Annotated in this window: 49 protein-coding genes, 1 pseudogene and 1 riboswitch (2 of these 51 cut by a window edge); of the genes and pseudogenes, 27 read left to right on the top strand and 23 right to left on the bottom strand. The window is 64.7% G+C overall.

Annotation, left to right across the window (positions count from 1 at the left end; all coding sequences use genetic code 11):
• The 4 genes from C2L66_RS09700 to C2L66_RS09685 all read right to left on the bottom strand — a co-directional run.
• Window positions 1-61, bottom strand: partial view of an MdtA/MuxA family multidrug efflux RND transporter periplasmic adaptor subunit gene (locus C2L66_RS09700; RefSeq protein WP_060600359.1) — the 5' portion only. 1,364 nt of this gene lie to the left of the window's left edge; only the first 61 of its 1,425 coding nucleotides appear in the window; the start codon lies at window positions 59-61; its stop codon lies off the left edge, out of view.
• Between the two features lie 500 nt (window positions 62-561).
• Window positions 562-1,398 (bottom strand): IclR family transcriptional regulator, encoded by an 837-nt coding sequence (locus C2L66_RS09695; RefSeq protein WP_054930229.1) that lies wholly within the window; start codon window positions 1,396-1,398, stop codon window positions 562-564.
• 593 nt (window positions 1,399-1,991) lie between these two features.
• Window positions 1,992-2,297 carry a hypothetical protein gene (locus C2L66_RS09690; protein ID WP_224100259.1) on the bottom strand — a complete coding sequence of 102 codons (306 nt, stop codon included), beginning with the start codon at window positions 2,295-2,297 and terminating at the stop codon, window positions 1,992-1,994.
• Window positions 2,298-2,560: 263 nt separating this feature from the next.
• Entirely contained in the window at window positions 2,561-3,028 is a 468-nt protein-coding gene (locus tag C2L66_RS09685) for a PRC-barrel domain-containing protein (protein WP_054930230.1), read from the bottom strand.
• Window positions 3,029-3,237: 209 nt separating this feature from the next.
• Between C2L66_RS09685 and C2L66_RS09680 the strand changes: the two genes are divergently transcribed.
• From C2L66_RS09680 to C2L66_RS42345, 3 genes are all read left to right on the top strand, one after another.
• On the top strand, window positions 3,238-4,089 hold the full coding sequence (locus C2L66_RS09680) for a hypothetical protein (RefSeq protein WP_233444903.1): 852 nt from the start codon (window positions 3,238-3,240) through the stop codon (window positions 4,087-4,089).
• A 112-nt stretch (window positions 4,090-4,201) separates the two neighbouring features.
• Entirely contained in the window at window positions 4,202-5,086 is an 885-nt protein-coding gene (locus C2L66_RS09675) for a CHAD domain-containing protein (protein WP_054930231.1), read from the top strand.
• Between the two features lie 81 nt (window positions 5,087-5,167).
• The gene (locus tag C2L66_RS42345; protein WP_060600361.1) at window positions 5,168-5,788 is read left to right on the top strand and encodes a hypothetical protein; all 621 of its coding nucleotides are present in this window, start codon (window positions 5,168-5,170) and stop codon (window positions 5,786-5,788) included.
• Window positions 5,789-5,847: 59 nt separating this feature from the next.
• Here the strand turns inward: C2L66_RS42345 and C2L66_RS09665 are convergent, their stop codons facing one another.
• From C2L66_RS09665 to C2L66_RS09650, 4 genes are all read right to left on the bottom strand, one after another.
• The gene (locus C2L66_RS09665; RefSeq protein ID WP_060600363.1) at window positions 5,848-6,120 is read right to left on the bottom strand and encodes a hypothetical protein; all 273 of its coding nucleotides are present in this window, start codon (window positions 6,118-6,120) and stop codon (window positions 5,848-5,850) included.
• 13 nt (window positions 6,121-6,133) lie between these two features.
• Window positions 6,134-6,562, bottom strand: a complete 429-nt coding sequence (locus C2L66_RS41590) for a hypothetical protein (protein ID WP_233444902.1) — start codon at window positions 6,560-6,562, stop codon at window positions 6,134-6,136.
• Between the two features lie 102 nt (window positions 6,563-6,664).
• A complete protein-coding gene (gene crcB / locus C2L66_RS09655; protein WP_060602608.1) occupies window positions 6,665-7,045 on the bottom strand; it encodes a fluoride efflux transporter CrcB in 381 nt (126 codons plus the stop codon).
• Between the two features lie 74 nt (window positions 7,046-7,119).
• Window positions 7,120-7,180, bottom strand: a riboswitch (Fluoride riboswitch).
• A 113-nt stretch (window positions 7,181-7,293) separates the two neighbouring features.
• Entirely contained in the window at window positions 7,294-8,496 is a 1,203-nt protein-coding gene (locus tag C2L66_RS09650; RefSeq protein WP_054930233.1) for an ammonium transporter, read from the bottom strand.
• Window positions 8,497-8,952: 456 nt separating this feature from the next.
• Between C2L66_RS09650 and C2L66_RS09640 the strand changes: the two genes are divergently transcribed.
• Window positions 8,953-10,608, top strand: coding sequence for a sensor histidine kinase (locus C2L66_RS09640; RefSeq protein ID WP_060600367.1), 1,656 nt, complete (start codon window positions 8,953-8,955; stop codon window positions 10,606-10,608).
• Window positions 10,609-10,631: 23 nt separating this feature from the next.
• On the opposite strand, the gene C2L66_RS09635 is transcribed toward C2L66_RS09640, so the two are convergent.
• Window positions 10,632-10,955, bottom strand: a complete 324-nt coding sequence (locus C2L66_RS09635; protein WP_054930237.1) for a hypothetical protein — start codon at window positions 10,953-10,955, stop codon at window positions 10,632-10,634.
• Window positions 10,956-11,092: 137 nt separating this feature from the next.
• Complete coding sequence (locus C2L66_RS09630) at window positions 11,093-11,674, bottom strand: DJ-1/PfpI family protein (protein ID WP_054930238.1); 582 nt, start codon at window positions 11,672-11,674, stop codon at window positions 11,093-11,095.
• Window positions 11,675-11,752: 78 nt separating this feature from the next.
• Between C2L66_RS09630 and C2L66_RS09625 the strand changes: the two genes are divergently transcribed.
• The 5 genes from C2L66_RS09625 (at window position 11,753) to C2L66_RS09605 (ending at window position 16,850) form a co-directional block, all read left to right on the top strand.
• A complete protein-coding gene (locus C2L66_RS09625) occupies window positions 11,753-12,247 on the top strand; it encodes a GNAT family N-acetyltransferase (RefSeq protein WP_060600369.1) in 495 nt (164 codons plus the stop codon).
• 47 nt (window positions 12,248-12,294) lie between these two features.
• A complete protein-coding gene (locus C2L66_RS09620) occupies window positions 12,295-12,708 on the top strand; it encodes a hypothetical protein (RefSeq protein WP_054930240.1) in 414 nt (137 codons plus the stop codon).
• Window positions 12,709-12,814: 106 nt separating this feature from the next.
• Window positions 12,815-13,273: an Rrf2 family transcriptional regulator gene (locus C2L66_RS09615; protein ID WP_060600371.1), complete on the top strand. Its 459-nt coding sequence runs from the start codon at window positions 12,815-12,817 to the stop codon at window positions 13,271-13,273.
• Between the two features lie 115 nt (window positions 13,274-13,388).
• Window positions 13,389-14,036, top strand: coding sequence for an NAD(P)-dependent oxidoreductase (locus C2L66_RS09610; RefSeq protein WP_060600373.1), 648 nt, complete (start codon window positions 13,389-13,391; stop codon window positions 14,034-14,036).
• 183 nt (window positions 14,037-14,219) lie between these two features.
• On the top strand, window positions 14,220-16,850 hold the full coding sequence (locus C2L66_RS09605) for a mechanosensitive ion channel family protein (protein ID WP_060600375.1): 2,631 nt from the start codon (window positions 14,220-14,222) through the stop codon (window positions 16,848-16,850).
• 88 nt (window positions 16,851-16,938) lie between these two features.
• Here the strand turns inward: C2L66_RS09605 and C2L66_RS09600 are convergent, their stop codons facing one another.
• Complete coding sequence (locus tag C2L66_RS09600; RefSeq protein WP_082670333.1) at window positions 16,939-17,571, bottom strand: cysteine dioxygenase family protein; 633 nt, start codon at window positions 17,569-17,571, stop codon at window positions 16,939-16,941.
• A 132-nt stretch (window positions 17,572-17,703) separates the two neighbouring features.
• Between C2L66_RS09600 and C2L66_RS09595 the strand changes: the two genes are divergently transcribed.
• Both C2L66_RS09595 and C2L66_RS09590 read left to right on the top strand, forming a co-directional pair.
• Window positions 17,704-18,186: an Lrp/AsnC family transcriptional regulator gene (locus tag C2L66_RS09595; RefSeq protein ID WP_036004599.1), complete on the top strand. Its 483-nt coding sequence runs from the start codon at window positions 17,704-17,706 to the stop codon at window positions 18,184-18,186.
• A 134-nt stretch (window positions 18,187-18,320) separates the two neighbouring features.
• A complete protein-coding gene (locus C2L66_RS09590; RefSeq protein ID WP_060600377.1) occupies window positions 18,321-18,524 on the top strand; it encodes a hypothetical protein in 204 nt (67 codons plus the stop codon).
• Window positions 18,525-18,559: 35 nt separating this feature from the next.
• Here the strand turns inward: C2L66_RS09590 and C2L66_RS09585 are convergent, their stop codons facing one another.
• Window positions 18,560-20,986: an FUSC family protein gene (locus C2L66_RS09585; RefSeq protein ID WP_060600379.1), complete on the bottom strand. Its 2,427-nt coding sequence runs from the start codon at window positions 20,984-20,986 to the stop codon at window positions 18,560-18,562.
• Window positions 20,987-21,222: 236 nt separating this feature from the next.
• Here C2L66_RS09585 and recC point away from each other — a divergent pair, with 236 nt between their 5' ends.
• The 3 genes from recC to recD are packed head-to-tail and all read left to right on the top strand — an operon-like array spanning window position 21,223 to window position 30,316.
• Window positions 21,223-24,591, top strand: coding sequence for an exodeoxyribonuclease V subunit gamma (gene recC / locus C2L66_RS09580; RefSeq protein ID WP_060600381.1), 3,369 nt, complete (start codon window positions 21,223-21,225; stop codon window positions 24,589-24,591).
• Entirely contained in the window at window positions 24,588-28,307 is a 3,720-nt protein-coding gene (gene recB, locus C2L66_RS09575) for an exodeoxyribonuclease V subunit beta (protein WP_060600382.1), read from the top strand. The genes recC and recB overlap by 4 nt, the downstream gene beginning before the upstream one ends.
• Entirely contained in the window at window positions 28,304-30,316 is a 2,013-nt protein-coding gene (gene recD / locus C2L66_RS09570; RefSeq protein WP_060600384.1) for an exodeoxyribonuclease V subunit alpha, read from the top strand. Before recB ends, recD begins: the two co-directional genes overlap by 4 nt.
• Before the next feature lie 23 nt (window positions 30,317-30,339).
• On the opposite strand, the gene C2L66_RS09565 is transcribed toward recD, so the two are convergent.
• Entirely contained in the window at window positions 30,340-30,999 is a 660-nt protein-coding gene (locus C2L66_RS09565) for a VC0807 family protein (RefSeq protein WP_054930249.1), read from the bottom strand.
• A 188-nt stretch (window positions 31,000-31,187) separates the two neighbouring features.
• Here C2L66_RS09565 and arfB point away from each other — a divergent pair, with 188 nt between their 5' ends.
• Window positions 31,188-31,595 (top strand): alternative ribosome rescue aminoacyl-tRNA hydrolase ArfB, encoded by a 408-nt coding sequence (arfB, locus tag C2L66_RS09560; protein WP_054930250.1) that lies wholly within the window; start codon window positions 31,188-31,190, stop codon window positions 31,593-31,595.
• A gap of 49 nt (window positions 31,596-31,644) precedes the next feature.
• On the opposite strand, the gene C2L66_RS09555 is transcribed toward arfB, so the two are convergent.
• Window positions 31,645-32,919, bottom strand: a complete 1,275-nt coding sequence (locus C2L66_RS09555) for an EAL domain-containing protein (RefSeq protein ID WP_060600386.1) — start codon at window positions 32,917-32,919, stop codon at window positions 31,645-31,647.
• A 315-nt stretch (window positions 32,920-33,234) separates the two neighbouring features.
• On the opposite strand from C2L66_RS09555, the gene C2L66_RS09550 reads away from it, so the two are divergent.
• Window positions 33,235-33,525, top strand: a complete 291-nt coding sequence (locus C2L66_RS09550; protein ID WP_060600388.1) for a putative quinol monooxygenase — start codon at window positions 33,235-33,237, stop codon at window positions 33,523-33,525.
• Window positions 33,526-33,649: 124 nt separating this feature from the next.
• Here the strand turns inward: C2L66_RS09550 and C2L66_RS09545 are convergent, their stop codons facing one another.
• From C2L66_RS09545 to C2L66_RS09535, 3 genes are all read right to left on the bottom strand, one after another.
• Window positions 33,650-33,907, bottom strand: coding sequence for a hypothetical protein (locus tag C2L66_RS09545; RefSeq protein WP_007588495.1), 258 nt, complete (start codon window positions 33,905-33,907; stop codon window positions 33,650-33,652).
• 256 nt (window positions 33,908-34,163) lie between these two features.
• Window positions 34,164-34,394 carry a hypothetical protein gene (locus C2L66_RS09540; RefSeq protein WP_036004626.1) on the bottom strand — a complete coding sequence of 77 codons (231 nt, stop codon included), beginning with the start codon at window positions 34,392-34,394 and terminating at the stop codon, window positions 34,164-34,166.
• 330 nt (window positions 34,395-34,724) lie between these two features.
• Window positions 34,725-35,411 (bottom strand): YdcF family protein, encoded by a 687-nt coding sequence (locus C2L66_RS09535; RefSeq protein WP_060600390.1) that lies wholly within the window; start codon window positions 35,409-35,411, stop codon window positions 34,725-34,727.
• Window positions 35,412-35,702: 291 nt separating this feature from the next.
• Here C2L66_RS09535 and C2L66_RS09530 point away from each other — a divergent pair, with 291 nt between their 5' ends.
• A complete protein-coding gene (locus C2L66_RS09530; protein ID WP_054930255.1) occupies window positions 35,703-36,017 on the top strand; it encodes a hypothetical protein in 315 nt (104 codons plus the stop codon).
• A 348-nt stretch (window positions 36,018-36,365) separates the two neighbouring features.
• Here the strand turns inward: C2L66_RS09530 and C2L66_RS09525 are convergent, their stop codons facing one another.
• Together C2L66_RS09525 and C2L66_RS09520 are read right to left on the bottom strand one after the other, a co-directional pair.
• Window positions 36,366-36,635 carry a hypothetical protein gene (locus C2L66_RS09525; protein WP_054930256.1) on the bottom strand — a complete coding sequence of 90 codons (270 nt, stop codon included), beginning with the start codon at window positions 36,633-36,635 and terminating at the stop codon, window positions 36,366-36,368.
• Window positions 36,636-37,043: 408 nt separating this feature from the next.
• Window positions 37,044-37,439, bottom strand: a pseudogene (locus C2L66_RS09520) (transposase); the annotation flags it as partial.
• Window positions 37,440-37,858: 419 nt separating this feature from the next.
• On the opposite strand from C2L66_RS09520, the gene C2L66_RS09515 reads away from it, so the two are divergent.
• The 9 genes from C2L66_RS09515 (at window position 37,859) to truB (ending at window position 50,145) form a co-directional block, all read left to right on the top strand.
• Window positions 37,859-38,761, top strand: a complete 903-nt coding sequence (locus C2L66_RS09515) for a LysR family transcriptional regulator (RefSeq protein ID WP_054930257.1) — start codon at window positions 37,859-37,861, stop codon at window positions 38,759-38,761.
• A gap of 90 nt (window positions 38,762-38,851) precedes the next feature.
• Window positions 38,852-40,081 (top strand): pyridoxal phosphate-dependent aminotransferase, encoded by a 1,230-nt coding sequence (locus C2L66_RS09510; protein ID WP_060600391.1) that lies wholly within the window; start codon window positions 38,852-38,854, stop codon window positions 40,079-40,081.
• Window positions 40,082-40,408: 327 nt separating this feature from the next.
• Window positions 40,409-41,437, top strand: a complete 1,029-nt coding sequence (gene scpB / locus C2L66_RS09505; protein ID WP_060600393.1) for an SMC-Scp complex subunit ScpB — start codon at window positions 40,409-40,411, stop codon at window positions 41,435-41,437.
• Between the two features lie 60 nt (window positions 41,438-41,497).
• Window positions 41,498-43,300: a 23S rRNA pseudouridine(2605) synthase RluB gene (gene rluB, locus C2L66_RS09500; protein WP_060600395.1), complete on the top strand. Its 1,803-nt coding sequence runs from the start codon at window positions 41,498-41,500 to the stop codon at window positions 43,298-43,300.
• Between the two features lie 448 nt (window positions 43,301-43,748).
• Window positions 43,749-44,207 carry a ribosome maturation factor RimP gene (gene rimP, locus C2L66_RS09495; RefSeq protein ID WP_036004653.1) on the top strand — a complete coding sequence of 153 codons (459 nt, stop codon included), beginning with the start codon at window positions 43,749-43,751 and terminating at the stop codon, window positions 44,205-44,207.
• Entirely contained in the window at window positions 44,204-45,679 is a 1,476-nt protein-coding gene (gene nusA / locus C2L66_RS09490; protein ID WP_036004657.1) for a transcription termination factor NusA, read from the top strand. Before rimP ends, nusA begins: the two co-directional genes overlap by 4 nt.
• Before the next feature lie 96 nt (window positions 45,680-45,775).
• The gene (infB, locus tag C2L66_RS09485; RefSeq protein WP_054930261.1) at window positions 45,776-48,664 is read left to right on the top strand and encodes a translation initiation factor IF-2; all 2,889 of its coding nucleotides are present in this window, start codon (window positions 45,776-45,778) and stop codon (window positions 48,662-48,664) included.
• 164 nt (window positions 48,665-48,828) lie between these two features.
• Window positions 48,829-49,194, top strand: a complete 366-nt coding sequence (gene rbfA / locus C2L66_RS09480; protein WP_036005647.1) for a 30S ribosome-binding factor RbfA — start codon at window positions 48,829-48,831, stop codon at window positions 49,192-49,194.
• 24 nt (window positions 49,195-49,218) lie between these two features.
• On the top strand, window positions 49,219-50,145 hold the full coding sequence (truB, locus tag C2L66_RS09475; RefSeq protein WP_060600396.1) for a tRNA pseudouridine(55) synthase TruB: 927 nt from the start codon (window positions 49,219-49,221) through the stop codon (window positions 50,143-50,145).
• An 875-nt stretch (window positions 50,146-51,020) separates the two neighbouring features.
• On the opposite strand, the gene C2L66_RS09470 is transcribed toward truB, so the two are convergent.
• The 4 genes from C2L66_RS09470 to C2L66_RS09455 all read right to left on the bottom strand — a co-directional run bounded on the left by C2L66_RS09470 (window position 51,021) and on the right by C2L66_RS09455 (window position 56,027).
• Window positions 51,021-52,583, bottom strand: a complete 1,563-nt coding sequence (locus C2L66_RS09470; protein WP_060600398.1) for a DHA2 family efflux MFS transporter permease subunit — start codon at window positions 52,581-52,583, stop codon at window positions 51,021-51,023.
• Between the two features lie 49 nt (window positions 52,584-52,632).
• Complete coding sequence (locus tag C2L66_RS09465; RefSeq protein WP_054930265.1) at window positions 52,633-53,853, bottom strand: EmrA/EmrK family multidrug efflux transporter periplasmic adaptor subunit; 1,221 nt, start codon at window positions 53,851-53,853, stop codon at window positions 52,633-52,635.
• A 92-nt stretch (window positions 53,854-53,945) separates the two neighbouring features.
• Window positions 53,946-55,454 carry an efflux transporter outer membrane subunit gene (locus C2L66_RS09460; protein WP_060600399.1) on the bottom strand — a complete coding sequence of 503 codons (1,509 nt, stop codon included), beginning with the start codon at window positions 55,452-55,454 and terminating at the stop codon, window positions 53,946-53,948.
• 57 nt (window positions 55,455-55,511) lie between these two features.
• Window positions 55,512-56,027 (bottom strand): MarR family winged helix-turn-helix transcriptional regulator, encoded by a 516-nt coding sequence (locus C2L66_RS09455; protein WP_054930267.1) that lies wholly within the window; start codon window positions 56,025-56,027, stop codon window positions 55,512-55,514.
• Window positions 56,028-56,317: 290 nt separating this feature from the next.
• Here C2L66_RS09455 and typA point away from each other — a divergent pair, with 290 nt between their 5' ends.
• Window positions 56,318-57,289 carry the 5' portion of a translational GTPase TypA gene (gene typA / locus C2L66_RS09450; protein WP_054930268.1) on the top strand. 855 nt of this gene lie beyond the right edge of the window, so the window shows 972 of its 1,827 coding nt (coding positions 1-972); its start codon is at window positions 56,318-56,320; the stop codon falls past the right edge of the window.

Here is a 57,289-nt window from a genome sequence, read left to right as displayed (position 1 = left end):
GAGGCGGGCTGGCGGGAGCGGAGTTGCGTGACGTTTCAGGCTGCTTTTTTTGTTCGTCCATCGTTCGATCAGGTGACTGGCTTAATGGGGCAAACGTGCCGAGGTAACGCGATGAGCGCGGCGGTGTTTCGCTGGGCGCCGCTTTGTGCTGATCGCGCATGCCTGCGCGATGCTAATTGATGCGTGATTCATCGCGATGACCATGACGTGGCGGCGGCCGCTCTCGCGGCCAGACACGTTACGGGCATGGTTGACGGCTCCTCCCTGTTGGCCGTGCTGGTGCCCGCCGCTGCGTCCGTTGCCGGGCGCGGTCCCGTCGGCATTGAAATGCGCATGCGCTGGCGGGGCGCGCGGGAGACTATGGCAGCTTCCCCGGGCGCGCGGGAAAGCATGATGCTACGTCCCGGGCCGAGTTACAGTCCAGCGGCGTATTTTTCGGCGGATTACGACCGTTACACGGATTTCGCGCGGGTCGAAAGCCGTGCGTCAGCGGGATGTCGCCTTTCGCGTCGGGCTTCGCGTCGGCTTGCTGTTGTGGCGTGCGGTTGCGGCAAGCCGTGCTTAGGCGTCGAGCCTGCGTCCCGGTGTGCCGCCGATCTCGTGGACGATCCGGTCGATCGTCTCCAGCAGCGCCGGCGCCGCGCGCGAAACGAGCCAGTCGCGCGGGCACTGGTGCGCAGAGCCGCCGCAGTTGACCGCGTAGCGTTCGCCCGAAGGCCCGATGAAGCCGGCCGCGATGGCATTGAGCCCTTCATGCCATTCGCCCGTTGCGATGGCGAAGCCTTGCGCGGTGGTTTCACGCAACGCCGCGTCGAGTCGCGCGCCGATGTTTCCCCAGTCGTCGCCCGCCGCGGCCTGCAAGCCGATCAGCAGCTTGTCGCGGTCCGTGTCGCTCAGTGCCGCCAGATAGGCGCGGCCGACGGCGGTGCGGCTCAGGTCCATCCGCGAGCCGACGTCGAGGCGCGATACCAGCACGGCGGAGCGCGGCTTGATCGCGTCGATGACAACCATTTCGAGCCGGTCGCGCACGGCGAGGTGCACGGAGAGTGATGTCCGCTCGGCCAGTTCGATCAGAAACGGCCGCGAGCGGGCGCGGATGTCGAAGTTGCGCAGAAAGCCGTTGCTCAGTTCCAGCACCGACGACGTGAGCACGAAACGCTCGCTGTCGGGCAGACGGAACAGAAAGCCGGCGCTGACGAGCGTCGCGGTGATCCGCGAGACGGTCGGTTTTGGAATGCCCGTCAGTTCGGTCAACTCGCGGTTGGACAGTGGGGCGTCGGCGGCCGCGACCCTCCGGAGTACCGTCAGGCCGCGCGCGAGCGCGGTAACCTCGTCGCCGGAACCGTCTTTTTCCCTTGCGGAATCGGTGACGGCCGGGCGCGTCGATGACTGGTTCATGTGGTTTTTATGAAACGTTATTTCAATATTTGTGGAACACGCTTCGGGATGACGACTCCGGTGAAGCGCCTCAAGCCTTCTCTCAGCAAAGCCTAAGTCCCTTTTTCCTACGACGATTCATTGTATAGGAAGGTAATTTCCGGGCAGTCCGCAGCGATTAAATTTTGCTTGACTTAGTCAGCATTACCATAAAAAATGGAACTATATTTCGAAAGTGTGCGGTAGTCGCGCGCGTGTCACAGGCTGATACCGTCGCTGCAGCGCCGCTTTCCAGGCAGTTTTTCAGTACCGTATCTCAGTACCGTCTCTCAGGTTCTAGCACGGCCCTCGGAATGGCTAGAACTTTTTGAAGGCGCCATGGAAACATGGCGCCTTTTTTTTGTGCCTGCGTTTGTTGGATTCCGCCCGTACCTGGGTCCGGTTTATCGGGACCGGGATCGTCGGAGAAGCACGACGGCTTTTCGCCGGATCGATTTCCTACGGCTCGCTGCGGTGTTGCAGCCAGAAGAGACGATGCGGAGAGGGAGAGGTCGCGAGGCGGGAAAGTGCTGGGGCGATATGGTCAGTGCGACGCGCGGCGCCGGGGCCGGTGATTATTCCACGGACATTCCCGAATCCCGGCTTTCGGACTGCGGTCGAATGGGGGAGCTCGACTCATTTCGCCAGATATCGACCAGCGGTATCGTGGTCGCCGTGACCGCGACATTCTCTGATTCTGGCAAAAGCCCGCAGAGTGCGGCAATCCCAGTCCCGCAAGCGGCGATAAGGGCTAGCGCGGCAATGGCGACGATGGTTGTCGTGCGAAACGACCTCGGTTCGGCTGCATCCGGAAAATGGCGCATCATGTCTTGCTCCTGTTCGACGTAGCCAACAAGTGCAATGACCATGCCGACGGCCATGACTACCTTGCGCGAACGAGCACGGGCGGGGCTGCTGCCCGTTGTACGCCTCGACGCGGGTGGACGGCGGCAGGCCTCGATGTTGGATATGCACGAACACTCTGCAAGCGCTGGTGTCGGAGTGCCGCTTTCGATCCAACGCTGCGCATCCAGAAAAGTACGCGGCGGCCGTCCATCCGGACGGCCGCCGCGACGACAGCGTAAAGAAAAGTCAGTGATCGACGATCAGGAAATGACGGTCAGGTGCGAGACCGAAGCCGAAGTTACAGCCCCCGATCCCGCTCCGCGACAGGATCTACCGACGTCGTCGTCCAGTACGGATCGCGGTTGTAGTACTTGTGCATCTGGGTACCCCAGGTTTCGTCGGCCATCGACGGCCAATGATCCTTGTCGAAACCCGGATCGTCCTTGATGCGCTGCGCGGTGATATCGACGCGGAATACCTTCTCGTCCGTATCGAGCGTCAGCGCGCTCCATGGGATGGCGTGCAGGTTGCTGCCCATCCCGAGGAAGCCGCCCTCAGACAGCACTGCATAGGCGACGCGCCCGCTGCGCACGTCGAGCATGATGTCCGAGATCTTGCCGACGTGTTCGCCATCCGAAGAGACGACCTTGTTGCCATCCAGCGTTGCCGCGGCCATCACTTCGGGCCCGGGACCTTCGCCCACGCCACCGCCGACGATGCCTGCGCCCCCACGTGCCGGGTTCATTTTCGGGTCAAGTGTGGTCATGATTTCCTCCTTTGGAAGTCCACGGGATGCATAGCGCATCCGGCGTGCCTGTCCGTTCGGACCGCGCGTCATGGGCCGACGTTCGTGTGTGCGTCAGTTGGCGAGCGAGTCGCGAGAAACGTGGCGTAGTTTTAGCTGTATGGGGTAATCAGCATCGTGTGTCGATTGAACCGGCGCGCGGCAATGCGAACCCCGAAGCGAGAATGAACATGGACGCCCTGAATCTGAGCCAGCCCGAACCTGTTCCACTTCAACAGCTAGCGCCGACGACGCGCAAGACCGTCGAATATCTCTACGCGACGATGGCGCTCGGCGGGCGCGCCGTGCGCGCCGACGTGCCCATGCACGATCCATCGTTGCGCTGGTGCCTGCTCGAATACCGGATCGACGACGACGACGTGGGCCGCGAGTTGTCGCGGTATATCTCGCTGAGCGCGCCGAAGGCGATCGTCGCGGCGCGACGCGCGCTCGCGGATGCGAAGGCCGTGCATCCGGGCGACCTCAGCACGCTCGAACTCGATTTCGACGATGCCGAACAGCGCTGGACGAATGCGTGCAGGCAAAAAATTCAAGCACTACGCGTCAAGCTGACAGAGATGCGCGCGCACACTGCGCCCGACGCGGATGAGTTCGTATTGTCCGGGCGTGGTGTCGAAAGTGGCGCGGTCGATATCGTCGCCAGCACGCGGCTACTCGCGCCACACTATTTCATCTATCTCGCTCCCGCCGGGAGCATGGCGAGCGGTAGCGGGCAAGTCGAAGTCGCGAACGTTTCGCAGATGACGCCTCTGCCACAGTGGCAACTGTGCGCGCGTAACTACATCGGCGGCTGGCTGCATGAGGAAAACGTGGAAGTGGAGGTGGCGGACGTCGCCTTGTGCGGATGGCCGTTGCCCGCGTTCCGGCGCTGGATCCAGGGCGTCGCCGCGTTGCGGCGCAAGCTGTCCCGCGAAGAAGGCTCGGCGGTTCCGGGCGACTGCGTGCTCGCGGCAGGCGAAGGCTTCTGTCTCGTGATGGACCTGCCGACCTTCGCCGCGCACAACCTGCCGCAGGACAGATAGCCGCAGCAACAGCGGAGATCGCGATTTCGGCGCGACGGGAAAGCGTATGATGTGTGTTGCATCGGTCGATGCATCACAAGGCATCTTGTTGTCGCTCCCGATACGAGGCCCCATGAGACACGACGATCGCCCGCACGATGTCGCCGATTCCGGTGGCGAGGCGCATGCGGAGTCGACCTTCGCCGCGCTCGCGGCGCCGCTCGTCGATGAAGCGCTTTCGCAAAGCGCATCCATTCACGCCGACGCTTCGCCGGAATCGCTGCATCAGCTGCGCGTTGCGCTGCGACGCTTGCGCTCGTTGTGGTGGGCGTATGGTCCGCTGCTCGACAGGCAGGAAAACGCGCGGCAGCGCGCGCTGTACCGCTTTCTCGCCGATGCCGCCGGTAAGACGCGCGACTGGGACATCCTGCTGGAACTGCTGGCGAGCAAGACGAACGAAACCAGTGAACCGGGTGAAGAGGGCGCGCTGCGCGCCGCACCCGCCTGCCTGCGCGAAGCACGCGAGCGCGCGCTTGCCGCGAGCCGCGAGACGCTCATCAACGCGGACATTCGCAACGTGCTGCATGGTGCACTCGCAAGCACATCGAAGGAATTGAACTCGGCGCCCGAAAGGCACGCATTGCAGAAGTTCGCGGCAAAGCGCGTGCGCGCCGCCGAAAAATCGCTGCGAAAGCGGATGGATAAGGCGTCCCGTGCGAAGCCCGCCGACTACGATGCGCTCCACGACGTGCGCAAGGCGGGCAAGAAGGTTCGCTATCTGATCGAGCTTTTCGGCCCTGTGCTCGATGACGTCGGCCACGACCACACATTGAAGCGTCTCAAGAAACTGCAGCAGTGCTTCGGCGAGCTCAACGACGTGACGGCAAGCATTGCGCTGTTGCGCGAAAACACCGGTCTGTTCGCCGACGAAGCCGAGGCGCGCGCGGCGCTTGCGCTTCTGAAGGAGCGTCGCAAGGCACGCCGGCGCGAGGCGGTGCAGCTGTTGCGCGAAACATAGCGGGCGCTGCACATCACTTCAGGCGGGCGGCACCATTCGCGAAACCGTATATACTGTTTATACCGTTAACGAGGAAACACGATGAGCACGCCGCGAACCAAAGAACCCACCAAAAAGGCCTACCACTTCCCGAAGAGCGCGAAGGAACCGGCTGCCGAAACCAAAAAGCCCGCAGTGAAGGCATCACGGACTTCGGAAGCGAAGAAGGCAGCGACGGTCGAGCAGGCGCCCGTAGTTGCGCCGGAAGCGGCAGGCGCGAGCCCGAAGGCCACGAAGACGACGAAGACGACGAAGACCGCGGGCACTGTGAAGGCGGCGAAGAGCGCAAAGACGGAAAAGGCAGTCAAGCCCGCCAGCAGTGCAAGTTCTGCTGCGAACGCGACCCCTGCGAAGGCGCCTAAGGAAGCCAGGGCCGTCAAGACAGCGAAGACCGCGCCGGCATCCGCCGCCGCTCCCGAAAAAAAGCCGCGTGCGAAGAAAGAGAAGGAAAAAGTGGTCCGCGACAGCTTCACCATGCCGAAATCCGACTACGCGAAGATCGCCGAACTCAAGCAGCGTTGTCTCGACGCGGGCATTTCCGTCAAGAAGAGCGAACTGCTGCGCGCGGGCCTGAATCTGCTCGCCGTGTCGCCCGCCAAACGCCTGATCGCGGCCGTTCAGGAACTCGAAGCGGTAAAGACGGGACGTCCCGCGAAGTCATGACCCCGCGTGGCGGCCGCGCGTGCCGCCGCGATGCCGGAGAGCCGTTCGCGCCCGGCCGTTCAGCGCGGATAGCGCTCCACGAACGCCGTATGCATGCGCTTGAGCAGCGCGATATACGGAAGGCGTTGCGCCGACATCATCGACGATGCGGCGAGGGCGTTCGTCTCATCCCACAGGCGCTCGAACTTGTCGCGGGCGACGTCGGGCGGAATGCCGGACGTCGGCCGATCCAGAAAGTCCTTTTCGATTTCGTCGGCGCGGCGGGGTGGCCGCGCTGCCGACCCGGTCGGCTCGTTATCGGTCGGCTCGTTATCGGACGGATCGGAGGACACGGTTGTTTGCCCGCTAGTTCATCGATCTCAGGAACCGCCAACGCTGGTCCATGCTGTGCAGCAGCGCGATATAGCTGAAGGCGGTATCGCTGTCGTCGCATGACTGCGCGGCGTCGTTGACTTCGTTCCACAGGGTTTCGAAACGTGCGGCTGCTTCGGGCCGGCTCAGCGGCTGCGCGAGCAGCTCGGAAAACGCAAACGACAACTCCTCTGCGCTGCGCCGCAGAGGAAGCAACGAACGACGCGAAAGATATCTGTACTTCAAGAGGTCCCCAGCTGGCTTGCGTGGGATGCGCGCGAAGCGGGCGCTGCGCGCGCCGTCCGGCCCAAGCCCTTTTTTGCGACGATGCGACGATGCAAGGCTCGTCGCGCGTTCGGCGGCGATGCATGCGTGACGGGCCGTCACGAGGTCCGCCGCATATGACGACGATGATACAGCCACGCGACGCCCACGCGGCAGCGTTCAGCAATGATCTTTTGATGAACGGCAGGTGTCAGTCATCGTCGTGCTGGGCGCGTCGCGCGGGGTGCGCGCGCGTGCCGTTCAGCGCGAGACGACGGCGACCGTCGCGATGCCGAGCACGGTCATGACGACCGACGCCGCCACGTGAATCGCAATCTCCCCAGCGGCCCAGTTGAGGCGGCCTTGCTGCAGGTGCTGGACGACTTCCGCGGAGAACGTGGAGAACGTCGACAGGCCGCCCATCAGGCCCGTGATGATGAAGAGGCGCCATTCGGGCGCGATCTGCGGATTGCGCCCGAAGTACGCGACGGCGACGCCGATGATGTAACCCGCGATCACATTCGAGGCGAGCGTGCCGAGCGGCAACGCCGGAAAGAGCGCGTTGAGGCGCAGACCGAGAAACCAGCGAAACAGCGAACCGAGTGCGCCGCCGATACCGACGGCAAGAATGGACAGATACATGAGCAAGCCTGGAAAGCCGAACATCGACGAACCGGGCTGCGGCGAGGCGTGATGCTGCAACGTCCGCAGGTCCGGGCGAAGCAGGCATCATCAGCCACGAGGGCGGTTTAGGAGAATGCCATCTCCGGCGCGCGCCAGTCTAACATCGGCGCGCACGTTGGTACGAAGGACCGGCGGCGCGCCTGATGGCATGTGCCGACCCCGGAAACGCGAGGTTACACCAGACGCCACGGGCTTGCAGTGGTGCGTCAGCCGACCGTTTCGCGTTCCGGCGTCGACGTGATCTTGTGGATCGACAGATCGGCTCCGTTGAATTCGTTTTCCTGGTCGATGCGCAGCCCGACCGTGATCCGGATTACGCCGTAGACGAGCGTGCCGCCGAGCGTCGCGAACCCGACGCCGCCGAGCGTGCCAATCACCTGGGCCGCGAACGACACGCCGCCCAGTCCGCCCAGCGCGTGCAGGCCGAAGATCCCCGCCGCGATGCCGCCCCATGCGCCGCACAGGCCATGCAGTGGCCACACGCCGAGCACGTCGTCGATGCGCCAGCGGTTCTGCACGATCGTAAACATATAGACGAACAGCCCGCCCGCCACGGCGCCCGTCAGCAGCGCGCCGAGCGGATGCATGACGTCCGAGCCGGCGCACACGGCCACCAGTCCGGCGAGCGGGCCGTTATACGTGAAGCCCGGGTCGTTGCGGCCCGCGAGCCACGCGGTCAGCGTGCCGCCGACCATCGCCATCAGCGAGTTGACGGCGACGAGGCCGCTGATCTTGTCGATCGTCTGCGCGCTCATCACGTTGAAGCCGAACCAGCCGACGGCCAGCACCCACGCGCCGAGCGCGAGAAACGGAATGTTCGACGGCGGATGCGCGGCGATACGGCCGTCGCGCGTGTAGCGGCCGTGGCGCGCGCCGAGCAGCATCACGGCAGGCAGCGCGACCCAGCCACCGAACGCGTGCACGACCACGGAGCCCGCGAAGTCATGGAACGGCGCGCCGAGCGCCTGCGTGAGCCAGGTCTGGATGCCGAAGTGGCCGTTCCAGACGATCCCCTCGAAGAACGGGTAGATGAAGCCGACGAGCACGAAGGTCGCGAACAGTTGCGGGTTGAACTTCGAGCGCTCGGCGATGCCGCCCGACACGATCGCGGGAATTGCGGCGGCGAACGTCAGCAGGAAGAAGAAGCGCACCAGCGCATAGCCGTTGTGCGCGGCGAGCGTTTCGGCGCTGCCGTAGAACTGGACGCCGTAAGCGATCGTGTAGCCGATGAAGAAATACGCGATCGTCGACACCGAAAAGTCGACCAGAATCTTCACCAGCGCATTGACCTGATTTTTCTTACGGACCGTACCCAGTTCGAGGAACGCGAAGCCCGCGTGCATCGCGAGCACCATTGCCGCGCCGAGCAGAAGAAAGAGGGTATCGGTGCCGGTTTTCAGACTGTCCATCCGTTTGATTCCTGCGATGCGCAAAAAGCGGGCATCGAATGCAAGAAGTGGGCCAAATGGATGCGCTAACGCGTGTTGTCGGTGCGATGCTGCACTGGAATGGGCCGATGCCGCCTCGAAGCGTTTCGATTACTCCACCTTCCCGGCACGCGCGCCGCGATATCGGCACATTAAGTGTGCATGAGCGCGAAATCGGGGCATGCAAATATCCCAAAAACGGGCATATACCTATGATTTGCTTGCTATTTCCATACGAATCAATAACGCGGTAATTGGCGCGCCAGCGCGGCGGAACGCGCCCTGAACATGCGCCACGCCCGGCGCCCGCGATCGGCTGCCTCCTGCACCAGCTTGGCGACGCGCCCGCCGGGTTGCGCTTTGTCATGAACTGCAATCGCCGACATAATGTGCCGTCCCCGGCGCGACCCGCCGGCTTCCGACTCTCCCGGCGCGCGCATGAGACTGACGACCAAAGGCCTGCTTCTGATTGCGATCCCCGCTGTCTTCGAACTGGCATTGCTGTCGGGTCTCATCAAGGCGCAGTCGGATGCCGAACAGGCCGAGCGCTGGAGCATGCATAGCGAGGATGTGCTGCGGCAGACAGCCAGCATTCTCGCGCCCGTGCTGCTGGAATCGGTGCGGTTGCGCGGCGCCGTCGTCAGCGGCACACGCGATACCTCGACGCCCGTGGCGTTCTGGATGGACGTCGACCGTCGCATCGACCGGCTCGCCGAACTGGTCGCCGACAATCCCACGCAAGTCGAGCGCGCCGCGCAGATCCGCCAGGCCGTGCAGATGTACCGCCAATGGTCGGACCGCGTGCAGGACCTGATCCGCTCGGGACGCCGGCGCGACGTGCTGCAGCGTTTTCGCGACCTTGCCGGAACCGACGTGCTCGACGGCTTTCGCGCGCAGATCGCGGCGTTCCAGGCGCAGGAGCGGCAGCTCGATTCGGTGCGTTCGGCCGAGGCCGCGGCGGCGCGGGAGCGGCAGCAGTCGCTGATCGTCGCGGCCGTGCTCGGCTCGCTGGTATTCGTCGCGATTGCGTTCTGGGTGTTCGCGCGCCGCGTGCGCGGCCGGCTCGCGCTGCTGTCGGACAACGCCAGCCGGCTTGCCAGCAACGAGCCGCTGGCGCCTCTCACGCCCGGCAACGATGAAATCGCGCGGCTCGATCTGACGCTGCATATGACCAGCCGCAAGCTGCTCGAAGCGGAGCGCCAGCAGGCGCGCTTCCAGTCGGATCTCGGCCGCCACGCCGCCGAACTCGCGCAGACCAACGAAACGCTGCGCCAGCAAACCCAGGAAAACGAGACGTTCATCTATAGCGTGTCGCACGATCTGCGCGCGCCGCTGGTCAATCTGCAGGGTTTCTCGAAGGAACTGACGCATGCGTGCGACGATCTGCGCGCCGCCCTGCGCCAGTCGTCGCTGTCGACGCATCAGCGTGAGCATGTCGAGCGGCTGATCGACGAGGACATCGGCGAGGCGCTGCATTTCCTGCAGACGGCGGTATTGCGCGCGTCGCACATCATCGACGCGTTGTTGCGGCTATCGCGCGTGGGCCGCGTCGAATACCGGCGCCAGCAGGTCGAGGTGCGCGACATCGTGCAGCGCGTGATCGACGCGATGCAGGCCACGATTCGCGATCATCGCGCGCGCGTCATCGTGCAGGCGCTGCCGCCCGTATGGGGCGATCCGACGGCGCTCGAGCAGATCTTCGCGAACCTGATTGGCAACGCGATCAATTATCTGAGCCCGGAGCGCGCGGGCGTCGTCGAAATCGGCACGGCGCCTGCGCCGCCTGGCGTGCAGACGCTGCGCATCTTCTATGTGAAGGACAACGGCATGGGCATTCCGGAAATCGCGATGCCGCGCCTGTTCAATGCGTTCCAGCGGCTCCACGGCAACGTGGCGGCGGGCGAGGGGATCGGTCTGGCGCTGGTGCGACGCATGGTCGAGCGGCACGGCGGACGCGTGTGGGCGGAATCGACGGAGGGTGTGGGAACGACGTTCTACCTGTCGTTGCCGGATGCCGCCGCACCGTCGCGCGACGACGAGGACGATGCCGCGACAGCGGGCGATGGACAGGCGTTGCGGGCGGACGCGCGATAGCGCGCGGTGTGCCCGCCCGGCGCTCAGGAGGCGGAGAACAGACGGCGCGGCTTGAGCATTCTGCGGCCGCGGATCGACCAGTAGCCGCTCGCGACGATCAGCAGCAGCGCGCCCGTCAGGATGGCCGCGGGTGCGACGTGAAGGGTTTTCGAACCCAGTACGAACAGGCCGCGCGCGACGATGAGAAGTGCGGTCCAGAACGACAGTACGGCTTGGGCGAGCAGACGCATGCCGGTGAAGCGCCGCGCGCGGCTTTCGATCGACCAGTGCGCCGGCGCGCGCGAACAGAAGAATGTCAGCGAAATCAGCGCGACAGCGAGAATAATCACCCAGTTAGTGAGATCCATGATTGAGCCTTCCAAAGTCAACCTGCAACTCTAGGGGGCCGTACCCATCACGGGTATCAGAGAAGTCTCAAACAGGATAGACAACACGCAAGCGCGTCTGATCGACAGGCCGGGCGCTGGTCCGACCTTGACGCGGGTCAAAGTTCGATACGCGTGCCGAGCACCACGAGGAACTGGCGCAGCCATTCTGGATGCGCGGGCCACGCGGGCGCCGTGACGAAGTTGCCGTCGGTGACAGCCGCGTCGACGGGAATGTCCGCGTAGTCGCCGCCCGCCAGCTTCACTTCGGGCGCGCACGCGGGATACGCCGAAATGCGTTTGCCGCGGATCACGTCGGCGGCGGCGAGCAGTTGCGCGGCGTGGCAGATCGCGGCGATCGGCTTGTTGCTTTCGGCGAACTGGCGCACGAGGTCGATCACTTTCGCGTTGAGCCGCAGATACTCCGGCGCGCGGCCGCCCGCGATGGCGAGCGCGTCGTATTGCGACGGATCGATCTCGTCGAAGCTTGCGTTGAGCGTGAAGTAATGGCCGGGCTTCTCGGTGTACGTCTGGTCGCCTTCGAAATCGTGAATCGCCGTTTTCACGCGCTCGCCCGCACGCTTGCCGGGACAGACGGCATCGACGATATGGCCGACTGCCTGCAGTGCCTGGAACGGCACCATCGTTTCGTAATCCTCGGCGAAGTCGCCCGTCAGGAACAGAATCTTCTTTGCTGCCATCGCATGCCTCCAGTGGTTGAGGGAACACGTCGAACGTCGGCCAGTCTACCCTGGGGTCGTCGACAACATCGCAAACGCATGACCGATCCTATTCCATTTACCTTCCGCCTGTTCCGGCCCGCTGACGCCGCGCCGCTCGCTGCGCTTTTTCACGATGCAGTGCTGGCCGCCGCGGGCTACGACCCGGCGGCGCGCGAGGCATGGGCGTCGGCCGCCGGCGAGGTCGCCGCGTTCGGCGCGCGGCTGGCGCGCGGCGTGACGCTCGTTGCCTTGCGCGGTAGCGCCCATGCTGGGTTCGGCCAACTGCATCCGGCCGATCACATCGAGATGCTCTATGTCGCGCCTGCCTTTGCGCGACAAAGGCTCGCGGCGGCGCTGCTCGCGCGGCTCGAAGCGCGGGCGCGCGCTGCGAACGTGCTGACGGTGACAGCCGATGTCAGCATCAGCGCGAGGCAAGCATTCGAGCGGGCGGGCTTCGCGGTGAACGCGCAGGAGTCGGTCACGCGCAACGGCGTATCATTGAGGCGTTTTCGCATGATGAAGCCGCTCGCAGCGGCTCGACCAAAAGTATGAAACCACTCTCACGCCATCCGCTCGTCCGTACTACTGCCTTTGCTGTCATGCTGCTCGCTGGCCTTGCCGCCTGCCAGAAAAACGATGCATCGGCGGGTCAGGCGTCGACGAAGCTCAACGATCTTTCCCAGCAGGCCGGTCAGAAGCTTGACCAGGCTGCAAGCTATGTCGGTCAGCAGGTCGACGCCGCGAAGGCCACGGCGCAACAGAATCTCGACGCGGCCGCATCCGGCCCGTCGATCAACCTCGACCCGAACGCGCTCGCGTCGCAGGCGAGAGCCAATCTGGACAACGCTGCCAGCGCGACCAACGCTGCTGTCAACAAGGCGATGGGCTCGACGGGCGCAGGACTTGAAACGGCGGGACGCAAGCTGCAGCAATGGTCCAACGAGGCATCGACGACCAGCGCGCAATCCGCGCCCACCGAATCCAGCGACGCCCAGAAACAGATGGACAAATAAGCCCGCGCTTGACCGGCGTGTGAAGTGTAACTATGATGATTACACATCGCCGCCGGCTGATGCGATGGGATTCGCGCGTCTGATGCGCATCGGATGATCTAGCGTTGTGAATACGAGTAGCCGATTTGCCTTTGCGGTTCATGTGCTCGCCCTGCTGTCGTTGCAGGAAGGCGTGCCGTTGTCGTCGGACATGATCGCGGGAAGCGTGAACACGAATCCCGTGCTGATCCGGCGTCTGCTGGCGATGCTCGCGGAAGCGGGCCTCACCACGTCGCAACTGGGCGCGGGCGGTGGGGCGCTGCTGGCGGGCGAGCCCGAGGACATCACGCTGCTCGACATCTACCGCGCCGTCGACGATGCGCAACTGTTCGCCATGCATCGCGAGACGCCGAATCCCGCGTGCATGGTCGGGCGCAACATCCAGACGGTGCTGACGGGCATCATCGGCGATGCACAACAGGCGCTCGAAGCGTCGCTGGCGTCGCGCACGCTGGCCGACGCGACGGCCGACGTCGTGCGCGCGGAACGGGCGCGCGAACGCAAGCGCAAAGCCGCGACGGGGTGAGCGCTGAACGCAGTCGTAGCACGAAGCATCAAGCATGAAGTGCGGGGCATCGCCCCGATTTTTTTAAACAAATATGTAATCAACATAGTTACATTTAAGCGGAAGGAACATTGACATGAGCAAGACACTGAAGATCGCGCTGTTCGGCGCAACGGGCATGATCGGCTCGCGCATCGCGGCGGAAGCGGCGCGGCGCGGGCATCAGGTGACGGCTTTCTCGCGCAATCCCGGGCGCGCACCTGCCGATGTCGCGAACCTGAAAGCTGCGCAGGCCGACGTGACGGACGCGGCGAGCGTCGCGGCCGGGGCGCGCGGACACGATGTCGTCGCGAGCGCGTATGCGCCGCCGCAGGACAATCTCGCGCAGATCGACAAGGCGACCCGCGCGCTGGTCGAAGGCACGCGCGCGGCGGGGATCAAACGTCTGGTCGTAGTGGGCGGCGCGGGTTCGCTCGAAGTGGCGCCCGGCAAGCAACTGGTCGACACGGAAGGCTTTCCGGATGCCTACAAAGCGATCGCGCTGGCGCACCGCGACGTTCTCCCCATCCTGCGTGCCGCCAGCGATCTCGACTGGACGTTCTTCGCGCCCGCCGCGCTGATCGCGCCGGGCGAGCGCAAAGGCACGTTCCGCACGGGTGCCAACGCGCTGATCGTCGATGCGCAGGGCAACAGCAGCATTTCGGCGGAAGACTACGCCGTTGCGTTCGTCGACGAGCTGGAGCAGGGCCGTTTCGTTCATCAGCTTGCGACTGTCGCATACTGAGGGCTTCGAAACGTCGCCGGGCGCCGCGCATCCGCCGCGCGGCGCGCATGAGCGACTGTCGCGCCGCCGCGCAAGTGCACTAACATTCGGTTACGCATCGGGGAGCTTTCCCTCGACGACACCCGCTAAACTTGGCGTCTCCCGTTCCCATGCAGATTGCTTGCATAAAAGTCACGGATTGCCATGAAGTCATGCCTCGCGCGGCGTGAATCGCAGGCTGCGCCGTCATCCGGCGGGCTTCTGGCGATTGACGCTGTTTTTCGTGCTTTTTCCCAAATTTTTTCACGCGCCGGAGCATGCCGCCGGGCGCGGTCGGGCGGACTCGTGTCCGCCTTATGTCTGTGCCTGTGCCTCGCGCTTGCTGGCGCGTGTCTCGGCGTGCCGGGCACCGCACGCGCCGCGGGCGCGGCGACGGGCACGCCGATGATTCCCGCGCTGCAAAGCCTGATCAATAGCGCGACGGTTTCGACGGCGGCGCCCGCGTCGGGCGCGTCGGCGGCGGATGCGGCATCGGCGCCGTCGCCTGCCAGCCAGGCCGAGCTGGAGAAATCGCTCGACAGCGTGATCACGACGCTCGACAGCGACCGCCAGCGCACCGCGCTCGTCACGCAGCTGAAAAAGCTGCGCGACGCGACGAAGACGGTCGGGCCGCCCGTGTCCGCCAGCGCACCGTCTAGCGCCGGTCTGCTCGGTGCGATCGCTGCGGGCATTGCATCGTTCGAAACCGACGTGCAGCAGGGACGCTCGCCGCTCAACTATTGGTCCGGCCGCTTCAACGCGGCGGGCAACGAAATCTATACGATCGTCACGAGCCAGGGGCGCGAGCACTTCGGCCGCGTGCTGCTGAACATGATCGCCGTGCTGGCGGGGTGGGGCGCGTGCGCGGCGGGTCTGATTTACCTGCAGCGCAGGATTCACGCGCGCTTTGGCATCGTCGTGCGGCTCGATCCGAATCCCACCACGCGTGAACTGCTGATCTTCGCGCTGCGCCGCGTCGGGCCGTGGATCGTCGCGTTCGTCGCCGCGCTGATGTTCGTGCGCTCGATGCCCGATTCGCTCGGCCGCACGATCGCGATGGTGATCGCGTATGCGATCGTCGCGGGCGCCGTGTTCTCGGCGATCTGCCTGATCATGTTCTCGCTGTTCGGCTCGGGCCATCGACGCGCCGCCGTGCGCGCGCTGATCGAGCAGGCGCGCCGGCCGTTGTTCGCGATCGGCATCTGCAGCGCGCTCGGCGATGCCGCCGTCAATTACGACGTCGCGCATGAACTCGGGACGAATCTCGCGGCGCTGGTGTCGACCGTCTCGAACATGACGGCGGCGGTGTTGACCGCGTACTTCGCGCTCGCGTTTCGCCGTCCCGTCGCGCATCTGATCCGCAATCGCGCTTACGAACAGCGGCACGATCACAAGGCCGCTACCGACGGCTTCGAAGTGCTCGCGTCGCTCTGGCACGTGCCGATGCTCGTGCTGGCGACCGCTTCCGTGATCGCGACGATCGGCGGTATCGGCAGCGGCGAGAACGTGTTGCAGATTTCCGTCGTGACGGCATTGTTGCTGGTGCTGGCGTTCTTCCTGTCGGCCATCGTGCTGCGCGTGACGCGCCCGCGCAATACGCGCCGCCGGCGCCGTTCGCCCTATCTGACGCGGCTGTTGCGTTTCGCGGGCACGCTGATCACGCTGTTCGTCTGGCTGGCGTATTTCGAATTCGCGTCGCGCCTGTGGGACGTGTCGCTCGCGCAGATCATCGAAGAAAGCGTCACGGCGCGCGGCATCGCGCACGCGCTGACGGCGATCCTGATCACGGTGTTCGTGTCGTGGCTCGTATGGATTCTGATCGACACGGCGATCCAGGAAGCCGTCAACCCGAGCGGTCCGCGCAACAAGTCGAAGAACCCGAGCATGCGTGCGCGCACGATGCTGCCGCTGGTGCGCAACGTGGTGCTCGTCTCGATCCTGACCATCGCGGGCATCGTCACGGCGGCCAATCTCGGCATCAACGTGACACCGCTGCTCGCGGGTGCGGGCGTGATCGGTCTGGCGATCGGCTTCGGCGCGCAGTCGCTGGTGAGCGATCTGATCACGGGCCTGTTCATCATCATCGAAGACACGATCTCGGTCGGCGACTGGATCGACATCGACGGCGGACACGCGGGCACGGTCGAGTATCTGTCGATCCGCACCGTGCGGCTGCGCGACGGCCAGGGCGCGATCCACGCCATACCGTTCTCGCAGATCAAGATCGTGAAGAACCTGTCGCGCGATTTCGCCTATGCGGTGTTCGAAGTGCGCGTGCCGTTTTCCGCCGATGTCGACGAGGTGACGCAACTGATCCGTGCCGTCGGCGCGGACCTGATGGCCGATTTCCGTTACCGGCGCGAGATGCTCGGCCCCGTCGAAGTGTGGGGGCTCGACCGCTTCGACCCGAACTGGATGGTCGTCAAAGGACAGATCAAAACCCGGCCGCTGCAGCAGTGGAGCGTGGCGCGCGCTTTCAACCTGCGTCTGAAGCGCAAGATGGACGAAGCGGGTATCGAGATTCCCGTGCCGCAGATGCGCGTGCATACGTCGAGCGGCGACGAAGTGGGCGAGATGTTGCGGGACGAAGAGCACGCGCACCGCGCGGACCACGCGCGCGAGTCCGCGACGGGCACGACAATGGGCACGACGGCGCCGTTCAGGCCGAAGAAGGGCGGCCCGATGCCGCCCGCGCGCGACGTGTCGCACGAGCCGCGTCCGGCGCCGCCGTCGACGGGGCAAACGGCCGCCGTGCCGCCGCAGATTCCAACGGCGGGCGACGGCGGAAAGACGTGACAGAGAAGGAAGGTTCTGGCGAGAAAGGCGTCACGCATTCCAGCGTGACGCCTTTCGTTTGATGCGTACCACGAGAACGACGCGGCGTTCAGGCGGCAACGGCCTGCACGCTATCGGCGACGCGCACGATGTCGTTCACGTGGGTCGTGATCTGTTCGCCGGGCACGCCGTAGATGTGAAGCGAGACGGCGGTGCCGCTGCTGCAATTGCCGAGCCGATGGACGCCGGTGCGGCCCGAGCGCGTGAACGACACGGCGCCCGGCTCGCGCATCTGGTCGCGCGCGGGTGTCGCGCAGCCGGTGTCCGCGTTCCAGTGGTAGAGGGTTTCCGTCAACACGCCATCGATCACGGCGTAACCGCACCACGTGTGATGCGCGTGAACCGGGCTTGCCTGGCCGGGCATCCAGACGAGCGCAGCGATTGCATAGCGGCCTTGCGGATCGGCGGCAAGCAGATGGCGGCGATAGCAGGCGGCGGCGCCTTCGCGTTGCGCGTCGGTGAGCAGCGAGGCATCGGCGGCAGCTTCGGCAAGCGCCGCGCGTACGCCGCGCGCGAAGGCCGCGTGCCGCGACGGATCATCGGTGCCGGCGCAGGCGTCGAAAGCCGCGTCGAGCGTCGCGCACAGTTGTGAGATCGCACCTGCAGCGGGCATGGCGCAGGTGACGGAAGTGGTTTCGGCCAACGCGGATTCGCGTGTGATCAGGCCGGCTGACGGGTTCATGGAAGGCTCCGCTGGCGTTGTTTTTCGAGGTCGGGACTGCCCTCATTTATACCCATTTGCGCGGAGAAAGAGTTTTCATATAATTCCCTCGTCTCAACGAGAAATAGAATAATTTTCTATCTGGGTGGAAAGATGGGAATGGACATCATTGATCGGCGGCTGCTCGAACTCCTGCAGGAAGACGCGACGATGCCGATCGCCGAACTCGCGGCACGGGTGAACCTGTCGCAAACGCCATGCTGGAAACGGGTGCAGCGGCTCAAGGAAGCGGGCGTGATCCGTGCGCAAGTCGCGCTGTGCGATCCGCGCAAACTCGGGGTCGGCACGACGGTGTTCGTCGCCGTACGCACGAACCAGCACACGGAAGCCTGGGCGCAGGATTTCACGCGCGCGGTGCAGGACATTCCCGAAGTGGTCGAGGTCTACCGGATGAGCGGCGAGACCGACTATCTGCTGCGTGTCGTCGTCTCGGATATCGACGATTACGACCGCGTCTACAAGCAACTGATCCGCGCCGTGCCGCTCTACGACGTGAGTTCCAGCTTCGCGATGGAACAGATCAAGTATTCGACGGCGTTGCCGGTGCGGGCGTCCGTGGTTGCGGAAAGCCGCTAGCTTGGCGGCTTGCCCGGCGTCGCGGCGAGCCTGTTCCGTGAACGCGCGCGCATGCCGGGCTGCAAGCCGCGTGCAAGGTGCTTCGGCGTAGAATGCCCGCTTTGCCGCATCCACCTGCCAGCAGAGCCCGACTCATGAACGATCCGCGCAAGAAGAACCCGACGCTTGGCATCGCAGTGTTTATCGTCGTTGTCGTGTTGCTGGTCATCGCGACGATTCTCTACAACGCGATCTCCGAAAAGCGCGAGTACGACCGCGACAATCCCGCTGATTCGACGGCGTCGGCGGCCTCCGCGGCGGCGGCTGCCGTGAATGCGGCAAAGGGTGCGTCGCAGTAAGCGCGACCCGCTCACTCACTCGCTTGTCAACCCGCTCAGTTCTCGGGCAAGCGGATCACACCCGCATCCTTGCGGATCTGAAACGACGCGGCGAGCATCTGCTTGCACTGATGCGCGAGCAGTTTCAGATCATGCACGGCATCGGGCGTGTAGTCGGGCGAACGCTCCGCTTCGACCACCATCGCGTCGAGTTCACGCGTCAACTGCTTTGAAATGTCCACCTGGTCGGCGGGAGGCGGCTCGCCTTCCTCGGCGTTCGCAAGGTTGTCGCGTATCACCGTCAGCGCGCGCTGCAGCGGCTGATGCGACGGCCCGCCCATCTGCTGGGACGACGTGCGCAGCAACGGCGCCACCGCCGTGATCTGCGACGCGAGCACGTGAGAGCGCACCAGCAGGTCGTTCAGTTCCGGCACGAACTTTTGCGCGGACTTGGGCTCGAGCATCATTCGTTGAAACGCCTGGCCGAGATTGGCGAACGCGACATGCACGTTCTTGCGCGCAAGGCGGTATCGATAGTCGCGGTCGAGCGCGCTTGCGGCGGCAGCGGCGGCGGGCGTCGGGGCGGACGTCCTGTTAGCAACGCCTGGGGAAGCAGCCGATCCCGCCGCTGATCCCGACGCAACTGCATTGCCGGACGCTTCCATGAGTCCGCCAACGCCGCTCGCAGCAATCTCCGCGACGGCCACGGCGGGCGCCAGCGCCGCTGCTTCCGTCAGCGCGGATGGCGCGATGACGGAAGCGGCCGGCTTGTCTCCCCACCACCAGCTTGCTTCCAGATAGCTGCGCATGGCCGCTATCATGTCGTTGACGAGCTTGCCCATCAGCCGATATTCCCAGTACGGGAACAGATGACTCGCCGCGATCGCGATCGCGCAGCCGACGACCGTGTCGATCGCGCGCTCGCCGATGATATGCAGGCTGCCCGGCGCAAGCAGATGGAACATCAGCAGCACGTAAGACGACGTGAACACGACACTCGCCGTGTAGTTGAACAGCAGCAGGCTGTAGCTCATCACCATGCATGCGAACATCACGATGATGAGGATATGTGGTTCCTTCACGCTCATGATGAGCGCGATGCTCGCCGCGCAGCCGATCAGCGTGCCGACGATACGCTGTCCATTGCGCTGCTTGGTCAGCGAGTAACCGGGCTTCAGAATGATGACGGTCGTCATCACGATCCAGTAGGCATTGGTGAGCGGCAACAGGCGCCCGAGCCAGAAGCCGATCGCGACGGCGATCGTCATGCGCAACGCATGCCGGAAGCTGGGCGACGCCATCGTCAGGTTCGAGAAGATCGAGCCGTACGGCACGCGGCGGCTCGACACGAAGCGCGTCAGCGCCTGGTCGATGCGCAGATCGGTTTCCTTCGTGCTTTCTTCGTTCGCGAGGTTCTTGCGCATCCGGTCGATCAGCCGCGTCGCGCTCCAGACGCGTCTGAACGAGGCCGAGACGGCCGAGTAGGCTTCGGGATTTTTCTTCGGCAAGTCCTGCTTGCGCATCTGCTCGATTTCGAATTCGATCGCGCGCAACTCCGCCTTCACGTTGATCCGCGCGCGCGGCGGCTCGTTTTGCAGCACGGCGAGGCCGATGTCTTCGAGGTCCGCGGCCGCCTTGCGGATCAGGTCGCGATAAAAGATCAGCAGGTCAGAACCGCCGAACGTATTGCGCACGAGCGGATAGTCGGTATGTGCGCCGACGAACTGCTCGTGCAGATCGACGGTATGGATGAACAGGTTGAAGAGCGTCGCGCGGCGCGGCGGCAAGCGGCCGCTTTTCAGCTTGGGCAGATTGCGCAGCACGATGTCGCGCGCGGCGTCCTGCATGGCCACGGCTGCGATCTGCTTCGCGACCAGGTTGCGGTAGCACTCGTCGAGATCGTTGTCCAGGTCGAAGAAGTCCGCGCGCGCGAGCAGATAGTCGGCGAGCGCGAACACGCTCTCTGCCAGCGCCTGCTGCTCGATCCGGTACATCATCCAGCGGCTCACGAGGGTGGACCAGTACGTGAACCACAGTCCGCCCACGAGTATCCACGACGCGTTGATGAGCGCCTGCATGGGCGTGAAGTGCTCTTCGAGTGTGACGACCATCATGAAGAGCGTCGCGAAGCTGATCTGCGGCCAGCGGTTGCCGTAGACGACGATCAGCGACAGCACGAAGGTGAGCGGCACGACGGTGCACCACAGCGCGACGGGATTGACGGTCGCGAGCCCGGTGGCGAGCGCGGCGAGAAAGCCGATCACGCTGCACGCGAGCATCTCGTTGTGCTTGTATTTGAGCGGGCCGGGCATGTCGACGGCGCACGCGCCGAGCGCACCCGTGGCGATCGTGAAGCCGAGCTCGCGGTTGTGAAAGACGATCAGGCAAAGGACGGCGGGCAGCGACACGCCCACTGCGATGCGCAAGCCGCCATAAAAGTACTGGCTATACAGAAATTTCTTGATTTCGACTGAATAGCGCATCGACCGCCTGGTGTCTCGTGTCTATATGTTGATGATGCAGCGTGGGCCGGCTTTCCGGGCCGACATTCGCGGCTTCCGCCCGCTTGAACTGCCGTCGAGTCTAACTGATTTACCCCCGCCCGGACCATCTGCCGGATGGCCAGGTTTCGTGTCTGCGAACGCGTTTGTTATGCTGTCGCATCGTTTCTTCACACGGCCTGCGCACGAGCGCGGCGCCGCCTGTTCCAAGCCATTCCATGCTCCAGCTTTTCTATTCCAACCGGTACGATGTGCTCGTCGGCGCGCTGCTCGACGGACTGGCTGCCACGCCTTCCAGTCCGTGGACGGCGCAACCTGTGATCGTGCCGAGCGCGGCCGTGCGGCGGCGGCTGGAACTCGATATCGCCGCGCGTCAAGGCGTGTGCGCCAACATCGAGTTCAGTTACCTTGCGCAATGGCTGTGGACGCAGATCGGCGGCGTCATCAAAGACGTGCCGAAGAGTTCGCCTTTCTCGCCGGACCGGCTGGTGTGGCGCTGCTACCGTCTGCTCGGCGACGCCGATGAAGCGCGGCCGTGGAATGCGTCGCCGCGTCTGCGCAGCTACCTCGATGCCGCCGACGCACCGATGCGCTACGAACTCGCACGCCGCGTCGCGACGGTGCTCGACCACTATCTGACCTATCGTCCCGAATGGCTGTTGCAATGGCAGAAGGGCGGTTCCATCTTCGCAAGCGGCGCAGCGGACGACGCCGGCCCGCGTCTGACGGGCGCGAGCGCCGCGGCTCGCGAGGACGAACACTGGCAGGGCGCGTTGTGGCGCACGCTGCTCGGCGAGGTCGCCGGCGACGCGCATTCCGCGCAGGCCGCTACGCCGCCTGCCTACCGCTTTCTCGACGAAGTGCGCTCGCTCGATCTCGACGCGATCGCGCGAGCGGGGTGGCCCGAGTCGGTCAGCGTGTTCGCGCTGCCGACCATGCCGCCTTTGCATATCGCGTTGCTGCGCGAGCTGTCGCGCTGGATCGATGTGCGCGTGTACGCGATGAACCCGTGCCGCGAGTTCTGGTTCGACATCGTCAGCGTGGGGCGCGTCGAGGCGCTCGATGCGGCGGGCCAGCTCGACTATCAGGAAGTCGGCCATCCGCTGCTCGCCGAATGGGCGCGCCAGACGCAGGCGCAGCTTCACATGCTGCACGAGCTGACGGAAAGCGCGGCCTCGGCCGAGGCCTCGTACTTCGCCGAAAACGCCGCGCCGACGTGGCTCGCCGCTGTGCAGAACGGCATGCTGGATCTGCGCGACGAGCGCGATCTCGACGCGCAGCCAAACGAACGCGGCATCGAAGTGCATGTGTGCCATAGCCTTGCGCGCCAGCTCGAAGTGCTGCACGACCGCCTGCTGGGCTGGTTCGACGAGTTCGACGATCTGCAGCCTTCCGATGTGCTCGTCACGTTGCCCGATCTCGGCGCGGCCGGTCCACTGATCGACGCCGTGTTCGGCACCGCGCCCTCGGGCGACACGCGCCGCATTCCATATCGCATCACCGGTTTGCCGCCTTCGCAGGCGAACCCTGTGGCGCGCGTGCTGCTCGACTGGCTCGCGTTGCCCGAGCGCAATGTCGGCGCGCCGGAGCTGATCGAATGGCTGCGTGTCGATGCGATCGCCGCGCGCTACGGCATCGACGCGGCGGCGCTCGAAGACATTCAGGAATGGCTCGCGGCAGCGGGCGCGCGGCGCGGTCTGGCGCCCGTGCCGCCTGCCGACAGCGCGACTCCCGTCGCGCGTCACACCTTCGCCGACGCGCTCACGCGCCTCTTTCTCGGCTACGCGATGCCCGAAGGAGGCCAGCCGGTGGATGCCTGGCTGCCCGTCGAAGGCGCGGACGGCTCGGACGCGGAATTGCTCGGGCGTCTTGCGAGCTTTGTCGACGACGTCGATGCGTTCGCGCGCCGTTGCGCCGACGACATGACGCCCGTCGAGTGGACGCAGTTGCTGCTCGAAGTGCTGGGCCGCTGCTTCGACGGCGGCGTCGATTTCGCGGACAGCCTCGCCACCGTGCGCGATGCCGTCGATGCCATGAGCGACGCAATGCGCACAGGCGCGGGCGACACGGCATTGCCGGCCGCCGTGGTGCGCACGTCGCTGTCCGAAGCGCTTGACGACCCGGCGCGCGGCGGCGTGCCGTGGGGCAGCGTCACGTTCTCATCACTGACGAGCCTGCGTGGCTTGCCGTTCAGAATCGTCTGCATGCTGGGCATGGACGACGGTGTGTTGCCGAGCCTCGCGCGCGCCGACGAGTTCGACCTGATGGCGGAGTTCGGCAAGGCCGGCGACCGCCAGCGGCGCGACGACGAGCGCAACCTGTTCCTCGATCTGCTGCTCGCTGCGCAAGATCGCCTGATGATCGCGTACACGGGGCGCAGCATTCGCGACAACGCGCCGTTGCCGCCCGCCGCGCTCGTCGACGAACTGCTCGATCACCTCGCGCGGGTTTCGTCCGATGAGGACGCGTCGCCTGCCGAACTCGACGCGGCGCGGCGCGCGTTCATCGTCGAGCATCCTTTGCAGCCTTTCGCGTCGGACTACTTCAACGCGAAGAGCGGCCTGTTCACGTACGACACCGACCGCGCGGAACTGGCCGCATTGCTCGCCGCACCGTCCGGCGAGACGCCCGCGCCGTTCTTCGATGCGCCGCTGCCCGCTGTGCCGAACGAACCCGTGCCGTTCGACGACTTCCAGCGTTTCTGGCGGCATCCCGCGCGCGCGTTGTTGCGCGACCGGCTCGGCATCGTGCTTTCCGATGCACAGGGCGAGCTGCTCGATATGGAGCCGTTCGAACTCGACTTCGCGGGCCGCGATGCATTGGCCGAACGGCTGTTGCCCGCGCTGCTCGATACGGACTTCGACAGTGCGGCGTTCGAGCGCGTGCAGCGCGTCGCGGAAGCGAGCCCCGAGTTGCCTGGCGGCGCGACGGGCGCGGTATGGCGTACGCGCGAGCTATCGGCGTTGCGCGGCCTTGCTGACCGCGTGCGGCGCGAAGTGGCGTCGGGCGTCACGCGCCTGCCGTTTTCGCTCGACATCCACGCGCGCTGGCCCGCCACGGGCGACATCGCGCTCTTCGGCCCTTATGAAACAGCATTGCGCAAAACATCGGAAGGTCCATTGCAACTGCAAGGCACGCTCAATCTGCTGACGCCGACGGGGCAGGTCGTGTTCCGTTACGCGCGGCCCACGGCGCGCGATTATCTGTCCGCGTGGCTGTCGCATCTCGTCTATTGCGCGGCGTTGCCCGACGGTCCGCGTCGTACGGTATGGCATGCAAGCGGCGAGTCGTTCGAACTTGCACCCGTCGAAAATCCATTGGATCAATTGGCGCCGCTTGCCGCGTTGTTCAGCGCCGGGCGCGCCTTTCCGCTGCGCTTTTTCCCGAAGAGCGCATGGGCGAAGATCAGCGACGGCGATTCCGCCGCGCAAGGCGCATGGATCAGCGACCGCGTGCGCGGCGAGTCCGATGACGCTGCGTTGCGCATCGCGTTTCGCGGCGCGCCGCTCACACTCGACGAGCCGTTCGGCACACTCGCCGCGATCGTCTTCAAGCCGCTGGTCGCGCATCTGAGGAGCGCATCATGAGCGGGACGGCATGGATGCATGCGCCCGCGGCGCACGAGCTCGATGTGTTCGCGTGCGATCTCGACGGCGTCAATCAGATCGAGGCATCGGCGGGAACGGGCAAGACATGGAATATCTGCGCGCTCTATGTGCGGTTGTTGCTGGAGAAGAATCTGAGCGCCGATCAGATTCTCGTCGTGACATTTACGAAAGCGGCGACGGCCGAGTTGCATGAACGGATTCGCGGGCGTCTCGCTGAAGTGCAGCGCGCGATCGAAACGGGCGACGATGGCGGCGATCCGTTCATCGTCAGGCTGTTCGAAACGACGCTTTCCGAAGCGCGCGGCATCGACCTCGAAGCGGCTGCGAAGACGGTGCGCCGCGCGTTGCGCACCTTCGATCAGGCAGCCATCCACACGATTCACGCGTTCTGTCAGCGCGCGTTGCAGGAAGCGCCGTTTGCCGCGGCGATGCCGTTCGCGTTCGACATGGAAGCGGACGACGCTGCGTTGCGTTTCGAACTGGCCGCCGACTTCTGGCGCGAGCAGGTCGAACCCGTTGCGGCGGCGCATCGGTCGTTTGCGGCGTGGCTGGTCGAAAAGGGCGCGGGGCCTGCCTCGCTCGACGAACAGCTTGCGCGGCGGCTGAAGAAGCCGCTTGCGCAATTGCGCTGGGGCGATGTCGGTGCAGCCGAAGGTGCGCCGAACGATATGCAGGCGCGCTTCGACGAAGCCTGCGAGATGTGGCACGCCGAGCGCGACAACATCGTGCGTCTGCTCGAACAGGTGCAGGAGCGTCTGAGCAAGACCTCGCACAAGGCCGAAACGGTGAGCGCCGCGATCAGCGCGTGGAGCGACTATTTCGCCCAGGACGACTGTCACGCGGCGCCGCCGAAAGTCGCGCTCAAACTGACGGCCACCGCGTTGACGAAAGGCACGAAAAAGAACTTTGAGCCGCCCGCGCATGCGTTCTTCAACGCAGCCGACGAACTGGCCGCAGCCTCGCTCGCGGCGGAAGCCGCCCAGCGTGCGCGCTGGCTCGGGCTGGTGCAGAAGTGGCTCGACTACGCGCCGCACGAACTGACGGCAAGAAAGCGCACGCGCCGCGTCGTGTCGTTCGACGACCTGCTGTCGAACCTGTATCGCGCGCTGGCCAGTCACGTGTGGCTCGCGGACGCGTTGCGCGCGCGCTATCCCGCGGCGCTGATCGACGAGTTTCAGGACACCGATCCGCTGCAGTTCGCAATCTTCAATCGCATCTTTGCGCCGAAGGGGCCGCTCTTTCTGGTCGGCGATCCGAAGCAGGCCATCTACAGTTTTCGCGCGGCCGATCTGCACACGTATCTCGCGGCGCGTGCGCAGGCGTCGGCGCGATACACGCTCGCCGTCAATCAGCGTTCGACGGCGCCCATCGTCGAAGCATGCAACCGCATTTTCGGAGCGAACGCGCGGGCGTTCGTGCTCGAAGGGCTCGACTATCAACCTGTGCGAGCGGGCGAGCGGCAGCGGCCGCCGCTCGTCGACCGCGACGGCGCGGCGGGCGGCGACTTCCGCGTGTGGACGCTGCCGCAAGGCGACGCGGTGCTGAGCAAGCGCGACGCGCAGCGCGCGGCGAGCGAGGCGTGCGCGGCGGAGATCGTGCGTCTGTTGCGCGGGGCGCGCGAAGGCAGCGTCATGATCGGCGACAAGCCGCTCGCGCCCGGCAACATCGCCGTGCTCGTGCAGACGCACAAGCAGGGCAGCCTGATCAAACGTGTGTTGTCCGCGTGGGGCGTGGGCAGCGTCGAGCTGGCGCAGGCATCGGTGTTCGAATCGCTCGACGCCGAGCAGATCGAACGCGTGCTGGCCGCTGTCGATACACCAGGCGACTTGCGCCGCCTGCGGGCCGCGCTCGCGACCGACTGGTTCGGTCTCGATGCCGCCACGCTGTGGCGGCTCGAACAGGTCGACGAGGCTTCGCCGACATCGGGCGACGCCGCGCGCGCTGTCGATGCAATGAGTTGGGTCGAGCGTTTTTCGCGCTACCGGATGCTGTGGCACGAGCGCGGCTTCGCCGTCATGTGGCGCACGCTGATGCGCGAACTGCGCGTCGCGCAGCGGCTGGTCGAGGGCGCGGAAGGCGAGCGGCGGCTGACCAACGTCAACCATCTGGCCGAACTCGTGCAGGCGCGCGCCGCGACACAGCCGGGCATCGCCCCGACCTTGCGCTGGCTCGCCGCGCAACGCGCGGAAAGCGGGCGGGGCGGCGAAGAAGCGCAACTGCGGCTCGAATCGGACCGCAACCTCGTGCAGATCGTCACCGTGCACAAGTCAAAGGGCCTTGAATACGCGGTCGTGTTCTGTCCGTTTCTCAATGACGGCCGCCTGCGCGAGCCGTACGCGACCGTCCTGCCCGATGCGCTCGAATATCACGATGACGACGGTTCGGCCGTGCTTCACTACGGCAGCGACGACGAGCAGGCCGATCACGCGAACCGCCAGGCGATGCGCGAACAGGCGGCCGAGCGCGCGCGGCTGATCTATGTCGCGCTGACGCGGGCCGTGTATCGCTGTTATCTGGTGGCGGGCGCGTATCTGGCGTCGAGATCGACGAAGGAATCGGCGCGCAGCGTGTTGAACTGGCTCGTGGCGGGCAAAGCCCGCGATTTCGATGAATGGCTCGCCAAGCCGCTCGATGACGACTCGGTTTATCAGCATTGGGAGGCGCTGTCAGGCGACCCCGTGGCGATCGCGGATCTGCCGTCCGTTACGCGTCGGGTGCCGCTGGAAAGCGTGGCCGACAGCAACGCCCGGATGCGCGCGCGCATGAACCAGCGCGCATTGCGCGACACGTGGCGCATGGCGAGCTTCAGCTCGCTGATCGCGGCGGGTTCGCGCACCGACGATGCGTCAGCAGGCAGCGAAGAAGCGCGTCCGGACCACGACGAACTGGCGGACATCGCGACGGGCGAACCGCACGCGCCCGTTTTCGATGTCGTCACCGCGCCCGTCGAACTCTCGCCCGACGACATCCTCGCGTTTCCGCGCGGCCCGGCGGCGGGCGAGTGTCTGCACCGCATGTTCGAACTCGCGGATTTCTCCGACCGCAGTACGTGGCCGCACGCAATCGAGCGCGCGCTGCATGAGCGCCCAGCGCCTGCCGAGCCCGAGCTCGCGCAACGTTTGCCTGCAATGATGCACCGCTTGCTCGCCGATATCGTGAGCACGGAACTCGTGCCCGGCATGACGCTCGCCGCGCTCGATCCGCAGCGCCGGCTCAACGAGATGGAGTTTCTGTTCTCGGCGGCATCGCTGGACTTTCCCGCGTTGCGCGCGTTGCTCGCCGCGCATGGCTTCCCCGATGTCGCGCTGGAGCCGGGCGCGCTGCGTGGCTTCGTCAAAGGTTTCATCGACATGATCGTCGAGCACGAGGGGCGCTTCTGGGTGGTCGACTGGAAGTCGAACCATCTCGGCGACACGCCCGAGGACTACGCCGCCGCGCCGCTCGACGAAGCGATGGCGAGCCAGGCGTATCACCTGCAGGCGCTGCTGTATGTCGTCGCGCTGCATCGCTATCTGCGGCTGAGGCTCGCGAACTATGACTATGACACGCACATCGGCGGCTATCTGTATCTGTTCGTGCGCGGCGTGCGGCCCGGCTGGCAACACGGTGAACACGCGGCCGGCGTGCATGCACGGCGGCCGGACCACGCGCTCGTCGTGGCGCTCGATGCATTGATGGACGGAGGCGCGCAATGAGCACATTCGATCAGCCGTTGCCCGATGTCGAGGTCAATGTCCCCGCGCCCGCGGATTTCAGCACGGCGCTCGCCGAAGGCTTCGCGCGTCGCGTGAGCGCGCTTGCGCAACGCGGCGGCGCGTCGGCGGACAGCGTGCGCTGGGCCGCGCGCGCCGCGTTCGCTGCGAGCCGTGCGACATCGGAAGGGCACGTGTGCGTGCCGCTCGACGAACTCGCGCAGCGCTACGACGCCGAGGTCGCGCCGGTGCGCGACGCATTGCTCGCGAGCGGTGTCGCGAGCGACGGCGTGCAGCCGGCGCATGCGTTGCGCCCGCTCGTCGTCGATGGGCAAGGGCGGCTTTATCTCGCGCGTTACTACGACTATGAAAGGCGGCTTGCGCAGTCGCTCGTCGGACATGCGCGAGGCGCGGATCGAGATGCCGTGTCGGCGGGCATGTCATCTCGAGGTTTGCGCGACAGGTTGCTGCGTTATTTCGGTGAACCACAGGACGACCAGATCGACTGGCAGCGCGTGGCCGCCGTGATGGCGCTGTCCGGGCGGCTGACCATCGTCAGTGGCGGTCCGGGCACGGGCAAGACGACCACGGTCGTCGGCGTGCTCGCCTGTCTGCTGGACGCGCGCGCGGACTTGCGTATCGCGCTCGCCGCGCCGACGGGCAAGGCCGCCCAGCGGATGCAGGAGGCGCTGCTCGCGCGCGCCAGTTCGTTGCCGCAGGAACTCGCCGCGCGTCTGCCGCAAACGTCGTTTACGTTGCATCGGTTGCTGGGCACCGGGCCGAATGGGCGCTTCCGTCATCATCGCGACAACCCGTTGCCATATGACGTGATCGTGATCGACGAGGCATCGATGATCGACGTCGCGATGGCGACGCATCTGTTCGATGCGCTCGCACCTGACACGCATCTCGTGATGCTCGGCGACAAGGATCAACTCGCAGCCGTCGAAGCGGGTGCCGTGTTCGCCGAGTTGAGCGCGCAACCCGCGTTCACGGCGAAGGGCGTCGGCTCGATCGCGACGGCACTGGGAATCGACGAGCGCCGTTTGCGTGACGCGTTGCCCACGGGCCGCGACGACGATGCGCCGCCGGGAGACACCCAACCGCTTTTCGACGACCTGTTCGGCATGCCGTCCGACCTGCCGTCGTCCATGCCGGATGCGCAACCGGCGCCGCTTGCGGACTGCGTCGTATGGCTCGAACGTAACTATCGCTTCGGGCTGGAGTCGGCGATCGGGCGGTTGTCGCTCGCGATCCGGCGCGGCGCGGCTCAGGACGCGCTCGACGTGCTGCATATCGATCCCGTCGAGCCCTGCGCGGCCGCATTTCACCAGGACGCCGATGCCGTGCCAGCCGAGCGCACGATCCAGCGGCTCGCGGCCGGCTTTGCGCCCTACGCGGACGCGCTCGCAACGGCGCTCGCCGGCGGCGCGGCGGGCGCGGCCTCGCACGCGTTGGCGCTGTTCGACGCGCTCAATCGCTTTCGTATCCTGTGCGCGACGCGACTCGGTTCGCGCGGCGTCGAACAGATGAATACCGCGATGGCCGCGCAGGTGCGGCGCATCGCGCGCGTGCCGATGGCCGTCGGCGCGCAATGGTTCGCGGGCCGGCCGATCATGGTCACGCGCAACGACTATGCGCTGGGTCTGTTCAATGGCGATATCGGCATCGCGCTGCCCGGCGCGGACGGCGCGTTGCGGGTGTTTTTCCGTGGCGCGGACGGCAGCCTGCGCGCGGTGTCGCCCGCGGCGCTGCCGCCGCACGACACGGCCTTCGCGCTCACGGTGCACAAGTCGCAAGGCTCGGAGTTCGAACATGCGGTGCTGATGCTGCCGTCCACGTTCAGCCGGGTGCTGTCGCGCGAACTCGTTTATACGGCCGTCACGCGGGCGCGCGAGCGGGTCGAGGTGGTCGGCTCACGGGCCGTGCTGATGCGTGCGATCGCCACGCCGACGCAGCGCGACTCCGGGCTTGCCGCGCGAATCGTCGAGGCGATGCGAAATGACGGGTGAGAGGACGTGCGGGGTGACGTGACTCAGTTGGCAGCCGTGCTGGGCGGCGATTCTGTTTCGGATTCCGTCTCGCTTTGCGCGAGGTCGCGCAGCGTGCGCCGGTACCACAGCGTCCAGACCATCAGCGCGCCGAAGATGCCGTAGCCGACGAAGGGCGACACCACCAGCACGCGCTCGATCGGCCAGTGCCACGCCATCCAGCCGCGCAGCGCGGTTTCGCCTGTGAGGCCGAGGCCCCAGGTGGCCGTTAGCACCCGGATTCCCCGGGCGAAAGCCGGGCGCTCGCGCCACAGCATGTCGATGTGGGCCGCGCCGTTGGTCATCTCGCGGGCGACGAACGCGCGCGTCAGGTAGAAGACGGCGGGCCGGCCCGCCAGCAGCGTCAGCAGGAACGCCACGCCTACCGCACCCGACACCAGCGATTCGCGGAACAGCAACATGCGCGGGTCGCCGCCCAGCGCCATTGCGCCGATCGACAGCACGATGCCGAGCAGCACCGTCAGGCTGAGCGCGTCGGCGCGTCTGAAGCGCACGAGTTCGACGATGCTCCACGCGACGGGCGGCACGGCCGACGCAATCAACCCGCCCGTTTCTCCCCAGTAGGGCTGCACGAGGCGGTACGCGACCCACGGCAACACGAGATTGACGACCAGTTCGAGCACCTGCGCGGGGCGCATTTTCATCACGATAATTGGCCCTCGGGCTGAAAGTTTCAGTATCGGCGAGATTGTGGATGGACGGCAAATGCGTGGCACGATGGGGAGCATGGGGGCGCGACGCAAACGCTGCGCAGTGTGCACGCAATTCGCGTACCGTTCATGCGTTGGCAAATAGCCGGTTACACTTCCCGTTCCTCGCCCGACTCTTTGACATGACATCACGCTATCCGATCCCGCCGAACGAAATCGAACTGACGGCCGTGCGCGCCCAGGGCGCGGGCGGGCAGAACGTCAACAAGGTATCGAGCGCCATTCATCTGCGCTTCGACGTGCGCGCATCGTCGTTGCCCGACGTGCTGAAAATGCGCCTGCTGGCGATGAGCGATCATCGGATCACGCGCGACGGCATCGTCATCATCAAGGCGCAGGAATACCGCACCCAGGAAATGAACCGCGCGGCAGCGCTGGCGCGGCTCGACGCGTTGATCGACAGCATCAGCGTGACCCGTAAGGCGCGCGTCGCGACGCGGCCGACGCGCGCGTCGAAAGAACGCCGGCTCGAAAGCAAGGCGAAGCGCAGCGACGTGAAATCAGGACGGCAGCGCATTTCGCACGACTAGGGCGCGACCTGGGCACGACAGGCGCAACAGCCGCGCCGCGTGCGCTGCCTCAAACGGGGCTCGCGTTACGCACTTCGGGCAGGAAATCGACGCAAAACACATGCGTCGCGCCGTTGCGCTGGACGGTGACAGCCGCCGTGTAGCAGTCCTGGCCATCCATCAGCGAACAGTGCGGCCCCATCATCGCCACGCGTCCCGGCGCGGCGAGCGCGTGCTTGAAATACGCGCGCCGCGACCAGTTGTTGCGCGTGTCGGGAATGAGCGGCGCGAGCCGCGCGGGCGGCGACGGCGTGCCGCTCGCGGTGATCGACGGCGCCAGTTGCTCGCCGCGATCGCTCAGCACGAACACGCGGCGCGCGTCGGGCAGCAGGAAGACGGGCCTGGCGGCCTCTTCCAGGTCGCCTGTCTGCATGTAGAGCGCGGCGCCCGCCAGCACGGCTTCCGTAAAACCCTCGAAGCCCGGCCGCTGGTAGCGCGAATGCGAGCGCTCGTAGCTTTCGAAACGTTGCCACATCTGCCCGATCAGCTCGGGCACGCGCGCAGTGGCCGCCTGGATCGACGCTTTCGGCTGGCCGAACCAGTAGCCCTGGATGAAATCGACGTCGGCCTGCATCAGCGTCATCAGTTCGTCTTCCGTTTCGACGCCTTCGGCGAGCACCAGCGTGCCCGACTGGTGCAACATGTTGATCAGATGACCGATCAGCGAGTTGTCGTTGTCCTGGCGGCCCGCGCGCGCCACCAGCGAGCGGTCGAGCTTCACGATGTCGGGCCGGAAGCGCCACACGCGATCGAAGTTCGAAAAGCCGGTGCCGAAGTCGTCGATGGCAATCAGGAATTCGCGCGGTTGCGACGCGGCAAGCATGCTGGCCACGGCGGATTCGTCGTCGGCGGGCTGTTCGAGCACTTCGATCACGATGCGTTCCTGCGGCAGTCCGAAATGCTCCGACAGTTCATCGATGAACGGGCGCTGCGGCCAGCCCGTTTCGAATACCTGCGGGCGCGTGTTCAGGAACAGCCATCCCGTCTCGATGCCTTGCGCCATGAAGTTCGCCACATGCAGGCAGCGGGCGAGACGGTCGAGCGCGCGCGCGTCGGCCGTCGAGCGGGTGCCTGAAAAGAGCACGGCGGGGGAGATCGGATGACCGACGGGATCGAAGGCGCGCAGCAGCGCTTCATAGCCGACCACGCGCTGATGCGTCACGGAGACGACCGGCTGGAAGACGCTGCGCAACGTAATGGTTCGCCACGGCGCGGCCCATCCGGCCTCGTCCTGCACCATATGCTGCAGAAGGCCAGCGAGCGTCGTATCGTCGACGTTTGGCATGACGGCAGATTGTCCTATGCAGCGTGCGGCGCTCGCCCGTGTGCAGCGACATGCCGGCGGCAGGCATGCGCTACATCGGCGCAATGGAGGTCGGGCCCGAAGGCGATCGGATCGATGCCGTTCACGCGCGACTCCGCTCAGTTGTGCAGTTCAGTTCGTCGAAATCAGTCTAGCAGTTCGTATGCGATTCGAATGTTCGGGTTATCACAGACGGCTACAAGTGTCCGCGCAGTTATGACTCGAAGTTGGCGCAGATTGCCGGCGCGTTTGTGGCAGCGGCGCTATGCTGCTGGTTTTCCAAAACTGGAGTGCAGCATGTCGGAAATCGCGGTGGTGGCGATCTCGGTGGCGAAGCCGGGCCATGAAGAGCAGTTGCGCGCGGCGCTCGAGGGCATTGTCGGACCGACGCGCAAGGAGCGCGGTGCGTTGCAGTACGATTTGCATCGCGATTTGCGCGAGCCGCGCCGCTTTGTGTTCTTCGAGCGTTGGGAAAGCGAGGAAGCGCTGGCGGCACACGCAAAGTCCGCGCATATCGAAGCCTACAAGCAAGCGTCCGCGCAATGGATCGAATCGGCGGAATTGCGCATCGTGTCGAAGATCGCGTAACCGCGAGCAGGCGCAGCGGGCGAGGCCGGAAACAGCAAGGCCCGGCAGCATGGCTGCCGGGCCCGGATTGAAGCGCAATGATGCGCGATGAAGCAATTCAAGCGCGCAACATGCTCAGTGCGGCTCAGTGCGTCGCTTGCGGCACGTCGAGGATCAGGATGATCGTCCAGTCTGCGTCGCCTTCGTGATGATACTGGCGCTCCGCGACGATGAACGGCTGCTGCTTGCCGGCCGGTCCGAGAAACAGCACGTCGCCTTCCATCGGCAGACATTCGACGGGCGGCAGCGCAAGGAACGCATCCTGATTGCCGCGCGGCATGAGTTTTTCGATCTTGCGGGATGCTGCTTCAGTCCATTCGATGTCCAGCTGGATGTTGCTCATTCTGTCCTCCGCACCAGGGGCGCACGCGGGTTGGGTGAATTGGGTTGATTCTTCGGTGCGCGACTTTAGCATAACGTCGATGAGCGTCTCGCGACACGCGATGTGCCGCCCGTCATCGGACTCCCGCCAGCGCAAAAATAAAAAAGCCGAGGCCGTGTTGAGCGGCTTCGGCTTTTTACATGGCGAGGTGAGTGATCCAGCCGCGAAGCGCGCCTGCATGTTGCTGCGCGCGGGCCGATGGGGCAATGCAGTGCGCTTACTGGGCCGGCGCGGCCGGCTTCTTGTGATGCATGCCCTTATGGTGTTTCATCTGCGCCGGCGGCGCGCTTTCCATCGCCTGCTGCTTGGCCTGTAGATCTTGTGCGCGCTGCTCGACGTCGGCGGCCTTTGCCGGATCGGTGCTCATCCGCACGCCTTGATCTTGCGCGTAAGCCGCGCCCGTCAGTGCCGAGAGGGAAACCAGGATTGCCAGGGACACTTTCTTCATCGTTGCCTCCGTAGAGAGTGGTTGTGGACCCGAGTATGGCCTGTCCGTTGGAACGACAGTGCATTCTAGCCAGCAATGTTCAGTCCAGCGCGACTTCTGTAACAGAATTCACAGACAGTTACGTCTGGTTACATTCGTGGGTGGCGGTTGCGAAGCCGCTCCGCAGCAGCCGTCGCGTATCGACCGTATTGTGATGCGCTTCGCCGTGCGTATCGCGACAAGTCAGATTTTCCCATTCTGCATGAACGCGCGGTTGCCGGGCAGCCGCCTGGAACTCCACTCCGAATCCATCGGATAGCTAAACAAGTTGCCACACTCGCGGCGCGCGTATCAGAACCAGCCAATTTGCCGGTAGACATGAAACTGCGCAATGCCGATCAGTTCATGCAGCGCGATTTCGGCGTTGAAGAAGTTTGCCCGGCGGGGTAGCAGGCCGCGCGTTGCGTGACGGGTGTTCGACACGACGGCTAGCGGCTTCATCCCGAAGTGGTGGAAGTCGAGCAAGGCGCGCGGCATCTGAAAGGCGGACGTGACGAGGATCAACGAACCGTAATATCTGTCCGGCAGAATGGCAGCGACGTTGCGGGCGTTTTCGTACGTCGTCATGCTGGTGTTTTCGAGGATGATATCACCCCGCGGCACGCCTTCGCGCAGCAGGTAGGGCAGGTAGGTGTCGGCTTCCGACGCTTCGTGCCGCTGCGGATTGCCGCCGCTGATGATCACGTGGCACACCGGGCTGGCCTGCTTGCAGCGCGTGTAGAGATCGGCGCTCTTGACGATCCGGGCGATCCCGTCCGTGGGCGGAACGAGCTTGCCGTCGCGTTGAATCGTGCCCGTGCCGAGCATCACGATGGCGGTGTGCGCGGCGTAGGTTGCGGGAGCAACCGTCTGTCCGCCGGGCGGCGCGCCGCGCTGGGCGAGATCGAGCAAGGGCTGGGCCAGCCAGCCCGCGCCGAGCGCCCAGAAAACCACGATGGTCGTCACGCCGATTAGCGTGCGGGCGCTGCGCAGCAGCATAAAAGCTGCAAAAAAAAGCAGCAATAAAGTTAAGAGAATCAATTTTATTGGGGTAACGTATGGTATTCGGACATTCCACCCGCGGACTATCGCGCCGTTCCGGTCGCATCGCCGCCAGTTGGAAGCAGAACGCTAGCACGGCGTTCACACGGGGGCCGAAATAAACGGCGGCCAATGGCCGCATTGGCGGCTAGGGCGTGACTTCTTCGCCTTCCGTCATGCGCACGTCGGCAGACGTGCCATTGTGTCGCGAACAAATAAGTCATGGCTGCACTTTAAGAAAGAAGTGAGATGACCGCTTATTCCAACGAAGTCGTACTCGAGGCGCTGCGACGGGCGCAATACCGTCAGGTGCCGTGGGCCAAGCGCCCGGGCGTTTTTCAATATCTCCGTTCGCTTGGCATGATGGACACCGTTCGTCAACGGACAGTCGCTCCTGCGCCCGGTTTCCATGCGCCTGTGGACATTGCGGTGCTGACCGAACTCGGCCGCGCCGAATTCGCACGGCTCGCGCGCGATGAGCGCTCTCTCGACTGGGACGCGCGCCGTGTGCGCAGCTACGTTTTCGCCGGCGCGGTCGCCGGAGAGAGGGCAACGGCCGTCTAGGCGACGGTGCATCGCAGGGCGCGCGCACGTGAGAACAACGTAGCGCGCGGAAAACGCGCCGCATGAGGGCGCGTCGAGGGCATGTCGCCGCCAATTCCCCCGTTTTTACACTTCCTTTATGACGCCCGATATGCTCCGGGCGGCGCGCCGTGCGCGCGGACCTGACCCGTGTCGACGCAAAAAAAAAGCCCGTATCGCGAGGATACGGGCATACCGGAATTACTTCTGCCACGCTGTGCTTAATGGCATTGATGAGACTGGCTGCGCCGCAGGTGGTTCCCGATATCGCACATCTTCGACGTACGTCATCGTCAGGCGGCCCGTCCCGCCGGTGTGAGCGACGCGCACCTAGTGCGCGGGCGCATGCGGCCGCGGCGGCACGTCGTCTCGCTGGCCGTCGGGCCGCGCGCGAACGTTACTCGCGATATCGCCGCGCAGGTCGCCTCGCGGCGCCGGTGGCGTGAAATTCTGATTGCGCGCTTCCGCCTGCTGCCACGCCTGAAGCGTGGCAGGCTGCTCCGGCCGCCAGTTCCAGCCTTGCGGTCGTTGTTGCGCGAATGCAGACGCGGTGAGCAGTGAGACGAGCAGGCCGCAGACATACAGTGACATTGGCCTCATGATCGGTTCCCGACAAGCCGGCCGGGACGGGCTTGTTTGCGTACTCACACGGTATGCCGCGCTGCGAAAGCGTGCTGTAAATAAAAGTAAATGGATGTTTCGTCCCGTCACCGTCGATATGCTGATCGGATGACTGTGGACGCAGGCGGGCGGGAAGGGCGTCAGCGCCCGCCTGCGGCGATGCGCATGGACGGACGCGCCGATGTTGTAACCGGCGGAAAAATCGGCGGACGGATCAGGCCGTCGTGAAGGAAGCGGGGGGCGTCACTCAGCGTTCGCGCGCATGCGACCGAGCCCGCAGACGGGTGCCGCGCCTCATCGGATCGCGGGGAATCGGGCCGGACGGGCGCCGGCCTCAGAAACGCGCCGGGCGCCCAAGGGCGCCCGGTTGCGTGAATAGCTATATCAGGCCATCTTGACCGGCGCGCGCCACGATTCCGGATTGGTCCAGAACGCGCCGCGCAGACGGTCGCGGCTGGGCGGTGCGGGCGGCTTCGCAGCCGTTGCGCCGATGCGTCCGCGCAGCGAAATCTCGCGACCGCTCGTGCCGAGACGCTTCACAATTTCCGCGAGTGTACCGTCGGCTTGCCATTCGTCGAAACGACGACGGCACGTCGGCGGCGACGGATAACGGCCCGGCAACTTGGACCAGCCCTCGCCCGTCGACAAAACCCACAACACGGCGTTGACTACCGCGCGAGCTTCGACGCGTGGTCGACCACGGCGCTCGCTCCGCGCGGGCTCCGCACAGAACAACGCCTCAACCAGCGCCCACTCGTTGTCTCTCAAATCGTCGAACACCATCATGTTTCACCTCAGCGAAGCTAACTCCGGTGCGCTGCCCCGCGCTGCGCACTCTTCATGCGCCCGATCGGTACCGGGCGCCGGCGGAGAGCCGGCCTATGCCGTAGCGAACCGTTTTTTCACCAGTCCGAATCAGCGCCGACTCTTGTGCAAGGGGAAATGCATGAAGCGTGCCACCTTTCACTTAACCGCCTCGAAGCCCCGCCACATCAAGCCGTTTCGGGCGTTAGCCTGGCCCGTATGAGAATCCAAAAAACTCATCACGCAAATCGGGACAATCACCAATCTTGTGCAATCAGGCCCGTCCCGCGTGCGTTTGCGCCTTCTTGCTGCATTGCAGCGAATTCGACGAAACAGTGCGCGAACGCATTCCAAGGCATAAGATTCGCATCAAACGACGTCATTCATGAGGAGAAGGGATGAATGTGACGCTGCGCCAACTGCGCGTGTTCATCGAAGTGGCACGGCTGCAGAGTTTCAGCCGCGCGGGGAGCGAGATCGGGCTGACGCAATCCGCCGTCAGCCGGTGCGTGCGGGAGCTGGAGGCTGAGATCGGCCTGAAGCTGATCGACCGGACCACGCGCGAAGTCCAGTTGACCGACGTAGGCGGCAATCTGGTGGCGAGTGTGTCGCGCCTGTTGACCGATCTCGACGACGCGCTGCGCGAGATTCGTGAAATCGGCGAGCAGCGGCGCGGCCGCGTGATGGTGGCGGCCAGCCCGACCATTGCGTGCCGGCTGATGCCGAATATCGTCGCGGCATGCGGCGTCCAGTTTCCATACATCACGCTCGGGCTGCGCGACGACGTGCAAAGCGACGTCGTGCGCAAGGTCAAGTCGGGTGAGGTGGACTTCGGCGTCGTGATTGGCCCGCTGTCCGCCGACGACCTGTTCACCGAGCCGCTGATGACCGACTCCTTCTGCCTGGTGTCGCGCGAAGACCATCCATTGGCGTCGCGCGCCCAGGTCGCGTGGCGTGAACTGGACGGCGAGCGTCTGGTGATGCTCGATCACGCGTCGGGCAGCCGGCCCATCATCGACGCCGCACTGGAAGCGCACAGCGTGAGCGCCAATATCGTGCAGGAACTCGGCCATCCGTCGACGGTATTCGGACTGGTGCAGGCCGGGATCGGCGTGAGCGTGCTGCCGTGGCTCGCGATGCCGCTGCCGGCGGACTCGTCGCTGGTGGCGCGGCCGCTCGTGCCGCGCGCCGAACGGACCGTCGAGCTGGTGCGGCGGCGCGACCGCTCGCTGTCGCCCGCCGCCGACGCCGTCTGGAACCTGATTCATCAGGTGCCCGGCCGGACCGAGGACTTGCGCTGAGGCCGCGATCGCGCGCCTGCCGGATTCACTCCGTCCGTAATTTGGGACACGTTACACTGGCTCCTTTCGACAGACCCGCCCGGACCCTCGATGCACCAAACGGACTTGCCCCAGTCGCAGCTAGCTGAATCGATACCCACCGCCAGACCCGATGCCCGCGACGCGGTGCGCGCGCTGCGGCCGTCGCAGATCCGCGAAGTGGCGAACGCCGGCTTCGGTTTGCCGGATGTGTTGCCGTTCTGGTTCGGCGAGTCCGACCGCGTGACGCCACCGTTCATTCGCGATGCCGCGAGCGCGGCGCTCGCATCGGGCGCGACCTTCTATACGCATAACCTCGGCATCGCGCCGTTGCGTGAGACGCTCGCGCGCTATGTGAGCGAGCTGCACGGGCCGACATCGGCCGACCATGTGGCCGTGACGAGCGCGGGCGTCAATGCACTGATGCTGGCGGCGCAACTGGTCGTGGGCGCGGGCGACCGCGTGGTCGCCGTGACGCCGCTGTGGCCGAACCTCGTCGAGATTCCGAAGATTCTCGGCGCGCACGTCGACACCGTGTCGCTCGGTTATGGTGCAGATGGCTGGCAGCTCGATCTGGAGCGGCTGCTCGCCGCGCTGACGCCGGATACGAAGCTGTTGATGCTGAACTCGCCGAACAATCCGACCGGTTGGGTGATGAGCCGCGACGAGCAGCGCATCGTGCTCGACCATTGCCGGCGCCACGGCATCTGGATCGTCGCCGACGAGGTGTACGAGCGTCTCTACTACGCGGGCGAGCCGGGCGACAGTGCGCCGTCGTTTCTCGATCTCGCCGCGCGCGACGAGCGGGTGATCTGCGTCAACTCGTTCTCGAAAGCGTGGCTGATGACGGGCTGGCGGCTCGGCTGGATCGTCGCGCCAGCCTCGCTGATGGACGATCTCGGCAAGCTCGTCGAGTACAACACGTCCTGTTCGCCGGCGTTCGTGCAACAGGCGGGCATCGCGGCCATCGAGCAGGGCGCGGCCTTCACGCGTGAACTGGTCGCCGATTTGCGGGCTTCGCGGGATCATCTGGTGAGGGCGCTGTCCAGCGTGCCGGGCGTCGACGCGAAGGCACCGCCGGGTGCGATGTACGTGTTCTTCTCGTTGCCGGGCGCGTCGCGCAGTCTCGATCTGTGCAAGGCGCTGGTACGCGATGCGAGGCTCGGCCTCGCGCCCGGCAGCGCGTTCGGACCCGAAGGCGAGGGCTTCGTGCGCTGGTGCTACGCGTGCGACACCGCGCGCCTCGACGCGGGCGTCGAGCGGCTCAAGGACTATCTCGAACGGCACGGCGCCGGGCGTTGAATGCGCTGACCACGCGAAAAGGCGCCGCATGCCGAACTCACGCGGCGCGCCGACGCGTTATGCATGGCTGTGTATGTCGATGACGGTGCAGTTTGGATTTCGTCTTTACGCACCGATTGTTTTTGCGTAATATGGCAGCCAGTCACGCGGTTCCCTCGCGGAATTTCGCTGCTCCGTCGTCCGGCTGGGTTTGGCTCGATGCCTTTTTCGCCTCCCCCCGGTGCGTGCTCCCATCAATATGACCGATCAGAATCGGGCGAGCGCGTCTTCAGTTCCACATCGTCTGTTTGATCCGGTTTCTTTGACCACAGGGTCTGACCTAGCTGCATGAATACCCAAGAGGCGAAGATCGTCCTCGAGACTGCCTTGATCTGCGCGCAGGAGCCGTTAAAGCTCGGTGATTTGCGTAAGCTGTTTGCCGACGGCGTGTCGGCGGATACGGTCCGCACGTTGCTTGAAGACCTGAAGCACGATTGGTCCGGACGCGGTGTCGAACTCGTCGGACTGGCGTCCGGCTGGCGTTTCCAGAGCAAGCCCGCGATGCGCACGTATCTCGACCGCCTGCATCCCGAGAAGCCGCCGAAATATTCGCGCGCGGTGCTCGAGACGCTTGCGATCATCGCGTACCGGCAGCCCGTCACGCGCGGCGATATCGAGGAGATTCGCGGTGTGACCGTGAACACGCAGGTCGTGAAGCAGCTCGAAGACCGCAGCTGGATCGAAGTGATCGGACATCGCGACGTGCCGGGCCGCCCGGCGCTTTACGCGACGACGCGCTCGTTTCTCGACGACCTCGGCCTGAAGTCGCTCGAAGAACTGCCGCCGCTCGACGACCCGTCGGCGCAATCGAACATCGATCTGCTCGCGCAGCATGCAATCGAGTTCACCGACGGCGAAGCGGTCGAAGACGCGGTCGATGGCATGGCTCATGCTGCGCAGGAAGATGTCGCGCTGCCAGATGTCGCCGCCGAGGCTGAGCGCGCCGGCGAAGAAACGCAATCGCAGCCAGATGCGGACGAAGCGGCATCGTTCGAGGAAGACGTGCACGCGGCGTCGCAGGCATCTGCCGAATACAGCGTCGAACGCACGGATGCGTTGGCGTACACCGAACACCGCATCGCCGATGAGGCGACGCACGAGACAGAACTGGCTCATGAAGCCGGTTTCGACGCGCAGTCGGAAGAGCAACACGAAGACACGCGCGAATTGGATAACGAGACTGGGGACGCGGCTAGCGCCAACCCGGCCGGACCAGACCAGAATCAAGCGGTGCATGACGATCAGCATGATCGCCGCGACACCGCACCCGACGCGGGCGAACTCGCCGACGACGAAACCGAGTCGCGCAGCGCCTGACGTAACCGTACTTTTTGCCGCGCCCGCAATGGGCGCGCGACCTGACATTTTGAGGTTGTTTTGACAGACATCCACGACACCGATTCGTCCGAATCCGAGCGCGCCGTCGCTGCCGCGCGCCCCGACGAAACGCGCACAGCGCAAACGTCGGCGGGCGACAGCGAACGCGGTGCCCATGCGCCGGACGCCGAGGGCGACGATCGCCCGCGCCGCGGTTTGCGACGCGGCCCGCGCAGCCTGATCGCGCGCCGCCGCGCAGGGACGAAGGCGAAGGCGGCCGACGCTGCCGCGCAGCCGGCACCCGTCGTGACGGAAGCGCCGCCCGACGGCGAAGTCGTCGCGCAAGTGCGGATGCCGCGCAAGGACGCGGCCGCCAAGGGGCAAGGCCAGGGCGGCCGCCGTGCGGGCGGCAAGCAGGGCGGCCAGCAGGGCCCCCGGCAAGGTAATCAAGGCAATCAGCGCAAGAGCCGTGGCGGCGAAGCGGGTGACGTGGCTCCCGCGGCCGCGGCCGAAGGCGACAAGCAGGATGATCTGTTTTCCTGGGTGACTTCGCCCGCCTTCGATGCCGACAACTCCGCAACGGGCGGCGTGCGTGCACCGATGCTGCGCCGCGGCCGGCCCGTCGCACCCAAGCGCGTACTGTCGCCGGACGACGACGCGCCCAAGTTGCACAAGGTGCTCGCCGAGGCGGGCATGGGCTCGCGCCGCGAGATGGAAGAGCTGATCGTCGCGGGCCGCGTGTCGGTCAACGGCGAACCGGCGCACATCGGCCAGCGCATCATGCCGACCGATCTGGTGCGCATCAACGGCAAGCCCGTCAAGCGCAAGCTGCAGAACAAGCCACCGCGCGTGCTGCTGTATCACAAGCCGACGGGCGAAATCGTCAGCCACGCTGACCCGGAAGGCCGTCCGTCGGTGTTCGACAAGCTGCCGCCGATGAAGACCGCGAAGTGGCTCGCTGTCGGCCGCCTCGACTTCAATACGGAAGGCCTGTTGATGCTGACCACGTCGGGCGATCTGGCGAACCGGTTCATGCATCCGCGCTACAGCGTCGAGCGTGAATACGCGGTGCGCGTGGTCGGCGAACTGGCGGAAGGCAACCGGCAAAAGCTGTTGCATGGCGTCGAGCTGGAAGACGGCCCGGCGAACTTCCTGCGCATTCGCGACGGCGGCGGCGAGGGTACGAATCACTGGTATCACGTCGCGCTGGCTGAAGGGCGCAACCGCGAAGTGCGCCGGATGTTCGAGGCCGTCGGCCTGATGGTCAGCCGGCTGATCCGCACGCGTCACGGTCCGATCACGCTGCCGCGCGGCCTGAAGCGCGGCCGTTGGGAAGAGCTCGAGGACAATCAGGTGCGCAGCCTGCTGGCATCGGTGGGCCTGAAGGCACCGACCGAGGAGAAGGGCGGACGCCGCGGCGAGCCGGAGCGTCGTCAGCCTGATCCGATGCAGACGTCGATGGGCTTCATCAACCGCGAGCCGGTGCTGATGTCGCACGGACGTTTCGATCAGCAGCAACCGCGAGGCGGCGGCCAGAACCGGCGTGGCGGTAAGGGCGCCGGTGCCTTCGGCGCGTTGAATTCTGGCGTGGGCGGCGGCTTCGGCAACGGGCAACCCAATCGCGGCGAAGGGCGTGGCCGTCCGGGTCGCGGCGACGTCGACGGCAATCGCGCGCCTTCGGGCAACCGCGCGGGTGCGGGCGCCAACCCGAAGCGCGGCGGCAGCGGCGGTGGCCGCACGCCGAACGGTGCGCCGGGTGGCAACCGTTCGAACAACGGCGGCAATCGCACGGGCGGCAATGCTGGCGCCGGCGGCGGCAATCGCAGCGGCGGCGCGCCACGCAACCGTTCGCGCGGACGCTGATCGGTTGTCGTCGCGGGCAGTCTCGATCTGCCCGCCGCGCTGCATGATTGAATGACCGGGGCGTTCGCGCCCCGGTTTGCGTTGGGCCCGCGCTGCTTGCGGCGCTTCGGCGTTTGTGTCGCGCGGGGCCGTCAGCGGGAAATGCGGTAAAACGCCCGGTTTCTCGCCTTGATTGGGGCGGAATCAGCCGCAAATGGGCGTCAGTGGCCGGTCGGCGGTTTGCGTTCATCGTGAAAAATGGCTACAATCACGAAGTCACTGGGCGTGCGGTTTCATGTGCGGCTCAGGTGCGACCACCGGCAATAAGATGATGGGCGTTTCGCCCATTTTTTTTTGCCGCTTAGTTTATGTGGATCGGCATCTCGGGTAGCACGAACGTGCGCCGGCTTGGCGCGCAGCCCGCGGGTGTATCGCGAAGGCTTGTCGCGCGAACATCTTAGAGGGCACTGTGCAACTGACGGAACTGATTGAAACCACGGTCGTGGGCCTCGGCTATGAGCTCGTCGATCTCGAGCGCACCGGGCGCGGCATGCTGTGCGTGTATATCGACCAGCCCGCCGGCATCGGGATCGAAGACTGCGAAAAAGTTACCCGTCAGCTCCAGCACGTACTGACGGTCGAAAACATCGATTACGAGCGTCTTGAAGTATCGTCGCCGGGTCTCGACCGTCCGCTGAAAAAACTGGCGGACTTCGAACGCTTTGCGGGTAGCGAGGCGGTCATCACATTGAAAAAGCCATTGGACGGACGGAAATCGTACCGGGGCATCCTGCATGCGCCCGAAGGCGAAACGATCGGTCTGGAATTTGAAGGGAAGGAAGGCGCCGCGATGCTGGATTTCACGCTCGCGGATATCGACAAGGCACGCCTCGTTCCGAAAGTTGACTTTAGGAGCCGCAAACAATGAGTCGCGAAGTGTTGATGCTGGTGGATGCGCTGGCACGCGAAAAAAATGTCGACAAGGACGTGGTGTTTGCCGCGCTCGAGGCAGCGCTCGCGTCTGCATCCAAGAAACTCTTCGACGAAGACGCGGACATCCGCGTTCATATCGACCGTGAAAGCGGCGAGCACGAGACGTTCCGTCGCTGGAAAGTCGTGCCCGACGAAGCCGGGCTGCAGGAGCCGGATCAGGAAATCCTGCTGTTCGAAGCGCGTGAGCAGAAGGCCGACGCTCAGATCGACGACTTCCTGGAAGAACCCGTTCCGTCCATCGAATTCGGCCGTATCGGCGCGCAGGCTGCCAAGCAGGTGATCCTGCAGAAGGTGCGCGACGCGGAACGCGAGCAGATCCTGAACGATTTCCTCGAGCGCGGCGAAAGCATCATGACGGGCACCGTCAAGCGTCTCGACAAGGGCAACTTCATCGTCGAATCGGGCCGTGTCGAAGCGCTGCTGCGCCGCGACCAGCTGATTCCGAAGGAAAACCTGCGCGTCGGCGACCGTGTGCGCGCCTACATCGGCAAGGTCGATCGCACCGCGCGCGGTCCGCAGATCGAACTGTCGCGCACGGCGCCCGAGTTCCTGATGAAGCTCTTCGAAATGGAAGTGCCGGAAATCGAGCAGGGCCTGCTGGAAATCAAGGCGGCGGCGCGAGATCCAGGCGTGCGTGCGAAGATCGGCGTGGTCGCCTACGACAAGCGCATCGATCCCATCGGCACCTGCGTCGGCATTCGCGGCTCGCGCGTGCAGGCCGTGCGTAACGAGCTCGGTGGCGAAAACGTCGACATCGTGCTATGGTCGGAAGATCCCGCCCAGTTTGTGATCGGCGCGCTCGCGCCGGCAGCCGTCCAGTCGATCGTCGTCGATGAAGAAAAGCATTCGATGGACGTCGTCGTCGACGAAAACGAACTGGCCGTCGCCATCGGCCGCAGCGGCCAGAACGTGCGTCTTGCCAGCGAACTGACCGGCTGGCAGATCAACATCATGACGCCGGACGAGTCTGCGCAAAAGCAGAACCAGGAACGCAGCGTACTGCGCGACCTGTTCATGGCGCGTCTCGATGTCGACGAAGAAGTCGCCGACATCCTGATCGACGAAGGTTTCACGAGTCTCGAAGAGATTGCCTACGTGCCGCTCAACGAGATGCTCGAAATCGAAGCATTCGACGAAGACACGGTTCACGAACTGCGTAACCGCGCTCGTGATGCCCTGCTGACGATGGCGATTGCGAACGAGGAGAAGGTCGAAGGCGTTGCACTCGACCTGAAGAGTCTCGACGGTATGGACGACGAGCTGTTCGCGAAGCTGGCTGAACATCAGATCCATACACGCGACGAGCTGGCAGAACTGGCCGTCGACGAGCTGGTCGAGATGACCGGCATGAATGAAGACGCCGCCAAGGCGTTGATTATGAAGGCCCGTGAACACTGGTTTCAATGAGATCCAAGACCATGAACCACTGACCTGATCGCGGCCGTAAGGCTGCATGACCCGATGCTAACCGCAAGGAATTGGTCCTTGCATTAAGAGGAATGAATGGCGAGTAACAACGTAGCCCAATTTGCCGCGGAACTGAAGATGCCTGCAGGCGTGCTGCTCGAGCAGTTGCACGCAGCGGGTGTTCAGAAAGCGAGTGAGGACGATGCCTTGTCCGAAACGGACAAGGCGCGTCTGCTTGACCACTTGCGCAAGTCACACGGCTCGAACGATGCCGACAAGCGCAAGATCACGCTGACCAAGCGGCATACGTCGGAGATCAAGCAGTCCGACGCGACGGGTAAAGCTCGTACCATTCAGGTCGAGGTGCGCAAGAAGCGTACGTTCGTCCGCCGTGACGAAGCCGTCGAGCAAGGCGCGGAAGCATCGAACAATGTGGTCGCAGCGGAAGAACTCGAACTTCAGCGTCGCGAGGAAGAAGCGCGTCACGAGGCGGAGCTGCTCGAGAAGCAGGCCCAGGAGCTGAAGGAGCGCCAGGACCGTCTCGCAGCCGAAGAAGCCGAGCGTCAGGCACGCGAACAGGCGGCCGAGGCGGAGCGTCGCCGCGCCGAAGAGGAAGCGGCGAAGAAGCGCGCGGCGGCGGTAGCCGAAGCGGCAGCTCGCGAGCAGGCCGAGCAGGAACGTGCGTCGTCGCAGGACGAAGAGCGCGCGGCGGCCGAGCGCGCAGCGCAGCGCGAAGCGGCGAAGAAGGCTGAAGACGCTGCACGCGAGCAGGCCGAGAAGACGCGCCTCGAACAGGAAGAAATCGCAAAGCGCCGCGCCAAGGCCGAAGCCGAAGCGCGCGCGATCCGCGAAATGATGAACACGCCGCGCAAGGCGCAGGTGAAGGCGCCGGAACCGGCACCGAAGCCCGTCGAGGCGGCCAAGCCCGCTGAAGCGAAGGGCACGCTGCACAAGCCGGCGCGTCCGGCTGGCGAAACGTCGGCGCGTCCCGCCGCGAAGAAGCCGGCGCCCGCAACGGCGCAACCGGCAGCGGCTGCGCAACCGGCAGGTCCCGGCGCCGACAAGAAGAAGGCGGGCGGCAAGGGTGGCTGGCAGGACGACGCAGCGAAGCGCCGTGGCATCAAGACGCGCGGCGACTCGAGCGGTGGCGTCGATCGTGGCTGGCGCGGCGGTCCGAAGGGCCGTGGCAAGCATCAGGAAGCCACGACCTTCCAGGCGCCGACCGAGCCGATCGTGCGTGAAGTGCACGTGCCGGAAACCGTGACGGTGGCCGACCTTGCTCACAAGATGTCGGTGAAGGCTTCGGAAGTCATCAAGGTGATGATGAAGCTTGGCCAGATGGTCACGATCAACCAGATGCTGGACCAGGAAACGGCGATGATCGTCGTCGAAGAACTGGGCCACCATGCCGTCGCGGCAAAGCTGGACGATCCGGAAGCGATGCTGGTCGAAGGCGAAGTCTCCGACGCGCCGCTGCTGCCGCGTCCTCCCGTCGTCACGGTCATGGGTCACGTCGACCACGGCAAGACGTCGTTGCTCGACTACATCCGTCGCGCGAAGGTTGCCGCTGGCGAAGCGGGCGGCATTACGCAGCACATCGGCGCGTATCACGTCGAAACGCCGCGCGGCGTCATCACGTTCCTCGATACGCCGGGTCACGAAGCGTTCACGGCAATGCGTGCGCGTGGTGCGAAGGCAACCGACATCGTGATTCTGGTCGTTGCAGCGGATGACGGCGTGATGCCGCAGACGAAGGAAGCGATCTCGCACGCGAAGGCGGGCGGCGTGCCGCTCGTCGTCGCGATCAACAAGATCGACAAGCCGGACGCGAATCCGGACCGCGTGAAGCAGGAACTCGTCGCGGAAGGCGTGGTGCCGGAAGAATACGGCGGCGATTCGCCGTTCGTGTCGGTGTCGGCCAAGACGGGCGCGGGTATCGACGATCTGCTCGAAAACGTGCTGCTTCAGGCGGAAGTGCTGGAACTGAAGGCACCGGTCGAAGCGCCGGCCAAGGGCCTCGTGATCGAAGCGAAGCTCGACAAGGGTAAGGGTCCGGTTGCAACGATCCTCGTCCAGTCGGGTACGCTGAACCGCGGCGACGTCGTGCTCGCAGGCAGCGCCTACGGCCGCGTGCGCGCCATGCTCGACGAGACCGGCAAGCCGACCAAGGCGGCAGGCCCGTCGATCCCGGTGGAAATCCAGGGTCTGTCGGAAGTGCCGGCGGCTGGCGAAGAAGTCATCGTCATGCCGGACGACCGCAAGGCGCGCGAAGTCGCATTGTTCCGTCAAGGCAAGTTCCGCGACGTGAAGCTGGCGAAGCAGCAGGCCGCGAAGCTGGAAAACATGCTCGAACAGATGGGTGAAGGCGAAGTGCAATACCTGCCGCTCATCGTCAAGGCCGACGTGCAGGGTTCGCAGGAAGCATTGGTGCAGTCGCTGCTCAAACTGTCGAACGACGAAGTGCGCGTGCAGATCGTGCACAGCGCGGTCGGCGGCATCAGCGAGTCGGACGTCAATCTGGCGACGGCGTCGAAGGCGGTCATCATCGGCTTCAACACGCGTGCGGATGCCCAGGCGCGCAAGCTGGCCGAAACCAACGGCATCGACATCCGTTACTACAACATCATCTATGACGCAGTGGATGAGGTGAAAGCGGCGATGTCCGGCATGCTGGCGCCGGAGAAGCGCGAAGTCGTCACGGGCATGGTCGAAGTCCGTCAGGTCTTCAAGGTGCCGAAGGTCGGCACGGTGGCGGGCTGTATGGTCACGGACGGTGTGGTCAAGCGTTCGTCGTCGGTGCGCGTGCTGCGCAACAACGTCGTCATCCACACGGGCGAGCTCGATTCGCTCAAGCGCTTCAAGGACGACGTCAAGGAAGTGCGCCAGGGCTTCGAGTGCGGTATGTCGGTGAAGAACTTCAACGACGTCCAGGAAGGCGATCAGTTCGAAGTCTTCGAAGTTACGGAAGTCGCGCGTACGCTGTAATTCAGGCGTCAGGCGCATGAGGGGCGGGGCGGGCGCTGAAGCCCGGTCCCGCCCCTTTGTTTTTTGCATCGATTGTTTGTGGTGTTTGCGTTGGAGTCCGTGGCTCGCTGCCGCCGAATGCGCGAACACTTTGCCTATTCGGTAGTTTGGATCACGGATTCACCATGCCTAAGAAACGTACTTCTCCCAATCGCAATGTGCAGATCGCCGATCAGATTCAACGCGATCTGTCTGATCTGATCCGCGAGGTCAAAGACCCGCGCATCGGTATCGTCACGTTTCAGAGCGTCGAACTGACGCCTGACTATGCCCACGCGAAGGTCTATTTCACGACGCTGACGGGCGATCCGCATCAGACGCAGGACGCGCTCAATCACGCTGCGGGCCATTTGCACAATCTGTTGTTCAAGCGCCTGCATATTCACACGGTGCCGACGCTGCATTTCCATTACGACAAGACGATCGAGCGCGCGGTCGAGATGTCGCGCCTGATCGACGAGGCGAACGCTTCGCGCGCGAAAGACGACTGATCGCAGGTCGAGGCACGCGCATATATGACTCAGAATCAACGTCCGAAGGTGCCGCGCCGCGCGCTGGACGGTGTGCTGCTGCTCGACAAGCCGGTTGGTCTGTCGAGCAACGACGCGCTGATTCGCGCAAAGCGTCTGTATCTCGCGAAGAAGGCGGGCCATACGGGCACGCTGGATCCGCTCGCGTCAGGCCTTTTGCCGCTCTGTTTTGGTGAAGCGACGAAGTTTTCGCAGGATTTGCTGGAGGCGGACAAGACGTACGAAGCCACGATGCGGCTCGGGATTCGCACGACGACGGGCGATGCCGAAGGCGAAGCTATCGAAACGCGCGACGTGACGTGCGATCAGGCTGCCGTCGAGCAGGCGCTCGTGCAATTTCGTGGCGAGATCGTTCAGGTGCCGCCGATGTATTCGGCGCTCAAGCGTGACGGTAAGCCGTTGTACGAGTATGCGCGCGCTGGGCAGACGGTCGAGCGCGAAGGGCGTCAGGTGACGATTCATGCGCTTGAGGTGCTCGCTTGTGCGTTGCCGGATGTGACGTTTCGCGTGACGTGTAGTAAGGGGACGTATGTCCGTACGCTGGCCGAGGATATCGGCGAGGCGCTTGGGTGTGGTGCGCATCTCGTGATGCTGCGGCGCACGGGTGTCGGCGCGTTGACGCTTGCTGATTCGGTGACGCTGGATGCGTTGTCCGATGCGCTGCCTGACGAGCGTGACGCGTGGATTCAGCCTGTTGATGCATTGCTGTCGACGTTTCCTTCTGTTCAGCTCGATGCTGATGCGACTCGCCGTTTTCTCCATGGTCAGCGGTTACGGCTTGCTGATCTGGCTGTGGATGAGAGTGTGCTGCAGGGTACGCGTGCGCGGGTTTATGCGAGTGAAGGGAAACTGCTTGGGGTCGCTAGAGTGGGTGAGGGTGTGTTGGCGCCTGAGCGGTTGATTGTGAGTTGAGGTTTTGCTTTCGAGGGTAGGGTTGGGTTGGTTTGGTTTGCTGTTCGTTGGCATCCGCGATTTGTTTTTGTGGTTCTGGCGCCGCCGGTCGGTGTTCATGCCTTTGCGCTGGCATCCGCGTTACGGTAGCGTGCTTCACGCGTCGCCCCTGTGCGGGGCGGCACCTACTTTTCTTTGCCGCCGCAAAGAAAAGTAGGCAAAAGAAAGCGGCTCAAACCGCCAACATTTCTTCCTGCCTGAGGGCCCCCAAAGGTTCTTACGCTTCACACTGCGACCACGTGACTGATGTCGGTTGCCAGCGCCCTGAACAGGCGCCTCACCTGCTTCAAACACCTGCACAAGCGCGAGCGTCAGCGAATGGTTGCTGCCGCCCAGGTGGCAAACTGTGTGTAGGCTTTCGCGCCATACACGCATCACTCCGGACTGGGTAGCATGGTTGGTGTTTCTGGTAAAAGCGCTGAGTTCTGCGGTGCGGCAACCTACACACAGTTTGCCACCTGGGCGGCGGTGCACTGTCTGGCGCGGCGTGCCGTGACGTGGGTATATGAAGCGGGTGAGGCGTAAGGGAGAGCGTTGGCAACGCACGCGAACCGGTGCGTTGCCGTGCGAAGTACGGGGACGTTGGGGGCCCGTGGACAAAGGTCAAGCGCTGGCGGTGTGAGCCGCTTTCTTTTGCCTACTTTTCTTTGCGGCGGCAAAGAAAAGTAGGTGCCGCCCCGCACAGGGGCGACGCGTGAAGCGAGCTAACGAAACGCGGATGCCAGCGCAAAGTCATAAACACCGACCGGCGGCGCCAGAACCACAAAAACAAATCGCGGACGCCAACGAACAGCAACCCACCCGCCCGAAGGGCAACTCAAACCACGGCGCAACGTTCAATGCGCCGCAGACGCCGCAGCGGCTGAATCTCCGCCCGCACGCTCAGGCTTCGTCACCCAGATCAACGCAATCAGCGCAACAAATATCCCCGCCGATATATAAAACAGATCATTCACCCCAAGCTGCGCCGCCTGCTGCGTCGTCATCGAATTGACGAGCCCATACACCTGCGACTGATTCAGCCCGAGCCCACTCATCTGCGTAACCGATTGATTGAACACCGGGTTATACGCATTCGCATGCTCGGTCAACTGCGCATGATGCAGAATCGACCGATGATCCCACGCCGTCTCGAAGATCGACGTGCCGATCCCGCCGCACATGATCCGAACGAAGTTCGACAGCCCCGACGCCGCCGGAATCCGGTTCCCCGGCAACCCCGACAGCGTGATCGACACGAGCGGAATGAAGAACCCGGCCATGCCGATCCCCTGGATCAACGTCGGCAGCATCAGCGAATAGGTGTCGACGCCCGTCGTATAACGCGAGCGCATCCAGAAACACAGCGCGAACACCAAAAACGACGCGGTCGAGATATAACGCGGATCGGTGCGCGGCAGGATCTTGCCCGTCAGCGGCGAAAGAATGATCGCAAACACGCCGACAGGCGCCATCACGAGACCGGCATCCGTCGCCGTGTAGCCGATGTCGGTTTGCAGCCAAAGCGGCAGCAGCACCAGATTGCCGAAGTACAGGCCGTAGCCGATCGCGAGCGCCACCGTGCCGCCCGTGAAATTGCGCAGCTTGAACAACGACAGGTCAACCACAGGATGCTTGTCCGTCAACTCCCATACGATAAAGAACGCCAGCGCGATCACGGCAGTCAGCGCGAGCACCACGATCGTCGTCGATGAGAACCAGTCGAGATCCTTGCCCTTGTCGAGCATCACCTGCAACGAGCCAACCCACGTAATCAGCAACACGAGACCGACCATATCGATCGGCGCTTTCTTGATGACGGAGTCGCGGTTGCGGAAGATCGCCCACGTGGCCAGCGCGGCGACGATCCCGACTGGAATGTTCACGTAGAAGATCCACGGCCACGAAATGTTGTCCGAAATCCAGCCGCCAAGAATAGGACCGGCAACGGGCGCGATCAATGTGGTCATCGCCCACATCGACAGCGCCATCGGCGCCTTCGCGCGTGGATAACTCGCGAGCAGCAGCGTTTGCGACAGCGGAATCATCGGACCGGCCACCGCGCCCTGCAGCACACGCGACGCGAGCAGGAACGGCAGATTCGGCGAGAGCCCGCACATCCACGACGAGATCACGAACAGCACGATCGACGCCATGAACAGGCGCACCTGGCCGATGCGGTCGGTGAGCCAGCCGGTGAGCGGCACGGAGATCGCGTTGGCGACCGCGAACGACGTGATCACCCACGTGCCCTGGTCGGACGACACGCCGAGGTCGCCGGAGATCGACGGAATGGACACGTTCGCGATCGACGTGTCCAGCACGTTCATGAACACGGCGAGCGACACGGCGATGGTGCCGATCACCAGTTGCGCGCCCTCGAGCGGCGGGTGAGGGAGTTGCGCTTGAGACTGAGCCATCTATTGTTCGAACCTTGTCTGAGGCAGATACCTGGCAGATGCGTACCGCTTACATCAGCTTGGCCGCGGTCTTCGATCCCGTCGCCGCCTTCTGCGGCTGACCTGCATTCGGGCCGGCGTTTTCGGCGATGATGCGGGCGATTTCCGCGTCGGCCTGATCGCCGTACTTGTCGAACACGTTGGTCTGATACACGGTGTTCACCGCGCTGCCGAGTTCGCCGCCCGTGTCGTCCTTGATGCTCACCTCGACCTGCATCGACAGGCCGATGCGCAGCGGATGCTTCTCGAGTTGCTGAGGATCGAGCGCGATACGCACGGGCAGACGCTGCACGACCTTGATCCAGTTGCCCGTCGCGTTCTGCGCGGGCAGCAGCGAGAATGCCGAGCCTGTGCCCGCCGAGAAGCCGACCACTTTGCCCTGATACTTGACCGACGAGCCGTACACGTCCGCCGTCAGTTCGACGGGCTGGCCGATGCGCATGTGCTTGAGCTGCACTTCCTTGAAGTTCGCGTCGACCCACACGGCGTTCAGCGGCACGATCGCCATCAGCGGATTGCCCGGCGCGACGCGCTGGCCGACCTGTACCGAGCGCTTCGCCACGTAACCCGTGACGGGCGCGGGCAGCGTGTTGCGCGCGTAGTTCAGATACGCGTCGCGGACCTTGGCGGCCGCGGCCTGTACGTTCGGGTGGCTGGCAATCGTCGTGTTCGCCGTCAGCGCGCGGTTGGAGGCGAGCTGCTGCTGCGACGCGTCGAGCGCGGCCTGGGCGCTCTTGACGGCGTCGCGCGCGTGCGAGATTTCTTCCTGCGATACGGCGCCCGTCTGGGCGACCTGCATGCGGCGCTTCAAATCATCCTGCGCACGCGACAGGTCCGCCTGGCGCACGGCGACTTGCGCCTGGTACTGGCTGTCGTCCGCATAGAGGCCGCGCACCTGGCGCACGACCTGACCGAGGTTCGCTTCCGCCGATTGCAGCGCGATGCGCGAGTCCGCGGGATCGAGCACGACGAGGGGATCGCCGACCTTGACGGTCTGCGTGTCGTCCGCGTTCACGGCGACGACGGTGCCCGTCACCTGCGGCGTGATCTGCACGACGTTGCCGTTCACGTAGGCGTCGTCGGTCTCTTCGTGAAAGCGCGCGACGAGGAAGTAGTAGAGGCCGTACGCGATCGCGGCAATCAGGATCACGATGACCAGCAGCGTCATCATGCGCTTGCGTTTGCCGTTGCTGGCCGGCTGCGCGTTCGCGGGTTGTTGGGGCGTGCTCATGGATAGGCTCCGGATTCTGTCAGTCTGTATCGTTTATTCGGATCGCAATCGGGTGTGCGTGTGCTTGTGCTTATGCCCGGATCGTTGCGCGCTCAGTTCGCCGCGTGGGCGGTCGAGGCCGACGAAGCGGGTGCATCCGTCGGCACGACGAGACCCGTCTGCGTTGCGTCGAAACCGCCGCCGAGCGCCTTGATCAGCGCGATCTGCAGATCGCGGCGGCGCATCTTCAGGTTGGTCACGGTCTGTTCGGCGGCGAGGCGGTTCTGGTCCGCTGTCAGCACCTGCAACTGCGGCGAAAGCCCGGCCCGGTAACGGATCACGGCGAGTTCGTACGCGTTCGCCGACGCGTCGAGCGCGCGCTGCGCGTCGCCTTGCTGATGGTCTAGCGAGCGGATCGACGAAATCTGCGTGGCGACGTCGGAGAGCGCGTTGATGAGCGTCTGGTTGTAGTTCGCGATGTCGAGGTCGAAGTCGGCGTAGCGGCCTTTCAGTTGCGAGCGCAGCGCGCCGGCGTCGAAGATGGGCAGATGGATTGCCGGGCCGAACTGGATCTGGCGGCTCGACGACGTCAGGAATTTGCCCCAGCCGAACGCATCGAAGCCGAAGCCGGCAGCGAGATTCACGTCCGGGAAGAACTCGGCCTTCGCTTCCTTCACGTCGTGCATCGCGGCTTCGACCTGCCAGCGCGCGGCGACGATGTCCGGGCGGCGCGAGATGAGATCGGCGGGCACGTTGTCGGGCAGCGTGACGGCGCCGCCTGGGTTGAACGCCGGCTTGGCGATCTGCAGGCCACGGTCCGGCCCTTTGCCGAGCAGCGCGCCGAGTTCGTAGCGCGTGGTCGTGATCTGGCCGTCCAGTTCCGTCAGGTTCGACTGGCTCGTCGCGATGTTGCCGTTGGCCGTCTGACGTTCGACGTTGGTGTCGAGGCCGGCTTTCACGCGGTCGTTGGCGATGACGCCGATCGTCTGACGGTTCTTGATCTCGCGCTCGGCGATGTCGCGCAGCGCGTACAGTTGCGCGAGCGAGTTGTAGGTACGCGCAACCGACGCGGCGAGCGTCACGCGCGCCTGCTGCATGTCCGCTTCGGCTGCCTTTTCCTGCGACACGGCCTGGCCGAGCCGCTGACGGTTCTTACCCCACAGGTCGAGGTCCCAGGACGCACTGGCGAGCACGTTGTTTTCGCTGTACCAGGTCCCGCCGTAGGGCGGCGGGAATAGCGCATTGGCGGAATACAGCTCGCGGGTCCACGAATAGCTGCCTTCCACCTTCGGATACAGCGCCGACTTCGACGTTTCGATATAGGACGACGCCTTCGCGATACGGGCCTGCGCCTGCGCGATCGACGGATTGCCTTCGAGCGCCTCCGCAATCAGCTTCGGCAACTGCGGGTCGCCGAACTGGCCGGCCCAGTCGAGCGTCGGCCACTGGCCGCCTTCGGCGGGCAGGCTTTGCGACGCTTCGAACTGCGAGGTCGACGCAATCTTGTTGTCGTTCTTCAGATCGAAGTAATTTGCGCAGCCGGCGAGGGCGAACGCCGCCACGGCCGCGGCGAGGACCGCACGGCCCGATGAAACGGGCGCGGGCCTGGAAAGGAATTTCATCGCTCGACTCTTTGCGTGTAATGGCATTTTTCTATAATGGACGATGCAACTAATTTCTTACGATTTGTTATCGGTATTGCTTGCCGAGTCACGGGTTTCGCTGAACGCTTCGCAGCTGTTCGCGAGCACGCGTCTCAGAAGGCTTTTGAGGAATCCCGTTTCTTCTGGCGAAAAGCCGGATAGCAGTTTCTCGGTCACGCTGGTGAAGACAGCCGGCATGCGCGCGGCGATTGCGTGGCCTTCGGCCGTCAGCGCGAGGCGCACGGCGCGCCGGTCTTCGGCGCTGCGCACTCGCGTCAGCAGGCCGCGTTTTTCGAGGCGGTCGATCAGACGCGTTACCGCGCTCGCGTCGATGCCGTATTCCCGCGCGAGTTCCGCCGCGAGCAGGCATTTGCCGCTGGCAACCATGAACAGCACGCTGGCTTGCTGGCTGGTGATGCCGAGTTCGGCCATGGTGCGCTGGGTCACGAGGTTCGACATGGTCGACTTCACGCGGGAAATCAGATAGCCGACGCTCTCACCCAACTGGTATTCGCTAACCTCGGGCGATGGTGTCTGGGACGGTTCGGTCATGATTCTCGTGCGAATGCAATGGTTGACTATGCAGGATTGTAGAGGCGAATAATTGACGCGGCAAGCGTTATTACAGCTTAGGCAAGGATCTTTCTCGCGTCCGGAGAGAGTGTGCTGCGGCGGCGCGCAGGTCGATTTATCGAGACTTTCGGGTCCGGTATCAGGGAATACCAGAAAAGCGTCACGGGTCCGTGCTATACTTATTGGTTCCCAAAAGTGCGCTTTGGGCTTGGCGAAGGTGGCTGGGCAGGTGGCGCACTCCACTCGTATCCCAGCGTCTCCAGGTTCCTATGTCCCGCGCTCTTCGCAACATCGCCATCATCGCTCACGTCGACCACGGCAAAACCACGCTCGTCGACCAACTGCTCCGCCAGTCCGGCACCTTCCGCGAAAACCAGCAGATCGCTGAACGCGTGATGGATTCGAACGACATCGAAAAAGAGCGTGGCATCACCATTCTCGCCAAGAACTGCGCCGTCGAATACGAAGGCACGCACATCAACATCGTCGACACCCCGGGCCACGCCGACTTCGGCGGCGAAGTGGAGCGCGTGCTGTCGATGGTCGATTCCGTGCTGCTGCTCGTCGACGCCGTCGAAGGCCCGATGCCGCAAACCCGCTTCGTGACGAAAAAGGCGCTCGCGCTGGGTCTGAAGCCGATCGTCGTGATCAACAAGATCGACCGTCCGGGCGCGCGCATCGACTGGGTCATCAACCAGACGTTCGACCTGTTCGACAAGCTCGGCGCCACGGAAGACCAGCTCGACTTCCCGGTCGTCTACGCGTCGGGCCTGAACGGCTACGCCGGCCTCGATCCGAGCATCCGCGAAGGCACGATGCGCCCGCTGTTCGAAGCGATTCTCGAACACGTCCCCGTGCGCCCGGCCGATCCGGACGGTCCGCTGCAGCTGCAGATCACGTCGCTGGATTACTCGACGTACGTCGGCCGTATCGGCGTGGGCCGTATCACGCGCGGCCGTATCAAGCCGGGTCAGCAGGTCGTGATCCGCTTCGGTCCGGAAGGCGAAATCCTGAACCGCAAGATCAACCAGGTGCTGTCGTTCGAAGGCCTCGAGCGCGTGCAGGTCGCCGAGGCGGAAGCCGGTGACATCGTGCTGATCAACGGTATTGAAGAAGTCGGCATCGGCGCGACGATCTGCGCGCCGGAAGCGCCCGAAGCGCTGCCGATGATCACCGTCGACGAACCCACGCTGACGATGAACTTCCTCGTGAATTCGTCGCCGCTCGCCGGCAAGGAAGGC

Origin of the sequence: Paraburkholderia caribensis (genome assembly GCF_002902945.1) — a bacterium.
In the GTDB taxonomy this organism is placed as follows: domain Bacteria; phylum Pseudomonadota; class Gammaproteobacteria; order Burkholderiales; family Burkholderiaceae; genus Paraburkholderia; species Paraburkholderia caribensis.
The sequence above is the reverse complement of the archived record's forward strand: the minus strand, read 5'-3'. Positions and strand labels throughout refer to the sequence as shown.

What these genes read in the sequence shown, in the direction of transcription:
- recB (WP_060600382.1), top strand. Translation starts at nt 24,588, where the DNA reads ATGAGCGGGACGGCATGGATGCATGCGCCCGCGGCGCACGAGCTCGAT.
- C2L66_RS09610 (WP_060600373.1), top strand. Translation starts at nt 13,389, where the DNA reads ATGAGCAAGACACTGAAGATCGCGCTGTTCGGCGCAACGGGCATGATC.
- C2L66_RS09550 (WP_060600388.1), top strand. Translation starts at nt 33,235, where the DNA reads ATGTCGGAAATCGCGGTGGTGGCGATCTCGGTGGCGAAGCCGGGCCAT.
- C2L66_RS09650 (WP_054930233.1), bottom strand. Translation starts at nt 8,496, where the DNA reads ATGGACAGTCTGAAAACCGGCACCGATACCCTCTTTCTTCTGCTCGGC.
- C2L66_RS09605 (WP_060600375.1), top strand. Translation starts at nt 14,220, where the DNA reads ATGAAGTCATGCCTCGCGCGGCGTGAATCGCAGGCTGCGCCGTCATCC.
- C2L66_RS09460 (WP_060600399.1), bottom strand. Translation starts at nt 55,454, where the DNA reads ATGAAATTCCTTTCCAGGCCCGCGCCCGTTTCATCGGGCCGTGCGGTC.
- C2L66_RS09455 (WP_054930267.1), bottom strand. Translation starts at nt 56,027, where the DNA reads ATGACCGAACCGTCCCAGACACCATCGCCCGAGGTTAGCGAATACCAG.
- truB (WP_060600396.1), top strand. Translation starts at nt 49,219, where the DNA reads ATGACTCAGAATCAACGTCCGAAGGTGCCGCGCCGCGCGCTGGACGGT.
- C2L66_RS09600 (WP_082670333.1), bottom strand. Translation starts at nt 17,571, where the DNA reads ATGAACCCGTCAGCCGGCCTGATCACACGCGAATCCGCGTTGGCCGAA.
- C2L66_RS09525 (WP_054930256.1), bottom strand. Translation starts at nt 36,635, where the DNA reads ATGAGGCCAATGTCACTGTATGTCTGCGGCCTGCTCGTCTCACTGCTC.
- C2L66_RS09640 (WP_060600367.1), top strand. Translation starts at nt 8,953, where the DNA reads ATGAGACTGACGACCAAAGGCCTGCTTCTGATTGCGATCCCCGCTGTC.
- recC (WP_060600381.1), top strand. Translation starts at nt 21,223, where the DNA reads ATGCTCCAGCTTTTCTATTCCAACCGGTACGATGTGCTCGTCGGCGCG.
- C2L66_RS09530 (WP_054930255.1), top strand. Translation starts at nt 35,703, where the DNA reads ATGACCGCTTATTCCAACGAAGTCGTACTCGAGGCGCTGCGACGGGCG.
- C2L66_RS09585 (WP_060600379.1), bottom strand. Translation starts at nt 20,986, where the DNA reads ATGCGCTATTCAGTCGAAATCAAGAAATTTCTGTATAGCCAGTACTTT.
- C2L66_RS09515 (WP_054930257.1), top strand. Translation starts at nt 37,859, where the DNA reads ATGAATGTGACGCTGCGCCAACTGCGCGTGTTCATCGAAGTGGCACGG.
- C2L66_RS09555 (WP_060600386.1), bottom strand. Translation starts at nt 32,919, where the DNA reads ATGCCAAACGTCGACGATACGACGCTCGCTGGCCTTCTGCAGCATATG.
- C2L66_RS09535 (WP_060600390.1), bottom strand. Translation starts at nt 35,411, where the DNA reads ATGCTGCTGCGCAGCGCCCGCACGCTAATCGGCGTGACGACCATCGTG.
- C2L66_RS09630 (WP_054930238.1), bottom strand. Translation starts at nt 11,674, where the DNA reads ATGGCAGCAAAGAAGATTCTGTTCCTGACGGGCGACTTCGCCGAGGAT.
- C2L66_RS09540 (WP_036004626.1), bottom strand. Translation starts at nt 34,394, where the DNA reads ATGAAGAAAGTGTCCCTGGCAATCCTGGTTTCCCTCTCGGCACTGACG.
- C2L66_RS09565 (WP_054930249.1), bottom strand. Translation starts at nt 30,999, where the DNA reads ATGAAAATGCGCCCCGCGCAGGTGCTCGAACTGGTCGTCAATCTCGTG.
- C2L66_RS09620 (WP_054930240.1), top strand. Translation starts at nt 12,295, where the DNA reads ATGCTGCTCGCTGGCCTTGCCGCCTGCCAGAAAAACGATGCATCGGCG.
- C2L66_RS42345 (WP_060600361.1), top strand. Translation starts at nt 5,168, where the DNA reads ATGAGCACGCCGCGAACCAAAGAACCCACCAAAAAGGCCTACCACTTC.
- C2L66_RS09470 (WP_060600398.1), bottom strand. Translation starts at nt 52,583, where the DNA reads ATGGCTCAGTCTCAAGCGCAACTCCCTCACCCGCCGCTCGAGGGCGCG.
- C2L66_RS09510 (WP_060600391.1), top strand. Translation starts at nt 38,852, where the DNA reads ATGCACCAAACGGACTTGCCCCAGTCGCAGCTAGCTGAATCGATACCC.
- C2L66_RS09590 (WP_060600377.1), top strand. Translation starts at nt 18,321, where the DNA reads ATGAACGATCCGCGCAAGAAGAACCCGACGCTTGGCATCGCAGTGTTT.
- rbfA (WP_036005647.1), top strand. Translation starts at nt 48,829, where the DNA reads ATGCCTAAGAAACGTACTTCTCCCAATCGCAATGTGCAGATCGCCGAT.
- C2L66_RS09595 (WP_036004599.1), top strand. Translation starts at nt 17,704, where the DNA reads ATGGGAATGGACATCATTGATCGGCGGCTGCTCGAACTCCTGCAGGAA.
- C2L66_RS09545 (WP_007588495.1), bottom strand. Translation starts at nt 33,907, where the DNA reads ATGAGCAACATCCAGCTGGACATCGAATGGACTGAAGCAGCATCCCGC.
- crcB (WP_060602608.1), bottom strand. Translation starts at nt 7,045, where the DNA reads ATGTATCTGTCCATTCTTGCCGTCGGTATCGGCGGCGCACTCGGTTCG.
- nusA (WP_036004657.1), top strand. Translation starts at nt 44,204, where the DNA reads ATGAGTCGCGAAGTGTTGATGCTGGTGGATGCGCTGGCACGCGAAAAA.
- arfB (WP_054930250.1), top strand. Translation starts at nt 31,188, where the DNA reads ATGACATCACGCTATCCGATCCCGCCGAACGAAATCGAACTGACGGCC.
- C2L66_RS09685 (WP_054930230.1), bottom strand. Translation starts at nt 3,028, where the DNA reads ATGACCACACTTGACCCGAAAATGAACCCGGCACGTGGGGGCGCAGGC.
- C2L66_RS09680 (WP_233444903.1), top strand. Translation starts at nt 3,238, where the DNA reads ATGGACGCCCTGAATCTGAGCCAGCCCGAACCTGTTCCACTTCAACAG.
- C2L66_RS09625 (WP_060600369.1), top strand. Translation starts at nt 11,753, where the DNA reads ATGACCGATCCTATTCCATTTACCTTCCGCCTGTTCCGGCCCGCTGAC.
- C2L66_RS09635 (WP_054930237.1), bottom strand. Translation starts at nt 10,955, where the DNA reads ATGGATCTCACTAACTGGGTGATTATTCTCGCTGTCGCGCTGATTTCG.
- C2L66_RS09695 (WP_054930229.1), bottom strand. Translation starts at nt 1,398, where the DNA reads ATGAACCAGTCATCGACGCGCCCGGCCGTCACCGATTCCGCAAGGGAA.
- C2L66_RS09690 (WP_224100259.1), bottom strand. Translation starts at nt 2,297, where the DNA reads ATGGCCGTCGGCATGGTCATTGCACTTGTTGGCTACGTCGAACAGGAG.
- recD (WP_060600384.1), top strand. Translation starts at nt 28,304, where the DNA reads ATGAGCACATTCGATCAGCCGTTGCCCGATGTCGAGGTCAATGTCCCC.
- C2L66_RS09465 (WP_054930265.1), bottom strand. Translation starts at nt 53,853, where the DNA reads ATGAGCACGCCCCAACAACCCGCGAACGCGCAGCCGGCCAGCAACGGC.
- infB (WP_054930261.1), top strand. Translation starts at nt 45,776, where the DNA reads ATGGCGAGTAACAACGTAGCCCAATTTGCCGCGGAACTGAAGATGCCT.
- scpB (WP_060600393.1), top strand. Translation starts at nt 40,409, where the DNA reads ATGAATACCCAAGAGGCGAAGATCGTCCTCGAGACTGCCTTGATCTGC.
- C2L66_RS09675 (WP_054930231.1), top strand. Translation starts at nt 4,202, where the DNA reads ATGAGACACGACGATCGCCCGCACGATGTCGCCGATTCCGGTGGCGAG.